At 50.1% G+C, this 57,671-nt stretch carries 53 protein-coding genes (1 of these 53 running past the window's edge); 30 read left to right on the forward strand and 23 right to left on the reverse strand.

Annotation, left to right across the window (positions count from 1 at the left end):
- Positions 1–203: 203 nt before the first annotated feature.
- Both JNJ77_16745 and JNJ77_16750 read left to right on the forward strand, forming a co-directional pair.
- Positions 204–512: a winged helix-turn-helix transcriptional regulator gene (locus tag JNJ77_16745; protein ID MBL8824236.1), complete on the forward strand. Its 309-nt coding sequence runs from the start codon at positions 204–206 to the stop codon at positions 510–512.
- On the forward strand, positions 509–1,216 hold the full coding sequence (locus tag JNJ77_16750) for an SdpI family protein (protein ID MBL8824237.1): 708 nt from the start codon (positions 509–511) through the stop codon (positions 1,214–1,216). The genes JNJ77_16745 and JNJ77_16750 overlap by 4 nt, the downstream gene beginning before the upstream one ends.
- Here JNJ77_16750 and tilS read toward each other — a convergent pair.
- The 4 genes from tilS to JNJ77_16770 form a co-directional block, all read right to left on the reverse strand.
- Complete coding sequence (gene tilS / locus JNJ77_16755) at positions 1,206–2,153, reverse strand: tRNA lysidine(34) synthetase TilS (GenBank protein ID MBL8824238.1); 948 nt, start codon at positions 2,151–2,153, stop codon at positions 1,206–1,208. The two genes, JNJ77_16750 and tilS, sit on opposite strands and share 11 nt — an antisense overlap.
- A 184-nt stretch (positions 2,154–2,337) precedes the next feature.
- Positions 2,338–3,903 carry a methionine--tRNA ligase gene (locus JNJ77_16760; protein MBL8824239.1) on the reverse strand — a complete coding sequence of 522 codons (1,566 nt, stop codon included), beginning with the start codon at positions 3,901–3,903 and terminating at the stop codon, positions 2,338–2,340.
- Positions 3,904–4,278: 375 nt separating this feature from the next.
- Entirely contained in the window at positions 4,279–4,878 is a 600-nt protein-coding gene (locus JNJ77_16765) for a phospholipase D family protein (protein ID MBL8824240.1), read from the reverse strand.
- 18 nt (positions 4,879–4,896) lie between these two features.
- The gene (locus tag JNJ77_16770; GenBank protein MBL8824241.1) at positions 4,897–5,316 is read right to left on the reverse strand and encodes a hypothetical protein; all 420 of its coding nucleotides are present in this window, start codon (positions 5,314–5,316) and stop codon (positions 4,897–4,899) included.
- Between the two features lie 128 nt (positions 5,317–5,444).
- Here JNJ77_16770 and JNJ77_16775 point away from each other — a divergent pair, with 128 nt between their 5' ends.
- The 6 genes from JNJ77_16775 (at position 5,445) to JNJ77_16800 (ending at position 11,491) form a co-directional block, all read left to right on the forward strand.
- Positions 5,445–7,412 (forward strand): YjhG/YagF family D-xylonate dehydratase, encoded by a 1,968-nt coding sequence (locus JNJ77_16775; GenBank protein ID MBL8824242.1) that lies wholly within the window; start codon positions 5,445–5,447, stop codon positions 7,410–7,412.
- Between the two features lie 106 nt (positions 7,413–7,518).
- Positions 7,519–7,743: a hypothetical protein gene (locus JNJ77_16780; GenBank protein MBL8824243.1), complete on the forward strand. Its 225-nt coding sequence runs from the start codon at positions 7,519–7,521 to the stop codon at positions 7,741–7,743.
- Between the two features lie 52 nt (positions 7,744–7,795).
- Positions 7,796–8,425, forward strand: a complete 630-nt coding sequence (gene upp / locus JNJ77_16785; GenBank protein ID MBL8824244.1) for a uracil phosphoribosyltransferase — start codon at positions 7,796–7,798, stop codon at positions 8,423–8,425.
- A gap of 13 nt (positions 8,426–8,438) precedes the next feature.
- Entirely contained in the window at positions 8,439–9,335 is an 897-nt protein-coding gene (locus JNJ77_16790) for a dihydrodipicolinate synthase family protein (protein ID MBL8824245.1), read from the forward strand.
- Positions 9,310–9,951, forward strand: a complete 642-nt coding sequence (locus JNJ77_16795; protein ID MBL8824246.1) for a DUF4287 domain-containing protein — start codon at positions 9,310–9,312, stop codon at positions 9,949–9,951. Before JNJ77_16790 ends, JNJ77_16795 begins: the two co-directional genes overlap by 26 nt.
- A 76-nt stretch (positions 9,952–10,027) precedes the next feature.
- Positions 10,028–11,491: an HlyD family efflux transporter periplasmic adaptor subunit gene (locus JNJ77_16800; protein ID MBL8824247.1), complete on the forward strand. Its 1,464-nt coding sequence runs from the start codon at positions 10,028–10,030 to the stop codon at positions 11,489–11,491.
- A 48-nt stretch (positions 11,492–11,539) separates the two neighbouring features.
- Here the strand turns inward: JNJ77_16800 and JNJ77_16805 are convergent, their stop codons facing one another.
- Positions 11,540–12,307 carry a tetratricopeptide repeat protein gene (locus JNJ77_16805; protein ID MBL8824248.1) on the reverse strand — a complete coding sequence of 256 codons (768 nt, stop codon included), beginning with the start codon at positions 12,305–12,307 and terminating at the stop codon, positions 11,540–11,542.
- Between the two features lie 139 nt (positions 12,308–12,446).
- A complete protein-coding gene (locus tag JNJ77_16810; protein MBL8824249.1) occupies positions 12,447–12,836 on the reverse strand; it encodes a bifunctional nuclease family protein in 390 nt (129 codons plus the stop codon).
- 271 nt (positions 12,837–13,107) lie between these two features.
- Here JNJ77_16810 and JNJ77_16815 point away from each other — a divergent pair, with 271 nt between their 5' ends.
- The 3 genes from JNJ77_16815 (at position 13,108) to JNJ77_16825 (ending at position 15,261) form a co-directional block, all read left to right on the forward strand.
- Positions 13,108–13,872, forward strand: coding sequence for a serine/threonine-protein phosphatase (locus tag JNJ77_16815; protein MBL8824250.1), 765 nt, complete (start codon positions 13,108–13,110; stop codon positions 13,870–13,872).
- A 105-nt stretch (positions 13,873–13,977) separates the two neighbouring features.
- Positions 13,978–14,883, forward strand: a complete 906-nt coding sequence (locus tag JNJ77_16820; protein MBL8824251.1) for a protein kinase — start codon at positions 13,978–13,980, stop codon at positions 14,881–14,883.
- 9 nt (positions 14,884–14,892) lie between these two features.
- A complete protein-coding gene (locus JNJ77_16825) occupies positions 14,893–15,261 on the forward strand; it encodes a sulfurtransferase (protein MBL8824252.1) in 369 nt (122 codons plus the stop codon).
- Positions 15,262–15,266: 5 nt separating this feature from the next.
- Here JNJ77_16825 and holA read toward each other — a convergent pair whose 3' ends face one another.
- The 4 genes from holA to JNJ77_16845 all read right to left on the reverse strand — a co-directional run bounded on the left by holA (position 15,267) and on the right by JNJ77_16845 (position 22,355).
- Positions 15,267–16,250: a DNA polymerase III subunit delta gene (holA, locus tag JNJ77_16830; protein MBL8824253.1), complete on the reverse strand. Its 984-nt coding sequence runs from the start codon at positions 16,248–16,250 to the stop codon at positions 15,267–15,269.
- Positions 16,251–16,353: 103 nt separating this feature from the next.
- Positions 16,354–18,774: a cytochrome c biogenesis protein CcsA gene (ccsA, locus tag JNJ77_16835; protein MBL8824254.1), complete on the reverse strand. Its 2,421-nt coding sequence runs from the start codon at positions 18,772–18,774 to the stop codon at positions 16,354–16,356.
- 35 nt (positions 18,775–18,809) lie between these two features.
- Complete coding sequence (locus JNJ77_16840) at positions 18,810–20,969, reverse strand: cytochrome c biogenesis protein ResB (GenBank protein MBL8824255.1); 2,160 nt, start codon at positions 20,967–20,969, stop codon at positions 18,810–18,812.
- 177 nt (positions 20,970–21,146) lie between these two features.
- Positions 21,147–22,355 (reverse strand): galactose mutarotase, encoded by a 1,209-nt coding sequence (locus tag JNJ77_16845; protein MBL8824256.1) that lies wholly within the window; start codon positions 22,353–22,355, stop codon positions 21,147–21,149.
- A gap of 205 nt (positions 22,356–22,560) precedes the next feature.
- Here JNJ77_16845 and phoU point away from each other — a divergent pair, with 205 nt between their 5' ends.
- The 3 genes from phoU (at position 22,561) to JNJ77_16860 (ending at position 27,115) form a co-directional block, all read left to right on the forward strand.
- Positions 22,561–23,229 carry a phosphate signaling complex protein PhoU gene (phoU, locus tag JNJ77_16850; GenBank protein MBL8824257.1) on the forward strand — a complete coding sequence of 223 codons (669 nt, stop codon included), beginning with the start codon at positions 22,561–22,563 and terminating at the stop codon, positions 23,227–23,229.
- A gap of 40 nt (positions 23,230–23,269) precedes the next feature.
- Complete coding sequence (locus JNJ77_16855) at positions 23,270–23,965, forward strand: response regulator (GenBank protein MBL8824258.1); 696 nt, start codon at positions 23,270–23,272, stop codon at positions 23,963–23,965.
- A 210-nt stretch (positions 23,966–24,175) separates the two neighbouring features.
- Positions 24,176–27,115, forward strand: coding sequence for a DUF1559 domain-containing protein (locus JNJ77_16860; GenBank protein MBL8824259.1), 2,940 nt, complete (start codon positions 24,176–24,178; stop codon positions 27,113–27,115).
- A 46-nt stretch (positions 27,116–27,161) separates the two neighbouring features.
- On the opposite strand, the gene JNJ77_16865 is transcribed toward JNJ77_16860, so the two are convergent.
- The gene (locus JNJ77_16865) at positions 27,162–29,318 is read right to left on the reverse strand and encodes a glycosyltransferase family 2 protein (protein MBL8824260.1); all 2,157 of its coding nucleotides are present in this window, start codon (positions 29,316–29,318) and stop codon (positions 27,162–27,164) included.
- Positions 29,318–30,295, reverse strand: coding sequence for a glycosyltransferase (locus JNJ77_16870; protein MBL8824261.1), 978 nt, complete (start codon positions 30,293–30,295; stop codon positions 29,318–29,320). Before JNJ77_16870 ends, JNJ77_16865 begins: the two co-directional genes overlap by 1 nt.
- Positions 30,296–30,415: 120 nt before the next feature.
- On the opposite strand from JNJ77_16870, the gene JNJ77_16875 reads away from it, so the two are divergent.
- Positions 30,416–32,305 carry an HAD-IIIA family hydrolase gene (locus tag JNJ77_16875; protein MBL8824262.1) on the forward strand — a complete coding sequence of 630 codons (1,890 nt, stop codon included), beginning with the start codon at positions 30,416–30,418 and terminating at the stop codon, positions 32,303–32,305.
- Here the strand turns inward: JNJ77_16875 and JNJ77_16880 are convergent, their stop codons facing one another.
- Positions 32,306–33,409 carry a beta-lactamase family protein gene (locus JNJ77_16880; GenBank protein MBL8824263.1) on the reverse strand — a complete coding sequence of 368 codons (1,104 nt, stop codon included), beginning with the start codon at positions 33,407–33,409 and terminating at the stop codon, positions 32,306–32,308.
- A 129-nt stretch (positions 33,410–33,538) separates the two neighbouring features.
- Here JNJ77_16880 and JNJ77_16885 point away from each other — a divergent pair, with 129 nt between their 5' ends.
- Positions 33,539–36,772 carry a glycosyl hydrolase gene (locus JNJ77_16885; protein MBL8824264.1) on the forward strand — a complete coding sequence of 1,078 codons (3,234 nt, stop codon included), beginning with the start codon at positions 33,539–33,541 and terminating at the stop codon, positions 36,770–36,772.
- Positions 36,773–36,830: 58 nt separating this feature from the next.
- Here the strand turns inward: JNJ77_16885 and JNJ77_16890 are convergent, their stop codons facing one another.
- Positions 36,831–37,502, reverse strand: a complete 672-nt coding sequence (locus JNJ77_16890; protein ID MBL8824265.1) for a TIGR03000 domain-containing protein — start codon at positions 37,500–37,502, stop codon at positions 36,831–36,833.
- A gap of 412 nt (positions 37,503–37,914) precedes the next feature.
- Here JNJ77_16890 and JNJ77_16895 point away from each other — a divergent pair, with 412 nt between their 5' ends.
- Positions 37,915–38,796: a TIGR01457 family HAD-type hydrolase gene (locus JNJ77_16895; GenBank protein MBL8824266.1), complete on the forward strand. Its 882-nt coding sequence runs from the start codon at positions 37,915–37,917 to the stop codon at positions 38,794–38,796.
- A 33-nt stretch (positions 38,797–38,829) separates the two neighbouring features.
- Here JNJ77_16895 and JNJ77_16900 read toward each other — a convergent pair whose 3' ends face one another.
- Positions 38,830–39,090, reverse strand: coding sequence for a GlsB/YeaQ/YmgE family stress response membrane protein (locus tag JNJ77_16900; protein MBL8824267.1), 261 nt, complete (start codon positions 39,088–39,090; stop codon positions 38,830–38,832).
- A 93-nt stretch (positions 39,091–39,183) separates the two neighbouring features.
- On the opposite strand from JNJ77_16900, the gene JNJ77_16905 reads away from it, so the two are divergent.
- Positions 39,184–39,756 (forward strand): DUF4287 domain-containing protein, encoded by a 573-nt coding sequence (locus JNJ77_16905; protein ID MBL8824268.1) that lies wholly within the window; start codon positions 39,184–39,186, stop codon positions 39,754–39,756.
- Between the two features lie 115 nt (positions 39,757–39,871).
- Complete coding sequence (locus JNJ77_16910) at positions 39,872–40,435, forward strand: hypothetical protein (GenBank protein MBL8824269.1); 564 nt, start codon at positions 39,872–39,874, stop codon at positions 40,433–40,435.
- 17 nt (positions 40,436–40,452) lie between these two features.
- On the opposite strand, the gene JNJ77_16915 is transcribed toward JNJ77_16910, so the two are convergent.
- Positions 40,453–41,832, reverse strand: coding sequence for a trypsin-like peptidase domain-containing protein (locus tag JNJ77_16915; protein ID MBL8824270.1), 1,380 nt, complete (start codon positions 41,830–41,832; stop codon positions 40,453–40,455).
- Positions 41,833–41,985: 153 nt separating this feature from the next.
- Here JNJ77_16915 and JNJ77_16920 point away from each other — a divergent pair, with 153 nt between their 5' ends.
- Both JNJ77_16920 and JNJ77_16925 read left to right on the forward strand, forming a co-directional pair.
- A complete protein-coding gene (locus tag JNJ77_16920) occupies positions 41,986–42,858 on the forward strand; it encodes a sugar phosphate isomerase/epimerase (GenBank protein ID MBL8824271.1) in 873 nt (290 codons plus the stop codon).
- Between the two features lie 163 nt (positions 42,859–43,021).
- On the forward strand, positions 43,022–43,924 hold the full coding sequence (locus tag JNJ77_16925) for a sugar phosphate isomerase/epimerase (GenBank protein MBL8824272.1): 903 nt from the start codon (positions 43,022–43,024) through the stop codon (positions 43,922–43,924).
- 2 nt (positions 43,925–43,926) lie between these two features.
- On the opposite strand, the gene JNJ77_16930 is transcribed toward JNJ77_16925, so the two are convergent.
- The gene (locus JNJ77_16930; protein MBL8824273.1) at positions 43,927–44,796 is read right to left on the reverse strand and encodes an ABC transporter permease subunit; all 870 of its coding nucleotides are present in this window, start codon (positions 44,794–44,796) and stop codon (positions 43,927–43,929) included.
- A 1-nt stretch (position 44,797) separates the two neighbouring features.
- A complete protein-coding gene (locus tag JNJ77_16935) occupies positions 44,798–45,679 on the reverse strand; it encodes an ABC transporter ATP-binding protein (protein MBL8824274.1) in 882 nt (293 codons plus the stop codon).
- 154 nt (positions 45,680–45,833) lie between these two features.
- Between JNJ77_16935 and JNJ77_16940 the strand changes: the two genes are divergently transcribed.
- Positions 45,834–46,541, forward strand: coding sequence for a hypothetical protein (locus JNJ77_16940; protein MBL8824275.1), 708 nt, complete (start codon positions 45,834–45,836; stop codon positions 46,539–46,541).
- A 44-nt stretch (positions 46,542–46,585) separates the two neighbouring features.
- Positions 46,586–48,850: a hypothetical protein gene (locus tag JNJ77_16945; GenBank protein MBL8824276.1), complete on the forward strand. Its 2,265-nt coding sequence runs from the start codon at positions 46,586–46,588 to the stop codon at positions 48,848–48,850.
- 44 nt (positions 48,851–48,894) lie between these two features.
- On the opposite strand, the gene moaC is transcribed toward JNJ77_16945, so the two are convergent.
- From moaC to JNJ77_16965, 4 genes are read right to left on the reverse strand one after another with little or no spacing between them, the layout of a single operon-like run.
- Complete coding sequence (gene moaC / locus JNJ77_16950) at positions 48,895–49,368, reverse strand: cyclic pyranopterin monophosphate synthase MoaC (protein ID MBL8824277.1); 474 nt, start codon at positions 49,366–49,368, stop codon at positions 48,895–48,897.
- 5 nt (positions 49,369–49,373) lie between these two features.
- On the reverse strand, positions 49,374–50,513 hold the full coding sequence (locus tag JNJ77_16955; protein ID MBL8824278.1) for a glutathionylspermidine synthase family protein: 1,140 nt from the start codon (positions 50,511–50,513) through the stop codon (positions 49,374–49,376).
- The gene (locus JNJ77_16960; GenBank protein MBL8824279.1) at positions 50,513–51,136 is read right to left on the reverse strand and encodes a hypothetical protein; all 624 of its coding nucleotides are present in this window, start codon (positions 51,134–51,136) and stop codon (positions 50,513–50,515) included. Before JNJ77_16960 ends, JNJ77_16955 begins: the two co-directional genes overlap by 1 nt.
- Before the next feature lie 43 nt (positions 51,137–51,179).
- Positions 51,180–51,380: a DUF350 domain-containing protein gene (locus tag JNJ77_16965; GenBank protein ID MBL8824280.1), complete on the reverse strand. Its 201-nt coding sequence runs from the start codon at positions 51,378–51,380 to the stop codon at positions 51,180–51,182.
- Between the two features lie 209 nt (positions 51,381–51,589).
- Here JNJ77_16965 and JNJ77_16970 point away from each other — a divergent pair, with 209 nt between their 5' ends.
- From JNJ77_16970 to JNJ77_16995, 6 genes are all read left to right on the forward strand, one after another.
- Positions 51,590–51,991, forward strand: coding sequence for a hypothetical protein (locus JNJ77_16970; GenBank protein MBL8824281.1), 402 nt, complete (start codon positions 51,590–51,592; stop codon positions 51,989–51,991).
- A gap of 45 nt (positions 51,992–52,036) precedes the next feature.
- Entirely contained in the window at positions 52,037–52,900 is an 864-nt protein-coding gene (locus JNJ77_16975; protein MBL8824282.1) for a hypothetical protein, read from the forward strand.
- 40 nt (positions 52,901–52,940) lie between these two features.
- The gene (locus JNJ77_16980) at positions 52,941–53,864 is read left to right on the forward strand and encodes a MotA/TolQ/ExbB proton channel family protein (GenBank protein ID MBL8824283.1); all 924 of its coding nucleotides are present in this window, start codon (positions 52,941–52,943) and stop codon (positions 53,862–53,864) included.
- Between the two features lie 62 nt (positions 53,865–53,926).
- Positions 53,927–54,760: a TerC family protein gene (locus JNJ77_16985; GenBank protein MBL8824284.1), complete on the forward strand. Its 834-nt coding sequence runs from the start codon at positions 53,927–53,929 to the stop codon at positions 54,758–54,760.
- Positions 54,761–54,826: 66 nt separating this feature from the next.
- Positions 54,827–54,994, forward strand: coding sequence for a hypothetical protein (locus tag JNJ77_16990; protein ID MBL8824285.1), 168 nt, complete (start codon positions 54,827–54,829; stop codon positions 54,992–54,994).
- 158 nt (positions 54,995–55,152) lie between these two features.
- Positions 55,153–56,826, forward strand: coding sequence for a glycosyltransferase family 39 protein (locus JNJ77_16995; GenBank protein ID MBL8824286.1), 1,674 nt, complete (start codon positions 55,153–55,155; stop codon positions 56,824–56,826).
- A gap of 2 nt (positions 56,827–56,828) precedes the next feature.
- On the opposite strand, the gene JNJ77_17000 is transcribed toward JNJ77_16995, so the two are convergent.
- Positions 56,829–57,344: an ATP-dependent Clp protease proteolytic subunit gene (locus tag JNJ77_17000; GenBank protein ID MBL8824287.1), complete on the reverse strand. Its 516-nt coding sequence runs from the start codon at positions 57,342–57,344 to the stop codon at positions 56,829–56,831.
- Between the two features lie 93 nt (positions 57,345–57,437).
- Between JNJ77_17000 and JNJ77_17005 the strand changes: the two genes are divergently transcribed.
- On the forward strand, positions 57,438–57,671 hold the start of the coding sequence (locus JNJ77_17005) for a glycosyltransferase (GenBank protein MBL8824288.1). It continues 876 nt past the right edge of the window; only the first 234 of its 1,110 coding nucleotides appear in the window; the start codon lies at positions 57,438–57,440; its stop codon lies off the right edge, out of view.

Consider the following 57,671-nt stretch of genomic DNA (forward strand, 5'->3'; position numbering starts at 1 on the left):
TCCATCAGTTGGCTACATCAATTTCGACGCTTACGGGTTCGCTATGAACGACGCGATGACATCCACGAAGCGTTCATGCTACTCGGGTGCATCGTCATCTGCGGCTATTTCCTCTAATGTTCTTTTTGTTAGATGCTCTAAATACAAAACGCCACCTGTCGAATAGAATATTAGACAGACATCTAAATAAGGATATTTGATCTGTGCTCAACGATGCCTTCAAGGCTCTCTCTGATCCCTCGCGGCGACTCATCCTGGCACGTTTGCGTCATGAAGGTGAGTTAAACGCTGGTGAACTGGCAGAGCAGTTCGATATGACCAAGCCGACCATGTCGCATCATTTCACGGTGCTCAAGGAAGCTGGCCTGGTCAAGAGCAGGCGGGAAGGGCAGCAGATCATTTATTCCCTGAATACCACAGTTGTGGAGGATGTTGTCAGCCTGTTTCTGGATTTGATGAAACCAGCCAGCAAGACAGCGGCAAACGGAAAGAAAGAAAAGAGGGGATCATGAAAAAAATGCAGGTTGCCATCATCGTGGCTCTGATTGCCTTGAGCCTCGGATCATCCTGGCTGGTGCAACAGAATCGAGAGGCTTGGCTGCCTGAAAAAGTTCCAGTCCACTGGGGTATCGATTTCCAGCCTGATGCCTGGGTTTCACGAAACGATATGTTCTGGTACCTGTTTGGAATACCATTGGGAATGGTTGCTCTGACAGGCATTCTCTATGCCGTCATCTACTGGCTTTCTCCGAAGGGCTTTGAGCCTGCGAAATCCAACCCCAGCCTGGCCGGCTACATCATCCTGCTGGTGGTGGCTTTTTGTGCTGCCTTGCATGGTGTTGTCCTGTTGAGCTATATATTCCCGGAATTTCCCATAGATCGTGGTTTGATGGGGGTGTTATTCCTGTTCTTCATCTTGCTTGGTAATGTGCTCGGCAAAGTGCAGCGAAACTTCTGGATCGGCATCCGAACGCCATGGACCATCGCCAACCATCTGGTGTGGGAAAAGACTCATCGCCTGGCAGCATGGCTGTTTGTTGGAGTCGGAGTCCTGGGAATCGCTTCACTGTTCATTTCGAGAGTTGTTCCGGCTCCCATCATGATCGGCTGCTGGATTGGAATGATTGCCCTAGCCGCTCTCGTTCCGGTGATTTACTCGCTGGTGTTCTACAAGAAACTGGAACGCAGCGGGAAGTTGAACGAAGTTACCGCTTGATAAACTGTACGACCAGGTCTCTGCGTGTCACCATGATTCTGCCGGGTAGTTCCACTGCGGTGCGAGTTCCCCGGCAGACTTCGATGACTTCCTTCCAGCGCTGATGGTTCATCTGGTCAATCGGCCAATTCTGCGATTGAAATAGGCCTCGCAAAACTTCCTGCATAACGGTATTGGAATTTCGTTCCAGGAGTTTCAACTTGAGAGCAAGACGTTCTTTGGATTGAAATGCAATGATGGTTTCAAAAAGTCTGCGACTTTCTGTCTTAATCTGTCGGTAAACCATTCTTGCTCGATCTGCCCATTCTGCCAAGTGATTAACTGCATCTGGATTCATTTCAATCAGCTGTGGCATGATCTGGTGTCGAATTCTGTTTCTTGTGAACTTTATGTCATCGTTGCTGGCATCATGTCGGGCAGTAATGTTGTGGCTTGCAAGATAATCGAGTACATCCTGCCTGGTGCATGTCAGTAATGGCCTCAAAACGTAAATACTATGGTCAGTTATGGTAAGCCTTCGTTTCGGTGCAATGCCGCGTAACCCCCGCCAACCGGTTCCACGGATCAGGTGATGCAAAACGGTTTCAGACTGATCGTTCATGGTGTGGCCGGTCATGACCCAGTTGCAACCGTTTTGTCTAGCAACTTCAGTCAGCCAATCGTACCGCAGTTTCCTGGCACAGTTTTCGATACCACTCTGTTGGGGCGACAATTGATCAGAGTGGCCAAGGTGAAAGTGAAGGCCATGTTGCTGGCAAAGTGACTCAACATAGCGTCCATCAGCATCGCTTGCCTCGCCACGAAGGCGATGGTTGTAGTGAGCAATGTGGAGCGTATTTTTATCGACAAGCTGCATCATGGCGTACAGCAGGCAGACACTGTCCGGCCCACCTGAGACAGCAAGGAGGATGGGGCCGGCGACCTTGTGCTTGTGCATGAAGCGCTGCAAGTGAAGTGTGACAACATGTTGAAGTGATGGCGGCATAGTTAGCCCCCGGGCTCTTTAAGCCGGGGGCGGGTTCACGCGGAGAAGAGACTCGTTCGCACAATATTCATAACACACGGTGACTTACGTCACTCTCTTGCACATCCACCCCCGGCTTGAAGAGTCGGGGGTTAAATTATTTCTTCGCCTCGATCCTCGGAAACAACGGCTTCACTTTGCCATCGACCAGTTGCGCTGTAACACGCAAATCATCAGGCTGGGCTTTCAGTTCTGCTGCATCAGCGTACTTCACCTCAGCCCAGGGCTTCGGAAAGTTAAAACTGTTGTAGATTACTTCCGTAGAACGGGGTATGAACGGCTTGAGCAAAATACTGGCTACACGCAGCGATTGCACAGCATTGAAGAGTACACTCTTCGCTGCTTCCTTGTCGGTCTTGACCAGTTTCCAGGGAGCGTTGGTTTCAAGGTATTGGTTAGTAGGAGTCAGGAAGTTCAGGATAATCGTTTGCAGAGCCTGGTTGTAACGGCAGGCTTCAACGTGACTGCGGACTTCTTCTACAAACGATTGCAGATTCAATCCAGGAACCACTGCATCTGGCGCTTTACCTGCTGTGCCATTAAAAACGCTTTCGTAATTCTTCGTAATCAGCGTCAGGCAGCGGCTGAGCAGATTGCCCAGGTTATTCGCCAACTCGCTGTTGAACACCTCGGCAAACCGATCCCAGGAAAAGTCACCATCTCCCGGAAACGGGCACTCCCTCATGAAGTAATAGCGGAAAGCATCCGAACTGAACTGGGTGATAATGTCCATCGGCTCAATGGCATTGCCCAGCGATTTGCTGATCTTCTCGCCCTTGATGTAAACAAACCCGTGGCCGAACACTTTCTTCGGAGCTTCCAAATCTGCCGCCCACAGCATGGCAGGCCAGATGGCACAATGAAAACGTGTAATGTCCTTCCCGATGAAGTGCACGTCGGCGGGATAGTACTTCTTGAACGTTGCCTCGTCATCCCCGTAGCCGATGCCGGTGATGTAGGTGAGCAGAGCATCAAACCAGACGTAGATGGTGTACTCTTCGTCGAAGGGAATTCGGATGCCCCACTCTTCGCCACGCCGGCTTATGTTGATGTCCTGCAAGCCCTCAGTCTTGATCAGACTGAGGATTTCATTGCGACGGCTGTCAGGTTGTACGAAATCTGGATTCTCTTCGTAATGCTTGAGCAGTCGATCTTGAAACGCACTCAACCGGAAAAAGTAACAGGGTTCCGACCTCCGAGTTAGTGGGGTTTTATGATTCGGGCACAGCCCATTGTTTTCGGTGTGCTGCTTGTCGCTCTTGAACTCCTCGCAGCCATCACAATACCAACCCTCGTACTGACCCTTGTAAATGTGGCCGTTGTCGTAGACCTTCTGAATGAACTTGCGACAACACTGCTTATGACGTTCGTGGCTGGTCTGAATGAAGATGTCGTAGCTGATATCGAGCGCATCCCAGATCGATTTGAACTGGTTAGCCATATCATCGCAATAGGCTTGCGTACCCTGTCCGAGTTCGCTGGCACGCTTGGCAACCTTCAGCGTGTTCTCGTCGTTCCCCATGAGAAAGAAAACGTCATTCCCCTCCATGCGGCGGAAACGTGCCTGCACATCTGCGCCCAGCTTTTCAAAAGCGGTGCCGATATGGGGCCGACTGTTGGGGTAATCGATGGCAGTGGTAAGGAAAAATTTCGGTGCGGTCATACCTGTCTTTCAGGGGAATGTGATGTCTTCATGATATTGATGACAGCTATTGAGACAGTGGAGTTCATGGCAAGTGAAGTTATGAATCCAAGTACTATTTCCGTTGTTCTGCAGCTTTTCGGAAAATGCCGACACTAAGCAGAACAATTGCGATAAGCTGCAAGGCTAAGCTCATACCACCATAAAACATTATTTGAGCGATATAGATATTCTGCATCTCGGTGGCGGACATCGGTACGTAAGATACAAAGGAGCCGACTATCAGCCAAAGAGTTACACCCATACTCACTGCGATTAATATCAACACTGGCCAAATGTTTTTCATATCAGATCGCTTTCAGCAAGCAAATCTTCACACATGTAAGGCAAAGAACACTATGCCGCTTTTTTGTGGCCGTCTCTGCCTCGATCCTGTGAACCAGCCCCCTCCTTCAATTGAGGCTGCCGGCTGTGCACTTTGTGGTTTTCATAATACTGCAGATATTTTTCCACCAGTTTCTTATCGTGGCGTATGATCAGTAGATTTTCGGCATTGGCATCTTCAGCCTGCCGTGTGAAATTGAAGCTGCCTGTAATAATCACTTTCTGATCAATGATCATCAGCTTGTTGTGAGCAATGGCATGTTCGCCATCGACCAGCACTTTCAGACCTTTTTCCATGCAACGTGGCATATCAGAACGCAGTTCCGCTTCATTGGAGCGGTCGAACAATATTTCCACATCCACACCCCGGTCATGTGCATCCATCAAGGCTTTGACAATCGGATCATAAGTAAACGAATAAGCCATCACCAGAATCTGTTTCGTGGATGCATTGATGGCATCGACAATGGCCTGCCCGCATCCGCCCTTAGGGGAAAAGTGAACATGAACTGCCGGTGGCGGAATAAATCGGCGCAGAATCATTCGTCCCCAGTAGACTGCCACCAGCGCTGCTGCAAAGCCTGAGCAGACCAGAAGTATGAGTGTTGTCATGACTTTACCACTCCACGCTTATTCGAAACCATACTTCGATTCGATGGCACGTTTCGACTGGTTGTATTCAACTTGAGTTACCCGACCTTCATCGCGGGCGATCTCCAGTTCATTCAGTTCACGCTTCTTGATACGCTGCTGGCAGGCCAGACTGGCACGATAGTTGATAACCCGTGCTTCGTTGTACCCGGCAATTGGATCCCACAGAATGGAAACAGGCCAGGTGAAGAGATCAACTGCTCCCAGCACATAATTGCCTGTGTAGAAGGAACCACAACCCGGAAGAACACCTAGGCAGGCTGCTAAAGTCGGGTTCTTCTCTTCAACGAGGACACCATCAGCCCGCATTTGCTGATATTCCGATTCCTGAATCGTGTTCAGACTACTGCAGCCTGAAAGCAAAGTGCCACACATCAGAAGATAAGCCATCTGGTGCATGCATTTCCCCCAGCAAATGTTGCCTAGTATGCGCGGTAGGCGGGAGATAACCTCAGCGTACGTTTTTGTCAATGGATGAACTGAGAGTTCCTGTTACACTGGACATGTTGTGGAAACAGGTGAATCAGATGAACTTTGATACAGCGTTGCTGGAAGCAGATGATGCACAGTGCTATGAAGTGACCACTAAAGCTCCTGGCCCAACAGGTAAATTGCCTCTGACGGATGAGATGCTCAAGCATTCGCCCAGCGGTGATCTATTTGGCTGGACGCAAAATGCTGGAATGGGTTGGGATCCCATAACACTACAGGGAAACGATTTCCTGCTACTCAGTACTCATGGCGGACTGCGGAATGCAGATGGTACAGCATTAGCCTTGGGCTACCACACCGGCCACTGGGAAGTGAATCTTCTGGTAGCCGAAGCAGCACGCGAACTCAAGAAACTGGGAGCAACTCCCTTTGCAGCTTATGTCACTGATCCCTGTGATGGCAGGACACAGGGTACTACAGGTATGTTCGATAGTTTGCCTTACCGTAACGATGCAGCCATGGTCATGCGTCGGTTGATCCGTTCCCTGCCTACTTGCAAAGGTGTCATGGGGATTGCCACCTGCGATAAGGGCTTACCTGCAACCATGATGGCACTGGCCAGTTGTCATGACTTGCCAGCAATTCTTGTTCCCGGTGGAGTAACCTTGCCCGCTGAAGACGGTGAAGATGCAGGTAAGGTGCAAACCATTGGCATTCGGTACATACATGGCTTGGTTACATTGGAAGAGGCGGCAGAACTGGGATGTCGTGCCTGTGGATCGCCCGGGGGAGGGTGCCAGTTTCTGGGCACCGCAGCCAGTGCACAACTTATTGGTGAAGCACTGGGATTAACCTTGCCCCACGCTGCGTTGGCGCCATCCGGGCAACCAATCTGGAAGGACCTCGCAACTCGCTCTGCTCGAGCACTGATGCAAATGCGGAAGAAAAAGATCACAACGAAGAACATATTTTCTGATGGATCAGCAAGAAATGCGATGGCTGTGTTCGCAGCAGCTGGTGGTTCTACCAATATGCTCTTTCACATTCCCGCCATACTGCACCAGGCCAAACTCGAACGCCCATCGCTCCAGCAGTGGATGGAATTCAACAGAAAAATACCACGCCTGGTAGATGCATTACCCAACGGCCCTGTTGGTCATCCCACCATTCGCGTATTCCTGGCAGGTGGCGTGCCGGAAATCATGCTCCATTTACGGGAACTCCATCAGATTGATGAAGGAGCTTTAACTGTTACTGGTGAACCGGTCGGTAGAATACTGGATGCCTGGAGAATCAGTGAACGCCGCAAGAGACTACAGGATAGATTGTTCCAATGTGATGGAGTCGACCCAGCTGATGTCATCATGTCGCCTCAAAGAGCGGGATCAAATGGTCTGACCAGTACAGTGGTTTTTCCAACGGGCAACCTTGTTCCGCAAGGCAGTGTCATCAAAAGCACGGCCATCGATCGTTCCATGATTGATGAAAACGGTATATTTCGACATACTTTTCGTGCCAGAGTTTTTACGACCGAGACAGCAGCGATGCAGGCGCTCAAGGCCAAGGATGAATCCGCCATCAAGCCGGGTGATGTCATCGTGCTGATCTGCCGAGGCCCCATGGGTGCGGGCATGGAAGAAACGTATCAGATAACTGCAGCGCTAAAGCATTTGCCTTGGGGTAAACAGGTGGCAGTTCTGACCGATGCCCGCTTTTCAGGCGTATCAACTGGTGCCTGCATCGGGCACGTTTCCCCAGAAGCCTTGGCAGGCGGACCTATCGGGAAACTAATCGAAAGGGATCTAATCGAGATAATCATCGATCAGCGTGAGCTAGCAGGAAGTGTCAATCTCATTGGACATGGCAACGAAAAGCATGATGCGACATGGGGTAATAGAGTACTCGAATCACGAGCATTCAGAACTGACTTGAGGCCTGATTCTTCCTTGCCTGAAGACACTAAACTGTGGGCAGCATTGATCCAGGCCAGTGGTGGTGTATGGGGAGGGTGTGTTTATGATGTTGACCGAATAATGCGACAATTAAAATCGTGTAATTCCTAGATGCGAATGAGAATTGTGGTCTATAGTTAAAGAATATGGGATGCAGGGGAGAATCATCAATCTTCTGCATTGCGGTTTATCTGTAAGTGTTCTTTTGAGAGTCGTCATGTTCCTTCGTCAGAAGTGTCCCAACTGCGGAAAAGAAGTTGAATTTGTCTATGTACAGATAGGCCATGGTATCTGTTGCAAGAAATGCAATTATGAATTCACCCTGACTGTCAAACGTCGCCCCATGTTACCTTATGTAATAGTATTGGCTGCCTTGGTAGTTCTTGGCGGTGTTGGTTATTACACCTTCAAGACTTTTCACGATTGGTGGATTTATCGATAGTAGCTCTGCCAAAAGTAGCTAAGATGCCTGCAGGTAAATCGGGGCATCATTCATGTCGGAACCAGTCCACGTTTCGTCTCATCCACTGATCGCTAGCCGCATTGCAGAACTTCGTCACAAATCGACTCAGCCAGCCCGATTTCGTGAACTGGTCCGGCAGCTATCGCAGTTATTGTTCTTCGAAGCAGCAGAAAAGTTGCAGGTAGAACCCATGAACGTTTCAACTCCATTGAGTGAAACCAGCGGATTGCGATTGAAACAGCGCATCGGACTGATTCCCATATTGCGAGCTGGTCTCGGGATGGTAGATAGTATTCTGGAATACATTCCTGAGGCCCAAGTCTGGCATCTGGGTCTGTATCGGAATGAAGAAACACTGGAACCGGTGACGTACTATAACAAACTGCCAGCCACACCTCGTATCGATCTTGCAATTGTTCTTGATCCCATGCTGGCAACCGGTGGCTCATCGATTACCAGCTTGAGTATTCTTAAACGCTGGGGCGCCAGAGAACTCTGGTATATTGGTTTGATAGCAGCCCCCGAAGGTGTAAAACGAATGCAGGCGGCTCACCCAGATGTTCCACTGTATCTGGGAGCACTGGATTCTCACCTGAACTATCAGGGTTATATTGTGCCCGGACTTGGTGATGCGGGTGACCGGCAATTTGCAACAGCGTAATCAAGGATAAAGCATGTCAGAAAAACTCCATTGGCACGGTGTGTTCCCCGCCATAACCACACCGTTTCATACTGATCTGAAGGTGGATCACTCATTTCTGGCAAGGCATGTGAAATGGCTGATCTCTAATGGCTGCCAAGGCATAGTGGCTTTGGGTTCATTAGGTGAAGGAGCCACGCTAGAAAAAGAAGAGAAACTGGAAATCCTGAAGACATGCAAGGCTGCCCTGGGCAATGACATCCCTCTGGTTGCTGGCATATCTGCGCTGAGTACAGCCGATGCTGTGCGTTTGGCCAAAGAGGCCCAGGATGCCGGTTGTCAGGGTTTGATGGTTTTGCCACCCTACGTTTACTGCTCCGATTGGCGTGAAATGAAAGCCCATGTTGCTGCGATTTTCAAAGCAACGAATCTGTCTTGCATGCTTTACAACAACCCAATCGCTTACAAGACCGATTTCCTGCCAGAACAGGTAGCGGAACTCTGCCAGGAGCATTCCAATCTGCATGCGATTAAGGAATCAAGCGCTGATGTTCGCCGAGTGACGGCTTTACGCGCCCTGCTTGGCGACCGCCTGGCATACTTTATGGGTGTTGATGATCTGATTGTCGAAGGAGTTCAGGCCGGGGCAACGGGCTGGATTGCAGGGCTGGTTAATGCATTTCCCAAAGAATCGGTTCAGATTTTTGAGTTAGCCCTGGCTGGTAAAGACACCAGAGCGCTCTATGAGTGGTTCCTGCCGCTGCTCCGGCTCGATGTGGTAGTGAAGTTTGTTCAGCTTATCAAGTTGACACAGGAAAAAGTGGATATGGGTTCTTCAACCGTCAGACCGCCACGGCTGAAACTAGTAGGCGCTGAACTGGCTGCCGCTGATAAGATTATTGACCATGCCATCAAGCACAGGCCCAAGTGATCAGATGCCAAAGAAATCACCATACGGTGTGCATCCTGGTGTGGCTATGACCATTCAATGGGTGAAAGACCTGCCTGCTAAAACCGGCAAGTCACTCGATGAATGGATGAAAACCATTGAAAAACAAAAGCTGAAAACCGAAAAGGAACGAGCAGAATATCTGAAAAAGATATGCGGTTTGGGAACCAACTACGCAGGATGGCTGGCAGCGCGATCCCTTGGCAAAGGTGATGAAGACCTTGATCCTGCAGCTTATTTGCGCAGTGCAGTGAACTGGGTGGAAGCCATGTTTGCCAGTAAACCGCTGATCAGACCTCTTTACGAAAAGGCTCTCTCATTGGGGTTGTCGTTGGGCAAGGATGTTAAAGTCTGCCCCTGCAAGACCATGATTCCCTTCTACCGCAACAACGTGTTTGCAAAATTAACTCCATCAACCAAAACCAGACTCGATTTGGGAATGTGTTTGCGAGGCATTCCATTTTCAAAGCGATTGACGGATACTGGCGGTACAGCAAAAAAGGATAGAATCACTCATAACATCGCCATCACCAAGCCTGAAGATTTTGATGATGAACTGATGAAATGGTTCCGCAAGGCATATGACATGGATGAGTAAGTCCACAGTATCCAAACAATTCAAACCCTTCTAGAATACATCCACTCGCCAACATCAATGAAAGAGGCACGTTAAGATGAACAAGCCAGTGCTTTGGATTATCGGTATCCTTGCGATTTGCACACTCGTGATTGCCGGTCAAGCTCAAGATAAAAAAGAGTCGACAACCTCGATCAGCAAACCGCCAGAAACGGTCAAAGTCGAACAGGGGAAATTCAGCGTCGATATCAACACCAAAGGGGTTTTCGAAGCTGAAGATTTTGAAGAGTTGTCCATCAAGCTTGAAGCCTGGACCGGAATGACAGTCTTGAGTGCGGTGCCACACGGCACAACGGTCAAGAAGGGCGATGTACTGGTGAAGCTGGATATGGAAAAGTTCAACAAAGCTTTGAAAGATCTGGATATTGAGCGTGAATTATCTGACCTTGCCTTCAAGCAGGCTGAAGAGGATTTCAAGACCTCTCAGAAGTTGTTGCCTCTGGATGAAGCAGCAGCCAAGCAGGCTTTTGAATATGCTCAGGAAGATTACAAGCGGTTTGTTGAAGGCGATCTTCCTCTGCTTAAGCGCAATGCTGAATTTACATCACGCAGTGCGAAGAACTTCTTCGATTATGCCTCGGAAGAACTCAAGCAACTTGAAAAGATGTACAAGGCTGATGACATCAAGGAAGAAACCGAAGAGATTATTCTCCGTCGTCAGCGTGATACTGTGGAAAATGCCAAGAATAATCTGCTTAACAGTGAAAAACGAGCAAACGATCAGCTCAAATATGAATTGCCACGTAGGGAGCAGAGCATGAAAGAGGCGAATGAACGTACGAAACTGAATTATGAGAAGTCTCAGATCACTATGCCAGCTCAAGTCAGGCAGAAACAATTGGCTTTTGAGAAGACTAAACTGGAACGGGCCAAAGCGCTGGAACGTTTCCAGAACATGAAGGCAGATTATGACAAAATGACCAACATGGTCGCTCCCTGCGATGGCATTGTCTATTACGGCAAGGCAACCAAGGGCCAATGGAATTCAAGTTCCGTGGAATCCAAACTGCAACCCAAAGGCACACTTCAAAACGATGATGTCTACATGACCATCATCAAATCAAACAAACTGGCTGTCCGATCCACCATCGATGAAAAAGACCGTCCCTTCATCAGTACTGGCGATGATGTCAGAATCATCCCCACCGTGGCTCCTGATAACAGGATCAAGGGCTCCGTTTCGAGTATCACAGCCATGCCGTTAGGTACTTCCTTCGAAATGCGATGCAAGTTGAACGAAGCAACAGACGGACTTTCACCCGGCATGACCTGCAATGTCAAAGTAAAGGGATATTTGAAGGAAAAGGCTCTGACACTTCCCGCGTCTGCCATTTCCTTTGATGAAGAAAATGAATCCTTTGTTGTCTATCTGCCAGCAACTGGCACGGAAAAGCCAGCGAAAAAGACAGTGAAAATCGGCAGACGTTCCGCTGACAAAGTCGAAATTCTCGACGGACTGGCAGCAGGTGATTCTGTGTTGAAGGAAAAACCTGCTAAGTAAGGCTGGCAGGAAACTATTGATGCTTGCGGGAGGAGAATTGTCCTCCCGTTATTTTTTGCGCGGCCTGGGTTGTTTGCGTTTGCTTGAATATCGGCTGCTGTGTGCTGAATCAAATCGAAGGATACATGCATCGGATTCGTCGGAGGAGTCATTATCCACGGCAGGTACTGCTTTCAGCAGAGGCACCGTTGAAATCCGCTTCGAATGATTCTGGCTTCTCAACGTCACAGCATAAGCAAGTTCGTTCCACAATGATTGAACGGTGGGATGTGCTTTGCCCATTCGAAACTGAATTTCCTGCAGCTTCTTACGTGCTTCGGCTTCCTTGCCTTCCTCCACCAGAGCTTGAATGAGGTTGCGCAGATGATCTAGATTATCCGGATCGAGCTCCACAGCTGTTTTCAGATGCTCCAGCCCACGCTTGGAATTTCGGTTCTGGAAGAGAAAATCGCCTAGTGCACGATGACATTCACTCGAATCTGGAGCGAGTTTAACAGCTTGTCGCAGATGCTTCAAAGCCCGCTGGCGATTTCCCGATTCGTCTTCATCATGCAGGTGTCCCAGCATATGATGCAATGCTGCATCATCGGGATCGCTGGCTAACGCTGCTTTGACATGCTGCCTTGCTGACAGATACTCCCCTTTCATACGCAACGCATCTGCCAATAGAAGTGAAGCATCAACACGCAGAGAAACTGGAAGGTCCAACTGCAGCAATCGCTTGAGGTAAATAATGGCTTTGTCTACCTGGCCGGCTTCAAGGAGTGTGCAACTGCGATTCCAGATGCCATCAGCAAAACGTACTTCGCCGTTCATACTCCGAGCCTCCCTGCTCGAATCACGATATCCTGTACAGTCATGCAACTTATAATGTTTTAATTCGTCACTTTCAAGACACTTTTACTACTTAAATTTCCCGGCAGCTACCCAGATCGCCTAGATTGACAATGTATGGCTAATCTCTTTCGGTTGATTCTTTGAGGACTGCTTCATTTACATAGATTGGTACTTCCGCAGTTACCGCTATGGCAATGGCATCACTAGGCCTGCTATCAATTTCAATCAGTTTGCCGTGTTGAACAACTCGGATTTTGGCATAGTAGGTTCCTTCCCGCAGACTGCTGATCATGACATCCTGTATGGTGCCGTCTAATTTTTCAATTGCTTCGCAGATAAGATCATGTGTCAACGGCCTGGGTGTAGGAACTCCTTTGACTCGCCGTTCGATGCTGACGACTTCAAAGAGTCCAATAACAATCGGGAAAATCCTATCTCCCTCAACTTCTTTGAGGTAGATCACATATTGTTCGCGAACATCATCCGTGACAATGCGGCGTAATTCCATGGGAACTGGCACGTTAAATCCTTCCGGTTTCAGGCTTCATGCTGCATATTCACAGGAAAACGTAGAGGATTCAAGCATTTTAACAACGGTTATCCCACTGAAATGCACGAGGAATCAGGAAAGTTCTGATCTGAAGCGAGAAAAAACAGACTAGCCGCTTGCGTACACCAGAGCCCAAGATACACTTATCGAGGGGACACAGTTGACTCGCTTCATTGGAGTGTCCTGGGAGTTACCCTGTTGCGCCCAACCCGGGTACCGAGGTGGTTCGATGTCTGTTCGTCTGAAAATTGGAAAATGCAGCCTTCTTGGAAACTACCGTGAAAACAACGAAGATGCTGTTGATGTCAAGGAATTACCGAGCTTAACAGTTGCTATTGTCGCTGATGGCATGGGTGGGCAGGCCGCGGGCGAAAAGGCCAGCCAGATGGCAACAGAGATTATTCCACGGGAAATCAGCCAGAACGTTGAAAACTCAACCAGTTCAGATGATATCAGAAAAGTTGTCAGGAAATCCATTGTCCAGGCCAACGAAGAGATTATTTCGTTAGGCCAACTGGATCGCGATTATCGAAATATGGGAACCACCGTGGTTGGAGTTGCCTGGGTTCCTGCCTTTCGTGATGATTGTCTGTTTGTCACCGGTGTGGGTGACAGCAGGGCTTATCTGCTTCGTGACGGTAAAATCGATCAGTTAACTATTGATCATTCTCTCGCGCAGGCATTGGTCGAAGCTGGTACCATTACACCTGAAGAGGCAAAAGAACATCGCTTCAAGAATGTTTTGTGGAAATACCTCGGTAGTAAAGAAGTAGGCGAAGGCCCTGAAGTTAAAACATTATTTGTTCGTCCCGGTGACAGAATTCTATTATGTACAGATGGACTTTGTGGCGTAGTTCCAGACGAACGTGTAGCCCAGGCCATGCAGGAGCACAAAGAAACCCAGAGTTGCTCTGAAGCGCTGTGTCAGTTAGCCTTGGATTTAGGCTCTCGCGATAATGTCTCCTGTATCGTGCTGGATGTCACGGACGGTTAGTGGATCTCATTGACATATCATAGCCATTACAATTGAATATCTTCACCAGCATCTACGTCTGTTCTGGTGTATGATGTAGTATGGATTTATTCTCAGGCTAATACTTTGAGTTCACCCCCACCACAATTTGATCTTAAGGCAGGCATGGAGCCTATTCCAGGATGCCGATTGATCAAACGCATTGGCCGTGGCGGATTTGGCGAAGTCTGGGATGCCCAAAACATTCAGGATGACTCACGACTGGCACTCAAGTTTCTCGATTGTAAACATCAGCCCGCCAGCCTGGTAGTCAATGAAATCAAACTCCTGATCCAACTGCGTGATCTGCAGCACGATAATCTCCTGCAGTATTACAGCGTGACTGCCAGTAAGAACATCATTATCCTCACGATGGAACTGGCGGAAGGCAGTTTGAATGATCTGCATTACATTTACCGCATGGATCACAAATCACACGTGCCTTCCAGCGTGTTGATCAACTTGATGTCGCAAGCAGCTAGCGGGCTGGATTTCATTGCCCAGCAGAAATTGACGCAAAACTCCATGATGGCTCAGCATGGTATGCAGCACTGTGATATCAAGCCCAGTAACCTGCTTTTACTCTCCAATAAACTGAAAATTGCCGATTTCGGTTTGTCAGGCCCCCAACTCTGGAATGCCAAGGGGAAAGCCTTTGGTACTCCTCTGTATGCGCCGCCAGAGTTATATGAAGGCAAGGCCAATACCAGAACGGATCAGTTTTCGCTTGCAGTGACCTACGTTGAATTACGAACTGGGCAGTATCCTTATCCGATGTCAACGGATGGATCTTTCCCGAATGTTTCGCCCGATCTTTCGATGTTGCCTGAAAGTGAACGACCCGTAGTGGCTCAGGCGCTTTCCCCACAATGGCTCAATCGATTCAATTCCTGCCAGGATTTTGTTGACGCATTAGTCAAGGTGGTTGTGCCCAGTTCCCGCGGCCTGCCTTATGTCAAACGCAGTTCATCGCATGGCTCATACCGTCGCTGAGTTTCATCCATGAAGCACTCTCCCGGATTTCTGCAACTGGTGAATGATGCCAAAACCCGCATCAGGGAAATATCACTTCATGAATTGAAAGCAAAACTGGCGAGTGCCAAGCCGTTTATTCTGATTGATGTGCGTGAAGAAAGTGAATGGCAAGCCGGGCATCTGCCGAATGCCATGCACCTGGGTAAAGGGATCATTGAGCGAGATATAGAAACCAAGGTACCTGAGAAAAATCAGGAAATTGTTTTGTACTGTGGTGGTGGATTCCGTTCCGCCCTGGCCGCTGATGCCTTGCAGAAAATGGGCTATACCAACGTGCTTTCCATGGATGGAGGCTTCAGGGCCTGGAAAGAAAACAACGAACAAATCGTTCATTGATACTATTATGATAATCGTACCAGTAGCCGTTCCAGTGTTGCAGCAGGGGAGAGCATTCCACTGCTCTTTAACGTGATTTCTGCTTCCATCAGCCAGTCAAAGAGTCGATCTGCTTTGGAGCCTAGTTGCTTCAAGTGCTGCTGCACCGATTGAGCTTTAAAGGGTGGTAACCCTGCCTGGGCCACAGCACCCTGCAGGCTCATTCCATCCTGCAGCAAACGATGAGCCTGTGCCATCTTTCTGAGCTGCCATGCCATACCTGCCAGGAGACCTAAGGGTTCTTCACCCTGATCGATCAGTCTTGCCAGGGTTTGAAACGCAGACTGGCGCTGATTGGCAGCCAGGGCATCGAGCATCACCCAGACGGTGCTGTTTCTATTGCGTGCCACCAGGTTCTCGACATCCTTGACAGTAATTGCATCCTGGTTGCCAACAAAAGTTGCCAGCTTGGCCAGTTCCTGATTGAGCAGCCCCAGTTCAGGCTCAATCAGCTCTACCAGAAGCTGAACGGCTTCCGGCTGCATTTTCTTGCCATACTGTTGAGTACACCACTTGGTGAGAAAGCTGGTCAGGAGATGAGGCTTCTTGTGTTCGCAGGTAATGGTCTGTGCTTCGGGCAACTGCTTGGCTAACCGTGTATTGCTTTTCCAGGTAGAGACCTCAAGCACCAGAACTCCACAAGCACTGGGCTTCTCCAGGTACTTCTCCAGTTTTTCCCGGTACTTGCTGACAAAGTCGTCTGCATTGCGAAGCAGGACCAAGCGGGTAGGGTGACCGAACGGCGGAGTCAACAGATCATCTTTTACCGTCGCCCAGTCGACTGATTCTCCATCGTAAATCGAACGGGCCATTTCGGCTGATTCGGGTAGAACAAGCGATTCGAGCTTTTCGCAGACCAGTGTCTTGAGATAGTATTCCTTGCCTGCAACTACGATAACAGGCTTCACATCATACTTGGCATTCTTTTCCAGTAACGACCAGCCGTCCATTGCTCTCCGTTCATCAGAGTGAATACAACGAAATCTTGTGAGTTGTGGCAGGGTCGTAACTGTACTCAGTTTCGACCCTGTTCAATGGATATTCAACAAACTGTTATGCAGCCAGTTCCTGTCCTGACATTTCTCTATTGATTCGTTTTAAACAAACCAGCAGTACCCACATCAGATTGATGGAGCCAATAAGGAATATCGTCCACGGGCCACCATCACCCATGCCATAACTGTGTAGACCGGCACCCAAAATAAAGTTAACGCCATACCACGACATGACGATGGCAGAGAAGCAAACAACCGAGGCGATTGCCATGCCGAAGTCTTTCACCCAGCCGATGTAACGGGCATGCAACGGCAACAGATAAACCACCAGTGCAATCAGTGCCCAGGTTTCCTTGGGATCCCAGCCCCAGAATCGCCCCCAGGATTCTGCAGCCCAGATACCGCCCAGCAACGTACCAACACCCAAGAGCAATACTGCAACCTTGATGGCTGAGTAGCAAAGATTGGAAAGATTCTTCAGCAGATCGCGGCGATCGGAATTGAACCAATAGAGCACCAGAGAAATGTTTCCAATCGCCCAGGCCAGCGCACCTGCTGCATAGCTGGCCACAATGGTCATCACATGGATGATCAACCAGTAATTGCTGCGGAGCACGGGTACCAGTGGGTCAATCTTGGCATCGAAACCACGGCTATATGGTAGTTGATCAGCAAGGATCATCCCGAGTGTAGCGACAATCGAACCAGCGAGGATGATTATGGTATTTCGGTAATAACATTCGAGCATCAATGCGAATACCGCACCCATGCTGGCGACGAACACTACCGTTTCAAACATGTTGCTGACCGGAGGTCTGCCTGAAATCATCACCCGACCATAGTAAGCGAATATCTGGAAGCCAAGAGAAATGAGCAGTGGTGCAAAGCCTGCAAAGTAAAGTGTCCGGTTATCCAGTCGCAGTGACAGTGCAAAAAGTATGACTGCTGCCAGCATGGAGATCCAAGCCCACTTGAAAGGCTCGACTCGATTCAACGTGAGTTCCAGTTGAGTCGTATTCTCACCAGGATAATTGCCTTGGGTAAATTCCCTGCTGACTTCGGTAAGAGTTTTCTGGAAGGCCAGCGTGGCATTCTGGAATTCGCTGCCATTCCCGCTGCGGTACGCATTGCCCACGGCATCGTAGGCAGCCAGCACCTGTTTGGCTTGTGTTTCAGGGAATGGTTGTGATTTGATTGCTGCCAGGTACATATCGGGATGCTTGATTTCCAGATATGCCATGTACATCTGGTTGTGTCGCTCATCACCAACGATGAAAGGCTTGCGGATATTCTGGATGGATTGTTTGAGATTCTTCAGCGCAACGCGATCCTTGGCTACGGTTGTTTCGCTTTCGGGCGGCATCATCTCGGTGATCTTCTTTTTCATCTCCTGTTTAGTGAGGTTTGCCTGGCCCATGCTGGCTGCGAATTTGGTGAAGTCTGCTTCGGACATTTTATCGAGTTGTTCCAATGCTGATTTTCTGGAAGCAGCAACCTGTGAATCGGCACGTTTCTGAAAAACAGCTTCCAAATCGCGAATGACAGGCTCAATCTGATTCTCTTTAAGCGCCTGCTGGAATGATTCGAGCGATTTGCGTACTTCTTCTGAAAGATAAAGTCTGGGCAGCAGGCTGACTCGTTGGCTCATAATGTCCCACCACGCCATATTGGCATTTTCCTGGGGACTCAACATGGGAGCACGCATGGTCGTGGTGATGTAACGCAATTCACCCATCGAGAACCAGGATGAGTTGGGAACTTTATCCAGCGCAACATAATGAACCGGGTCGGCCAGGAGTCTTCGGTTTTCCCGTTCTGTTGCTGCTTTGTTCCGCAGTTCCATGGAGCCGGTAATGAGCTGGTAGTAGCCAAATCGGTCAGATACCGATTCTGCCTTGCGTTCAAGAGGTTCCAGACTCTGCTTATAGTGATCCGGGTCAACATCGCGCTTTCGATTCACTGCAACCACCAAGCGCTGGAAGGGGACGGACTTGTGTAGGTCATTCGGAGAAATTCTCTTGGAATGCACTTTCTCGGCATGTTGAGGATCATCTTTGTCCACGCCATAAATCGCTGCTCGTAACTCGTGGTCTTCACACAAAATGATCGGGTAGTTGTCCCAATCGATTTTGTTCTTGTCTTTTTGTTGTGGCACATAGAAGAGCCAGGACATGAATATTGGCATGGCCTTCTGGCCATCCAGGCTGGCACGGCCTGTGATTTTGCGTACCGTTTCGATGGCCACGGTCTGCAGCGGCTTGATGCGTCCCTCTTCCAATACCGGCCAAGATGCCCAACTCGAATAGTCGTACTCGGGCAATTCCAGCCGGGTTTCGGAACTCGTCTGCGTTTGAACGGCCAGCCCATACCAGTAAGGCTCAATCACCTTGTAAGCCATGGCAAGGAGAAGAATGCTATTACCGGCGATGAGCACCAAAGTGATCGCGCGACGTGTTGTCCAGGTTGAATCGTTCATCATTCACTCCTTCTCAGGAGATTTAGGCTCAGTGAGATTTATACCGTTTGGCGTTTTTTCGGTTTGAAGAAGTAAGCTTTCATGTAATACATGGTTGCAATACCCAGCCCCAGCATACCCGTTCCCAGATATTTCAGCCAGAGACCCGGGTCGCGACCTACCGTAAATACAGAACCTGCCATGGGTTTGCCAGTCGTTTCATCCAGGCCAAACTGCTCAAAACGAGATTGATATACTTTGAAACCACGATGATCGAGCGGTTCGTTCATGGTGATCATGAAGTTGTCGCCGTGGTAAGCCTGGCCGCCGAAGAACTTATAGAGTTCGCTGAGTTCCTTTTCATCGTTTACTTTGACGAAGCTGGTATAGGTGGCAGCGCGGGTAGTGCCGGGATCAAGTTGCGATTCTGCCCGTGTTAATTCAATGGAAAATGGCAATTGCATCTGCTGATACCCGAAAGTCAGCTTGATTGGCTCGTTGAAAGTCTGGTTATCAAGTGTGCCCGAAATGGCGAAATGAGCCTGTCGGCCCAATGCGATCCACCGTTCTTTGGAAAAGGCATGTGTCTGATTCTGCAAGTCTTTCTTCGTCAGAATTACACGACAGAGTAAGGCAGGGGGATTTTCTTCATCCAGAAGTCCAGGTCGCTTCGTTATAGGAACCACGCGCTGCACGCAAGGTTTCGCATGAGGCAGATGCTCGGTGATAATAAAGCTGCCCGCATGGCGATCCCAGATACGTTGCTCTACTCCACTGGGTGGCGCTTCGCCGGAATCTTCCAGCAACATTTTGCCATCCTGCTCGATGAAGGTTCTGAAATAAAGTTTTCCATCCGTGGTCTGCATGAATTGCAGCAGTGATTTAATGTGCGGTCTGCCCGTCGCCAGTCCGTCGTACCCGAAACGAACATCAGGTGCATGGTAGAAAACAGCAGGCAACCCCTCTGCCAGGTCTGGAGTTGGTGTGCTGAGATGATCGAGTGGGCCTGGATATTCCACTTTGCGACCAGCGATCTGGTACTTGGTTTTCTTGCCGTCGGGAGAAATGACTTCCCCGGTTACCACTGGAAAATCGGGAGACTCATTGACATCCTGGCTGTTAGGTCGTGGAACGTATTTTTCCAGAACAAGCTGCCAGCCTGATTTACCAAGTGGAACTGTTTTGCCAATGTTGCTGGCAACATCCACGCGGATCTTTTCCTGGCCGATAGCGAACACCAGTTGGCCCTGCTTCCCTCGCTGATCGTTACTGACTGGTTTGGTGAATTCATCAATCAGAGCAGAATGAAATTTGCCATGAAATTCAATCAGCATGTTGTTGCGAATAGTATTCAGATACGGGAACAGGTTACGGTCCTGATCCATCGCCAGCGCGATCCAGGAAGGTTTAACCCGCATGGTCTCTTTAGTGTTGATTTCGAGTTTCAGTGCTGGGAAACCGAACTCTTTGCTTTCCGCTGCTTCGAGTGTTTCCAGGCGGCTATGCGGAAGATGGGCTATGACTTCCAGTCGTAAATCATCATACAAAGCAGTGCTGATGGAACGAGGAAAAGGATTGGCGAGCCAGGCCATGGAACCGATCAGTCCGGGAACCTTGATGGATTTCCCTAATTCCGATCCCCAGGGAAGCGGTCCTGGTTTTACATCAATCTGTTTGTTCTCCCATTCACCTTTACCAGTTTTTTCCTGTCTTAAACGATCCAGAGAAAGAATCATCTGCTGGCTGAGACTAACCTCATTGGATCGTTGGGGAATACGCAACTGTTCCGAAGCAAAAGGGGAATCGACCAGTCGCATCATGGCATCCACGCCAAAAAAACTGTTGAGCACGCCACCAGCGAGCATGGTTAACAAACCGACATGGGTGATCAGGAAACCAGTCTGATGCTTCTTCCAGGGCCACTTCTTCATGGCAGCAAAGAAAATACATAAAGCCAGCACACCCAGCAGTGCGGTAAACCACCAGGAATAATAGACCAGTTCCTGAGCGATTTTGTCGCTGTACCATGATTCCAGGCAAGTTCCAATAATCATGGCGATGGTGAAAACACTTCCCGCTGTCAGCGCAAGGTGAAGCGAACCAAGTGTACGTGCCATCTTCCAGAACGGTGCTTTCGACGTTGCCCCTGTTTGGATGGCAGGCTTGTTTGCCGGCGAATGGTCAATTTTCTTGACATCGCGCGGCGCGGTTGAGGTCATGCGTCATTTCCCGAAATCACAAAAGACAAGACAAGTCAAGAACCTTGTCCAGAACTGGTGGGATGTCTACATTTTACGTGCCAGACTCTGTTTGCATATAGTTTGCTGCAAACTACTTTATCGAATTCCGAGATGTAGTAATAACACGGCTGAAAATTCCTGTTTAAATGAACCTTACTACTTGCTGGTGCTGAAAGCGTAAATGGTTGTCTGGCGGTATGTTTCGCCTGGATTCAAAACGGTCGTGGGAAACTGCGGTTTATTGATGGAATCAGGATAATGTTGTGTTTCGAGACAGAAACCGGCGTGTTGCTGGTAGACCACCCCATTTTTTCCCGTCAGTTTGCCATCGAGAAAATTGCCTGTGTACAGTTGAACGCCGGGTTCAGTGGTTAAAACATGCATCACTCGACCCGATTGCGGTTCAACTACACTAGCGCAAAATCGCAAATCAGCCTGGTGTCGTTTAGACATTGACTGTATTTGCTCATCCTGTTTCTCAATGACAGCCTGCCCCTGTTTCGCGGAATACTTCGCAGAATGTACCAGGTAGTTGTGATCATATCCTTTCGCAGGCGTCGAATAGAGTTGTTCGATGCGTTCACCTATAGTGTGTTCCTTGCTGAAGAAATCGAGCGGTGTCCCTGCTACATCGTCAACCTTGCCTGTCGGGATCATGGTCTCATCGGTTGGCGTGTACTGGCTGCTGTTAAGTCTCAGCTTATGCCCCAGAACGTTTTCCTTGCCGCCTGTCAGATTGAAATAGCTGTGATTGGTCAGATTCAGTGGAGTGGCTTGATCTGTCGTTGCTTCATACTCGATTTTGAGTTGATTGTCATCTGTCAGGTAATAACTCACCAGGGTGGTTAAAGTACCTGGATAGTTTTCCTCACCGTCCTTGCTGACATACTTGAGTTTGATGCCCTGATAATCGGGGCCATCCACCTGAGATAGGAACTGCCAGACTTTCTTATCAAACCCGACCTTGCCGCCGTGCAGACTATTGGGGCCATTGTTCACCTCAAGCGAATACTCTTTACCATTCAGCGTGAACTTGCCTTTGGCAATACGATTGGCCACCCGGCCAGTGATGCAGCCAAAATAAGGATGACCTGCCAGGTAACCTTCCAGATTGCTGAAACCAAGACAGACATCGGCGAACTTGCCCTCACGATCGGGGACATGCAGTTCCTGAATGATGCCGCCATAGGTTAGTATTTTGACCACCATGCCGTTCTTGTTGGTCAGAATGCATTGGTCAACCGCCTCCCCCGTGCTGGTTTTCCCGAAGGGTACTTTTTGAAAGGTGGCTCGGCCTTGTGCCTGGATCGGTGTTGTTACGCTCATCATCAAAAGTCCAGTCAAGAGAATAGGCAACCGGTGCATGACAGAGTCTCTCCGTGCTTGGTAGCTTGCAGTGTATAATCGAAGCAGGGTATTGCAACTGTTTTTCAGGCCAGACTCGCCGTAGCATCTGGCGCAATAACCCCTTATGATCTACATAGATTCTTAACGTATTCTACATCTTTAACTCTAGGATGAGCCTGCATCGTGGTGTAGCGAAGCAGGCTCAGCCGGAAGGATTCGTCTTATGTCGATCCACATGAATCGTGATCTGGAAAAGCTCCAGAAACGCATTCTCTCACTGGCAGGTGATGTCGAACGCTACGTGGAAAAGTCCATCTCAGCCTTGTTCAACCGAGACGCAGAACTGGCAAGGGAATTAATGGATGATGACAACGCCATCGATGAGGAAGAAAACCAGATCGAAGAAGACTGTCTGAAAATCCTCGCATTACACCAACCTGTAGCGATCGATTTGCGACGTGTTGCCACTATTTTGAAAATCAATGGTGACCTGGAACGAATGGCGGACCTGGCCGCGAACATTGCCGAGCGGGTTTACAGCCTGGCCATGTCCTCGCCAATCCCCATTCCTGCCACGCTGCGAACGATGGCCGATTTGGTCAGTTCCATGTTGCGAGACAGCCTTGATGCATTCATGAACCTCGATTCTTCATCCGCCAAGCGTGTGTGCAGGCTGGATGACTCGATTGATCTGTTCAACCGCGAGATCATTGTCGAGATCATCCGCTTCATGAAGCAATCAACTGACAATGTCGAACCAGGACTGAACCTCTTTTCCGTGGTCCGCCAATTGGAACGAATTGGCGATCACGCTACGAACATTGCAGAGGATGTTGTCTACCTGGTGGATGGAACTATCATCAGGCATCATCCCGAAGCAATCAGAGATTGAAATCAATCCTGTTGCTTGAAACTGTGGAGATATGCAAAGCATGGCCAAGGACAAACTGCTACTGGTGGAAGATGAACGATCATTGACGGATGTGCTGGTTTACAATCTGGAACGGGATGGCTACGAAGTATTCGTCGCTCACGATGGGAAAGATGGATTGCGGAAAGCTCAGACCATTCTGCCCGATGCCGTTATTCTTGACCTGATGCTGCCTGGAATGAGTGGCCTGGATGTCTGCAAGGAATTGAAATCATCGAATAAAACCTCTTCCATACCCGTATTGATGCTGACCTCCAAATCGGAAGAATCGGATCAGATCGTAGGCTTTGCCGTGGGGGCCGATGACTATGTCACCAAGCCCTTCAGTACCAAAGTACTGTTACAGCGCATCAAGGCGTTATTACGCCGAAAATCTCTGCCTGAATCGGTAGATAACGATTTTCTGGCCTTTGGAAAAATCAAAATTGACAAGCGCAGCCACAAGGTGTTGCATGGCCACCATACCCTGGCCCTGACTCCGACAGAATTCCGGCTGCTGGAGACATTGATCAGGCAACCTGGAAGGGCCTTCACCCGCCATGACCTGATGGATTCTGCCATTGGTGATGGGGCGATTGTTCTGGAAAGAACTATTGATGTGCATGTGAAATCATTAAGACGCAAATTGGGTTCTGCAGGTGATTTCATTGAAACCGTTCGAGGGATTGGGTACCGGCTCAAAGAATCTCCAACCTGAGGTTCTTTAACATTAGCTTGTGCTGTGTCATAAATGGCAATATGATAGGGTCGTAAGGGCTGAATACAGCACAACCCTAGTCTGCTACGGGAATTGCGCTTTTCACAGAATCTATTCTCCTTTACAATCGAACTCAACTATTCATACGTCTGTATGGTAGGGGCACGTTCTAGCCACCAGATAGCTACCTGTACGACGAAGGAGTTAAGAATGCCCGCACCGAATAAGTCCAAGCAACCCAAGAAGTTGGACAAATCCAATAAGGGCGAAGCTCCAAAGAAAAAGAAAGGTAGTTCCAGCAGTCTTCTGATCATCCTTTCAGTAGTTGGTGTTGTTGTCCTGCTCGGAGTGGGTATTACTATTTTCATGCTGATGTCGGGTGGTGAAAAACCACCGCTTTCTGGTCCAACAGGCAAACAGACTGCCAATAATCAGCCACAATCAGGCAGTTCAGAAGAAGGCACGGGCACTGCACAGCCTGATGTTGCTGAACTGACCACTAAGGCTTCTGAACTAGCTGATTCCCTGGCAGATGTTGCCAAGGCGGAAGAAGCTGGCAAGAAACTGCGTGAGCTTCTCGAGAGCGACGTGGTGAACAAGATTCAAGGTGGCAAGAATGCCCTGCTGAATGCCATTAAAGATAAAGCTCTGGCAGGAAACGCAGGGGCCAGACAGTTCATCAAAGCACTGTCGAAAGACAGCTCCAATGCAACGTTGGCACAGGCAGCACTCAGAATTTATGAAGACTCATTGAAGCAGGCAGGCGAGAAAGATGATGCAGCCATGTCGACTTCTGTCGGCGAAGAACCAACCAATTATCTGCCTAACCGGGTGGATGTTGTCTTTCATATGAACCTGAACAAATTCCTTGACAGTGAATACAACAAAGGTCTTTTTGCAACGGGTGCGTTCAAGAAAGAAGATATTGATAAACGGATTGGCATGCCTGCCAACATGATCGAACAGGTAGTTCTGGGTGGCATCAAGGATTACAACCAGGTGGTGGGAGTTATCCGAACTACTTCCCCATACAACTGGGATGATGTTAAGAAAACCATCCAACTTAGTGAATCAGGGAATACCATCAAAGGTAAAACCTATTACATCGGCAAAATTGATTTCATGACCGAATTTCTAGGTCAACGCATTCCCGGATTGGATGCACTGAAAGACAAGGCGGCATTCTGGCGAGTAGATGTCAAAACACTCGTATATGCAGATGAAGTGACCATGAAGGATCTGCTCGAGAATCCACCTACAGTTGAAAAAAATCTGGATCCACCAACAACGGCAGCTTTGCCTGGTGCTTCCGGTGGTAATGGTGCACCACCCGATGGGCCAACGAGTGGTGGTATTTCAGTCGGGGGGCTTGGTGGTGCTGAAGGCGGGACAAACGTTTCGGGTGGCACTGGTGCGCCTTCTGCATTGGGGGGAGGGGCATCCCAAAAACCTAATGAAGGTGCAAGTGCAGGATCAGTCAATCTTCCGGATTCATCTCGTGTTGAGAGATATCGTACACTTGATGGAAAGATGCGTCGTCTTATCAAATATACCGAGGATACAAAGATTGAATCGTTATGCCTTTTTGCAGACAAGGCAACATCCAAATTTCCTATTCTCGTTGAATACATGTTTTATCTGAATCGCCTTCCCTCTGTGCGAAATAAAGAGATTGACACGTTGGCTGTCGCGTTACCAGCTGTCACAGGCTCACCTTCATTACGAGTAGGAGTTGCGTGCAAAGGCAGAAGTGTTGTTCGTGAAATCACGAATGATATTGAAAAGCTCTTGACATCAATTGCCAAGGATGATCTGCATGATATTTTTGGCTTTGACTTCAAATTGAAGCAGGTTGCTGGATTTACAGAAGATCAGCAGGCTTCGATAGGTGGTGGTATTGGCGGTCAAACTGGCGGAACATTTGGCAGAAGTACCTTAGGTGGAAAAGGCGGCATGGCTCCTGGACCTGGCGGTGGTGCGGGTGCACCTGGTGCGACATCGAGTTCAGGTGGTGGAAACGCTCAAGGTATCACTGGTGGTGGATTTGGAACTGGATTAGCTTCAGAAGGAAATAGTCCTCCAACAAATCTCGGTCAACAAGGCAGACCTGGTGCGCAACAGGTTTCTACCGCAACTGATACTGAACCATCAGGCAGCCTCTCTATCGAACGTTCTGAAGAATACATCATCATTACTGCAACGGTGAAAAGCTCATTATCTGACTTTACCCAAAAACATATGAAGGGTTGGATGCAGCAGATTCGAGGCAAGCAGGAAATTACCAGTGGTAAATTCAAGTATGGTGACCTGGCAGCGAGTCTTAACTACCTCAAAGATGATTTGAAAAACAATAAACGCCCAGTTGTATTCCCCTTTGGCGCTCATCCACGTACTTTCGATGCAGAACGAGGCCCACGTCCTTACCCTGCTCACGAACGGGTCAGCTTCTTCAGGGAACTGTTGCCTTACCTCGGAGATGATAGGTATTTCAGCATGCGGGAGAGCATCGATCCAGAACGCTCCTGGCGTACTCCTTCGAATTTGGAAATGGCACGCATTGTTGTGCCGCACTTCCTGAATCCTTCTGCAGGCACTTCTTCCATATACGTTAATATGCATGGAATCGATCAGCCACTGGCTGCAACGCATTTTGTCGGCATGGCTGGTGTCGGGCCAGATGCAGCATATCTTCCCAAGAGTGATCCTCGCGCCGGTATCTTCGGCTACGATCGCCAGACTTCTCCGGATGATGTTAAAGATGGCTTGTCCAATACCATCTTCATGATTGAAGCTGACAAAGCGCTGTTAGGTCCCTGGCTGGCGGGTGGTGGTTCCACCGTACGTGGCACGAGCCTGGCTGGCAATGATGTAGGCAAGCGTGGAGGCTTCTCATCCCCCAGCTACTCCGGCAAGCAGGGGGTATGGGTAATGATGGCTGATGGATCGACACGTTTCCTTTCCAAGGATGTTTCGCCTGAAGTCTTCAAGGCATTGTCAACCATGAATGGCGGAGATAGTGCTGGTGCCATTGATCTGATCGCAAGCAAGGTGACATTCGAAGTAGGTCCGCGAAGCGATGCTGGTACTCCAACTGCTACCACCAAGAAGAAACGTCTGGTGGAAGAAGAGGAAGCACCTGTCAAGAAGTAATTGATTCAACAACTCTCAGGCAGCTCTGGCTCACTAGCCAGAGCTGTTATTTTTTCCAGTGAAAGGCCAGCCCGCGATACCAGTCTGCACTGGCGCCTAACCAGCGGTTCCAGAACTTGTCTTGATGAAGTATCTGGCTCCATTTTTTCCGCATTAATTGACGGTAATTCTCGTCAGAGTAATCAATGGTTCGTGTTGCTGATTCATGATGGATCAGCTTTGCCTGCGGATTGATTATCACCTGATATCCCGCTTGCCTGAGACGCAGGCACAAATCAACGTCGTTATATGACGTTGGAAAAGTCTCAGTATCCAGACCGCCCTGCTCAAGGTAAAGCGATTTTCTTATGATCATGCAGGCGCCACTCACTGCAGAGACTTCACGCGAAAGCCTGCTGATTCCCCGATCCAGGCCATCATGCATGATGGCATCAGAAAGGTTCCGGGCCATAGCTTGTGATTCAAGCACGATGCCTGCGTGCTGGGTTCTGCCATCAGGGTAAATAAGCCAGGCGCCACAAGCCCCCACCTCGGGAAAACTGCACTGACTGACAAGAACATCAAGCCAGTCTGTGGAGAGCACTTCTACATCATCGTTCAGCAGCAGGAGGTACTCTCCCCGGGCATGCAGGGCAGCTTCGTTATTGAGTTTTGAATGATTGAACGGAATGTCCATCCTGATTATCTGGTCCGCTGGACATTGTTCCAGATAATCGAGTGTGTCGCTTTCAGTTGAGCCATTGTCTATCACGATGATTTCATAACGTGGGTATTGCGTAAGACTGCGAATGCTGTTCAGGCATTTGTAAAGCAGTTCAACATTGTTCCGCGTTGGAATCAGTATGGAAACCAGTGGCTTTTCTGTTTTCTGGTTGACATGATATGTACAGGCTCGTGGCCCATCTATGATCTCGCATGTCTGGTTTCTTCTTCGAATCGATTCTTCAATAATCTGGCGACCTGTTTCGTGGCATCGTCGATTTATTTCAGCTCGCGAGGATAGGCCTCCTGTTCTCCAGTGATAATAGATTCCAGGAACATGAACGACGCGACAGCCGGGCTTATCGGTAATGCGTACTGCCAGTTCCCAATCCTGCGAGCCATCAAATTCGCTTCGGCACCACTCTTGGTTAACGAAGGCACGGCGATACATGCACAGGTGACCAAAGTACATCATGCCACGCAGCAGCCAGGGCGACCAACCAGGTTTGAAGAATGGTTCCGATCGCCTGCCACAGGCATCAATACGGTCTTCGTCGGTGTAAAAAACGTCGCCTGATGAGTTCTGGGCAGCACATGCCAGTGCCTGTAATGCCTGGGGGTGCAATGCATCATCCTGATCCAGGAAGGCGATGTATTCGCCGGTCGCCAGGTTGATGCCAGCATTGGTAGCCTGCGATATTCCCTGGTTGTAATCGCTGTTTACCAGTTTGATGTTCGGATATCGATGGGTGAGTTCAGTGAGTTCATCCAAGAGACAGGGATTGGCGCTTCCATCATCGCTGATGCACAATTCCCAATGGGAATAGGTCTGCTTTAATACAGAATCAATGGCCTGATGCAGATGATCCAACCGCGGCCTGAATATGGGGATGACAATCGAAATGAGTGGCTGTTCGATTGGCATCGGCATTGAATGCAGATCATGTTCACGCAACCAATGCTGGTACTCGCGCTGTGTACCCGAAAAGTCTGACGATAACTCAGGATCATCCTGCAGAGTAAAGCGGTCAACGATTAATCTTGAAAAATATTGGGCTTGTTGCCCGAATGAGTCGATGGCGCGAATTTCCAGCGTATACTCGCCATCTTTGAATTGCTTAGGATCAGGGCAAAGTCGAAAGCCCGGTGATTGTTTCTGCTGAAAATGAGGGAATGTTTGAAAGACATCAGGCCTGGGAATATCGCAAGTGGTTTGAGCGATCAACTGGTTATCCACCCAGCCTTCGATCTTTACAGGGCCAGCGGTGCTTGAATAGGCCCAGCCCGTGATCGAACCGCAGCCGGTCAAACGCGGTTCACCATCCAAGGCAAGCAGAATGGGTGTCTGGTGAAATTTCCAGCGCCGGTACAAGGCCCTGCTGCTTCGCCAGGAATGAGACAAGGTCTTGAACAGCTTGCCTGATGGCCTGGCATGAGGATCACTTCCTGCCCAACTGCGATAGAGTTGCCGAACTCCTGATTTTGCCCACCGGTTGAGCATCAGGCAACCTCGCGCTGATAGCCACGACTGAGTGATTCAAAATGCCACAACCTGGCAAATGGCGTTATCACCACTTGCTTACCAGTCTGCCGAACACGTTCGCAGAGAGTAACGTCGTTGTGAGTGATGGGGTAGGCAGGATCAAAACCACCTACCGAATAAAACAGGAACCGTGGTATCATCAGGCAGGCGCCGGTGACTGCGGGAACACTGCGGATGCGGCGAAGTTCATGATTTTCACCGGGATAATGATCCGGTTGATGACGGTGAACATGTATCCATTCTCCCTGCGGGCCCGTTGGAAACATCCCGGCATGTTGAATGGTTCGGTCAGGATACAACAGCGTTGCACCTGCAATACCAACACGCTGATCGCCTATGATTTCCAGCATCGCTTCCAGCCACGCGGGCTGCATGGCCATCACATCATTATTGAGAAACAGAAGAACCGAACGGGTAGAAGCGGTGGCTCCGCTATTGCAAAGGGTAGAGTAGTTGAAGGGTTGATCTTCACGAATGACTCTGACGTTGCGATTCAGTAAACAGGTTTCGATGAATTTGTGCGTGCGATGTTCTGCACTGCCATTATCCACCAGGATCAACTCAGCGCGTGGCACCGTGCGATAGAGCGGCAATACGCACCGTTCCAGCAATTCTGGCTGGTCACGAAATGGAATGATAATGCTGACATCATCAGCGGTGTAAATCTGATCGGTACGGGGTGAAAAGGCAGTAAAGGGAAGTTGGTCGGAGGGCTTAATAGGAGGTTCGGCCGGCGTTTCCTCGCGCTTGACACACTTTTTGAGGTTGGAGGTGAGCCGAGTCAGCCCTTGAAAGAGAGGCCACCAGCGTGAGCCTTGAATGGATTTCAGTTCATCCTGATATCGTTCTGCCCGGTCGAATTCGTGTTTATAACGCTGGTTCAGTTCATGAACGAGCGTATCAGCATGCATATCTTCGCGACTGCCTTGTCGCATGGCGTAATTCCTGTCATCCTTAACACAATACCAAGTATGAGGATGGCGAAAGCCAATGTCAAGAGATGCTGGCAATATCTGCCAATCTGATTAAGATTTCTGAGACTCGATGGGAGTAATATCTTGGCTTCAGCAACACTGTCTCAGAATCTGAAAAAACTCAAGCTACCCTTGGCATTTGGCCTTCTGCGGTTGTGTACCGATGAGAGTATTTCACGAGACGATGCTGTCACGATCATTCATCGCGCCCTCGATGCAGGCATCAGGTTGATTGATACCGCCGATGCTTATTGTCTGAACCACAAGGATTTTCATGCCGGTGAACTGCTGGCAAAAGATGCGGTGAATACCTGGAAAGGGCCTCGCAAAGAAGTCATCATTTTCACGAAGGCTGGCATGACCAGGCCCAAGGGCAAGTGGGTGCCTGATGGCAGTCCGGAGCATCTCAGAAAGACCGTTGATGAAAGCCTGCTCGCTTTGGGTGTTGACCGTATCGACGTATTGCAACTGCACGTACATGATACCAGGGTGCCTTTTGAAGAAACATTGACGGCGCTGGCGGAACTGCAGAAACAAGGCAAGGTTCATCATCTGGGGTTATGCAATACCACGACAGCTGAAATCAAGCAGGCAAGTCGTCACTTTACGGTAGCAGTCATCCAGAATGAACTGAGTGTGTTAGCGAGGAAAAGCGCAACCGATGGCACTTTGGCATTTGCACAAGAGCAGGGCATCCCATTCCTGGCCTATCGTCCTCTCGGCGGAATTGCGAAAGTGGAAAAACTGTCGACGAACAAGAGTCTCTTACCCCTGGCGAAAAAACACCATGTCACACCACAGCAACTGGCGATAGCTGCCGTAGAGCAGGCGGGTGATCTGGTATTTCCATTGATTGGGACGACTCAGCCCAATCACCTGAAACAGTCTGTTGCATCTCTGCAAATCAAACTGGATAGCGAAGATCGTTCGGTGTTGGATGCCAAATTTTCATTTGCATCAGCCAATCCAGCTAAATCAACAGCTTCTGGCAGTTCTGGTGCCGCAAAGAAAAAAGCAGCCAAAGGTGCCGAGGTCGTCATCCTGATGGGTATTCAGGGTGCAGGGAAATCAGAACTGGTAGCAAGTTATCGAAAGCAGGGTTACGAGCGTTTGAACCGCGATGACGTTGGCGGCAAGCTGGATGACCTGGTGCCTCGGATGGTGGAGCTGTTGGAGAACGGTAAAACAAAAATCGTTCTGGATAATACTTACCCCACCCGAATGTCACGTGAACCGGTTGTTTCCGCAGCAAGGGAAATGGGAGCAACGGTGCGGTGCAGGTTTCTCAATACACCCATTCACGAAGCTAGAATCAATGTTGTCCACCGCATGTTGCAGCGTTATGGTCAGAACCTGGGGCCTGACGAAATGAAGGCCTATGCCAAAACCGATAACAACCTTCCACCGCCTGCTGCCTTGAAGCGATGGGCAGACAGCTTTGAAATGCCAAACGAAGATGAGGGCTTTGCCAGTGTGGAGGTGATTCCCTTTACCCGGCGTGCCGACGCAAAACAATCCAAGAAAGGACTTCTCCTCGATGTCGATGGCACCATCAGGATCACCAAGAGCGGTGAGAAATACCCTCGGCATCCTGATGATGTCGAATTGATACCAGGGCGACGAGAAAAACTGGAGCACTGGATTAAGCAGGACTACCAGCTCTTTTTTGTCTCCAATCAAAGTGGTGTTGCGTCAGGCAAGGTAGAAAAAGAAGTGGTGGAGGCTGCATTTCAAAAGACGATCAAGCTGCTGGGTTTACCTGTAGTGGATGTGGCTTATTGCCCTCATCCAGCATTCCCCGTGGGTTGTTTCTGCAGAAAGCCTTTCCCAGGCATGGGTGTTTACCTGATGCAGAAACACCAGTTAGCTCGCGAACACCTGGTGGTAGTAGGCGATTTGAAGAGTGATGAAGACTTTGCAGCGGGTATCGGTGCACGGTTTGTGCATGCCGATGAATTCTTTTCCAACTGATTACTTATCCCGCAAGGCCTGGTAAATAGCAGTACTGATGGCAGCGGGATCGCCATATCCACAGTTAGTCATCACCACAACGCCATGCTTCTGTTTGGGATAGACCACCAGCCGCGTGGTTGTTTCCCCCTGCTTGCCCCCATGCGATAGCCGTAGGCCATTCTGATCATCTACCCCAAACCCGAGCCCGTGACCAGTCAGCTTGCCATCGTTGGTTTTCTGCCTGGTGTTCATCATGGAATCGGTGGATGCTGAAATCAATTCCTGGTTTAATACTGCACGAGCCCAGATTGCAAAGTCTCTGATGTTCGATTTGTATCCACCCGCACCATGCTTCCAATAATGTGCTTCATCACCAAGACGAGTAGGCTTGTCTTCGGCAGTAGCTCGGTTATAGCCTGCCGCCCAGTAAGGTTGCTGTTGATACGGCATATCCAACTGAAAGCTTTTCATGCCCAGTGGTTTGATGATGCGTTGGACGAGTTGATCCTGAATTGGCTGCTTGCCCGCATTCTGCACCACGGCGCTGGCCAGTATGTAGGCATACGAAGAGTAAAGAAATTTCTCACCTGGCTTATGCAGCAGGGGTGTACGATTGAAGACGTTTAGCGAATTGACCGGGTTCAGCAAAGGCAGGGGTGTGTCGTATTTCTTGTTGGTAGGCAGAACTCTTCCATAATGTTGAATCCCACTTTGATGACACAGCAGATGCCGCATGGTGATGATGCCGTCTTTTTCAGGAAACTCCGGCACATATTTTTTGATATCGCAGTCCAGATCGAGCTTGCCCTTTTCGACCAGTTGCATGGCAGCCAAAGCGCACAATGGCTTTGAATTGGAAGCCCAGTTGAACACCGTATCAACGGTCACCGGTATCTGCGATTCCCGGTCGGCCAGGCCAAAGCCTTTCAGGTAAACGATTTCCCCCTTCTGCAGGATGCCGATGGCTACGCCAACCAGTCCCTGTTTCTCGATCTGTGCAATCACTGCTTGATCGACTTTTTTAGCTTGCTCTGGTTTAAGACGTTCTTTTGATTGTGCTGGCGAACTTTGAACCTGAATTAAACACAACACAACAATGAAAGCCATCTGAAAACGCTTCACACCAATCCCCTCTGAAATGTAGTTTCATTACTGACAGTGCATTCAAGATAAGATACCATGCCCTTCGTATGACTAGCAACTGTCAACAGGAGTACATCGGTGATTCGTTTTTCTCTCAGCTGCATCTTGATGTTCAGCTTTTCCTGCGTGGTAATTTCTCAGGACAGACCAGGGAAGATTGCGACAGCTAAAGAAGTAGATGTCAAAAATCCCTTTACATCGTTAAAGCTGCGCTCCATCGGGCCAGCGCTGATGTCAGGCCGCGTGGTGGGGTTGGCAGTCCATCCGGAGAATCGAGCAGTTTACTATGCTGCTGTAGCCTGTGGCGGTGTCTGGAAAACAGAAAATGCTGGTACTTCCTGGAAGCCCATTTTTGATAACGAAAATTCCTACTCCATCGGTTGCATTACGCTTGATCCACAGAACCCGAACACAGTCTGGGTAGGCACGGGCGAAAACAACAGTCAGCGCAGCGTGGGATATGGCGATGGCGTTTACAAATCCATCGACGCTGGCCGCACCTGGACCAACATGGGGCTGAAAACCTCTGAACATATTGCCAAGATTCATATCGATCCACGCGATTCCAATGTGGTGCTGGTTGCTGCCCAGGGGCCGCTCTGGACTTCAGGTGGTGATCGCGGCTTGTATAAGACTAAGGACGGCGGCAAAACCTGGGAGAATATCCTTCGCATCAGCGAGAATGCAGGTATCACTGATTTTGTCGTTGACCCGCGAAATCCCGATGTGATCGTAGCTGCATCCTACCAGCGTCGTCGCCATGTGTGGACCCTGGTCAATGGCGGACCTGATTCTGCCATTCATCGCACCACCGATGGTGGAAAGACCTGGACTAAAGTTCGTTCTGGATTGCCAACCTCGGAACTGGGAAGAATCGGCCTGGCAATCTCCCCCAGCGACCCTGATGTGCTCTACAGCACCATCGAAGCAGCTGAAAAACAGGGTGGAGTCTTCCGTTCACTGGATCGAGGCATCACCTGGGAGAAGCGAAATTCCTTTGATGAGCAAGCTCAGTATTATGCACACCTGGTTGTCGATCCAGTTGACAAGAATCGCATCTATATCATGAACGTGCTGATTCAAGTGTCAGACGATGGTGGCAAAACTCTCCGCTCCATGACAGAACGCTGGAAACATGTCGATAACCATTCATTGTGGATCGATCCCAAACAGCCAAATTATTATCTCGTCGGTTGCGATGGTGGCATTTACGAGAGCTTTGATCGGGCAGCCAACTGGAAGTTCATCAGCAACCTGCCCATCACCCAGTTTTATGATGTAACCTGCGAACAGGTCGATTCACCCTTCTACCGTGTGTATGGCGGCACGCAGGATAACAACACGCTGGGCGGCCCGGCTCGCACCATGAGTGTGCATGGCATCACCAACAGCGACTGGACAGTGCTGGTGGGTGGCGATGGCTTTCATTGCAAGGTCGATCCGAAAGACCCCAACATTGTTTATGCAGAATTTCAGTATGGCGGATTGTTCCGTTACGATTGGCGGACCAGTCAGCGTGTCTTCATTCAGCCTCAGCCCGGGGCTGGCGAGCCAAGCTTGCGCTGGAACTGGGATTCACCACTGATGATCAGTCCTCACAGTAATACACGTATTTATTTTGCAGCCAACAAGCTATTTCGCAGTGATGATCGTGGCGACAGTTGGAAAGCCATTTCGGGCGATCTGACTCGACAGCTTGATCGCGATCAACTCAAGGTATTCGGTAAAATCCTGCCACCTGAAACGGTTTCCAAGCACGTATCAACATCGCTCTATGGCAATATCACAGCGCTTGCTGAATCTCCCAAGAAAGAAGGGCTGATTTACGTCGGCACCGATGATGGTTTGATTCAGATTACCCAGGATGGTGGTGCAAGCTGGAGCAAAGTAGATCAGTTTCAGGGAGTGCCAGCCATGACCTATGTCGCCAGGCTGGCAGCATCACAGCATGATGCAAGCACCGTCTATGCCGCTTTCGACAATCACAAACAGGGTGACTTTGCACCCTATTTGCTGAAGAGTATCGATGCAGGTAAAACGTGGGTCGCTGTGACAGGTGATTTGCCGACGCGTGGAAGCGTACTGGCCTTTGCCGAGGATCATGTCGATCCCAAGCTGCTCTTTGCAGGTACCGAGTTTGGTCTCTATTTCAGCCAGGATGGCGGTCATCATTGGCATCGGTTGAAAAGTGGACTACCTACCATCGCTGTGAGGGATTTGTGTATTCAACAACCCATGAACGATCTGCTGGTGGGAACCTTCGGCAGAGGATTCTACATTCTTGATGACTATTCCCCGCTGCGAACTGCAGCTTCCGAATTGGAGAAACCTGCAGCGCTTCTGCCCATCCGCGATGGTTTTCTGTACATGCAGACAACCCAGTATGGCGGTCGAGGCAAAGCCTCGCTGGGTGAAGATTTCTACACAGCACAAAACCCTGATTTCGGTATGACCTTTACCTATCACCTGAAAGAAGGCACGAAATCCATCAAGCAGTTGCGTAAAGATAAAGCCAAAAAGGATGACACTTTCTACCCCAAGATGGAGGAACTGCGGGCTGAAGAAGAAGAGGAGGCTGCAGCAGTAATAATCACCATTCATGATGCTCAGGGTAAACCCATCAGGCATATCAATGCGCCAGCCGGTGCCGGGCTGCATCGGGTCAATTGGGATTTCCGACGGGCCGCTGCTACGGCACCGCGGGCCAGTTCAGGGGATGAGGGTGAAGAAACATTCCGCGGTCCGCCTGGCGGTCCCTTGGTTCAGCCTGGCGATTATCAGGTATCGCTGGCATTGAAAACACAGGGGCAACTGAAACCACTGATAGGCCCTACGAATTTCAAAGTGAAATACGTTGGCGCTATGCCGCTTCCCGTGGACGAGAGGAATCAGCTCGAAACGTTCCAGCAGAGTGTAATTGCCTTGCAGAAAGAGCTGACCGCAGTGCAGGGACTTTCCAGCGAAGCCACCACGAAACTGGAAGCTATCAAAGCTGTTCTGGATACTTTTCCCGCTGCATCAGCTGAATCCAGGCAGAAGGTGCGAAACATCCTGGCCGAGCATCGCAAAATGCTCAGATTACTCAACGGCGATGGCTTCCTGCGCAGCCGCAATGAAAATGCTCCGACATCCATTGCAGAACGGGTAGGCTTTGCTGCTGGTGCCACACGTAGCATCATTTACAAGCCAACCGGCACACAGAAAGAACAGTATGAGATTGCCCGAAAAGAATTGGAAGCTGTAGGCAAGGAAGTGCGTGAGCGATTACAGGTTGAGGTCAAAGCTCTCGAAACTTATCTTGAACAGATCGGTGCTCCCTGGACTCCAGGAAGAATGAAGTAATAAAAACAACAAGCCGACAGGTTTCCCTGTCGGCTTGTTCATTGATGATTCATACACATTAGCGGTTGCTGGCAGTACGAATATCATTCAGGCTGCTGAATTCTTCTCGAATATCAGCGCCTGCTTTCACCAGTACCGTCTTCGTTTCACTCTGAACTACGCCATCACGAATCACTTCGGCTTTCATGACATAGCGGTATTCCTGGCCGTTATCGAGGTCGGGAGTCATGAAAGTACGGATTGATTTATCGATAGTACGTGTCAGTTGGCCATCCACATACAGCTTGGCATCAGCAGGCAAGGAAATGGAAACCTTGGCTGGTGCTGCTGCATCGGGTTTCTTTTCAGGCTGAGCAGGTGTTTCATAGCTGGGAGTATAGGAGGAGGAGTGAACTGCTCCACCGCAACTGGAACCGCTGCAGCCATAGCAGCTGTGTCCACCCGTGCAACTACCGGTGTAATAATAGTACGAACCATGGCAACTGCCTGAACAGCTGGAGCCGTAGCAGCTGGAGCCATAGCAGGTGGAACCGTAGCACGAAGAATAGCCAGAGCAGGAGCCTTGGCAGCTGCCGTAACAACTACTGCCGTAGCATCCGCGACTGCCATAGCAACCGCCTGTGCAACTGGCGTATGAAGAGCCTTGGCAACCACCGTAACAACTGCGCTTGTGGCAGTCGATGGTGGTAGCTGGTGTGGATAAGGTGGCCATCAAGACCAGACTATACATGTGCATCCTCCAATATCATTCAGCTTGAGGCCCGACGTACCCCGCCGTGTTTCCCCAAACAATCGTTGGTACTCTAGAAATGTTAAATTGGGCAATATGGAGTTGCAATTGCTAATTAGCTAATTTAGCTGGATAATGAATCCAGACCTGTCGTAAAAGATGGTACAGCTTAACATCATGCCTGAATTCTGCTTATTGCATTTTGCGTAAGTCTATTTATTGAAACATGTTGCGAAATAATTGCGTGAACTTTCATACTGTCAAATGTGTCTAATGCATAAAGACTTCGTGACGAAGTCTTAATGAGTATTGTCATTTGCGTCAATCAATGACTATACTTTGAAGTATCCTCTCTTTGGCATCCTCTCTCTGCCTGACGTTTGAACAACCTGTCTTTTGCAGAGATGGAGCAATGAAACACGGCTATCTGATCGACATGGATGGGGTTCTCTACCGAGGTTCGGTATTGATACCCGGGGCAGATCAATTCATCCATCAACTTCGCGAACGTGACATTCCCTTTCGCTTTCTGACCAACAACAGCCAGCGAACACGGCTGGATGTCGTTGCCAAGCTGTCGCGCATGGGAATCATGATTGAAGAAGAGCATGTCTTTACCTGTGCGATGGCCACTGCACGCTACCTGGCTCAGCAAAAACCCAATGGCACTGCCTTTGTCATTGGCGAAGGCGGCTTGCTCAATGCCCTGCATATGAACGGCTATGCTGTTGTCGATCACGATCCGGACTATGTGGTGGTTGGAGAAGGTCGCACCTTCAATCTGGAATTGGTGGAGACTGCAGTCAGGCTCATCAGCAATGGCGCCAAGCTGATTGCCACCAATCTCGATCCGAGTTGCCCCACGCACAACGGCATCAGGCCTGGCTGCGGTGCCCTGGTAGCCTTACTCGAAACGGCAACCGGAGTGAAAGCATTCAGCGTTGGCAAACCCAGCCCGATCATGATGCGAGCTGCTCGAAAGGAGCTAGGGTTGACCACGGATGAAACCACGATGATCGGCGACACGATGGAAACCGATATTCTCGGCGGAGTGCAACTCGGTTTTCACACGGTATTGGTTCTCAGCGGTGGCACGCGGGAAGAAGACCTCGAGCGTTTTGCGTATCGCCCTGATATGGTGGTGGAATCACTGGCCTTTCTGGTGGAAGTGCTGGAAAGACACGATTGGATTCCACCCTGGCTGCACCAGCAGGAAAATGATACTCCGCCACCCCCAGTCAAACTGTCGCCACGGCGTTCGGTGAAGTATGCACTTTCTGCAGCGAGAAAGTAAACGAGGGGTGAGGGAAGTGGGGGCAGGGTTGAATTAACCTGCCTTGCCCTTTGTCGCCAATCCATACAGGAACAGCACGAGTACGCCGCCGCCAACGGCCAGTGCCATGCTGCGCAGATCAAATCCGGTAACATCACCAAAGCCAAGCAGCGTGCCGATGAAACCGCCGACCACGGCACCCACAATTCCAATGATGATGGTGACAATCAAGCCACCCGGATCTTTGCCGGGATTGAGAAACTTTGCGATCACACCTGCCAGTAAGCCGAAAACAATCCACAATACAATACCCATGATTGTCTCCATTTTAGTTGGTAAATACTCATCTCCACTTTATCCTTTCAGTGACAGGTATGCTAATCTATTCCATCAATATGGAGTGCAGCGATGGCGGATAAAGTTAGTGAGGCTATGGATTCCATGGCCCGCAACCTGCAGGAAAAGACAGGTAAATCGCTTGATCAGTGGGTGGCAATCGCAAAGAAGTCGGGCCTGGCCAAGCATGGTGAAATGGTGAAATTTCTCAAGACCGATCATGCTATGGGACATGGTTATGCCAACATGGTGGCCCATGCCTTACTCAATCCCGATGTGCTCAAGAAGACAGATAATGCCGAGTCTGATCTGCTCGAAAGACAATATGCTGGCGCCAAGGCCGCGCTACGTCCCATCTATGATAAGTTGCTGAAAGCAGTACAGGCCTTTGGAAGTGATGTCGAAGTCTCTCCCAAGAAAACCTATGTCAGCCTGCGCCGTTCCAAACAGTTTGCCCTGGTACAGCCCACGACAGCGACTCGTCTCGATGTGGGCATCAATCTGAAAGGCGTCAAGCCAGCGGGCCGACTGGAAGCCTCTGGCAGTTTCAATGCCATGGTGACGCATCGGGTCAGAGTGGAAGATATTAAACAGCTAGATGCAGAATTGTTCTCCTGGCTCAAGAAGGCTTACGAGTCCGCGTGAGCGCAGTGGCATCGATACCACTACAGTCATATTCTTGATACAAGCAGGTGCATACGGTAATCGACCGTGTTCATCTGCTTGTTTTTCTGAATGTTCACGGAACGGAGTGGCTGGTATGAAACTCTGGATTGCCTTTGTAATCGGTGCCGGTTTGTGCTGGGGCACGTATGTCCCGTTGATTACTCACGGCGGCAAATCGCTGGCAGCTAACCCACAGGGAATTGGCAATCGCCTGGCAGCAATTCTCTGTGTAGGCGGTGCTTATGTACTCATCGCAATTATCATTCCTATGGTGATTTTCTTTCTGAACGGCACCAGCAATTTGAAATGGACTACCAATGGAATTTTCTTTTCTTCGATGGCAGGAGTAGCCGGTGCTCTGGGTGCAGTGTGCGTGGTTTTTGCAACTGCCAATGCAACCCAGGAAGATAGACTCTACATCGCTCCAGTTATTTTTTCTCTTGCGCCAATCATCAACACGATATGCAGTTTGTTCTGGCACCCCACGACTGAAAATGCCTGGCATATTGGTCTGCCCAAAGTACCACCCGGTATGCTGTTCTATGCAGGTATCCTGATGGCAGCAGTTGGAACCTTCCTGGTGCTCTACTCCAAGGAAGCTTCGGAAGCCCCAGCAGCCAAGCCAAAACCAACAGTAGTCGAAAGTAAGCCAGCTTAGGGGGCAGTCTCAAAAAGTTATTTTCGCATTCTCGGACGAACGGGTCCGGGCTGCATCGGATTAAACGGGTTGAATTGATCGGGCATCATGGCCTGATCAATGCGCGGCAACTCGCCAAGAACAACCTCGATATTCAGACGTTCCAGTTTTCCTGGTCGTCCGGTGATGCCTCGCACTATTTCCAGAACCACGCGATCATTTGGTCGAAGTTCTCGGATATGATGACGCAATTCTTCATCATTTCGAATTGGAAATTCCTTGTCTTTGTGTTTCAGTCGAATTACCAGATCGTTGACGAGCAGCCCGGCTTTCTCAGCAGCGGAATCGGTCGCAACATTGCCAATGACTGCACCGCCAGCTACTCCTGCTTTTGATGCCAGACGTGGATCAATATTTCCCAAGCTGACGCCCAGATAGCCACGTGTAATCTTGTGTGGCGGTTTCAGGAGCGTTTCAACTACTTCCTTAACCGTGTTGCTGGGTATGGAAAAACCCACGCCATTACTTCCTGAGCTGCCATTCTGGGTTGCGATGGCAACATTGATGCCTATCACTCTTGCTTTGAGATCAAGCAGCGGTCCGCCTGAGTTGCCGACATTGATCGCTGCATCAGTCTGCAGCACTTCGGTTTCCACCTGTCGGAGTTCCGTGCGTCCCTTGGCACTGATGATGCCAGTCGTCACTGATTGCTTGAGTCCGAACGGACTGCCGATCGCAACAACCCAGTCGCCAACAGAACACAGATCACTGTCGCCCCATTCAGCCGCCACCAGGTTGTCGAAATCAGCGGCATCAAACTGAATCACTGCCAGGTCGTAGAACGGATCATGGTAGATCGCAGAAGATTCCACATACACCGTTCTGCCTGACGAGAAATTGATTCCTACCCTGTCAGCTACTTCATAGCGATCCGCCTTGGTGGGATTATGAATGACATGGCTGTTGGTGACCACATAACCCACAGGCAGGCCATCGACATCTTTCGTGATTTTGTAGATGACACCCGACCCTTCGCCTGCTTTGGCAAACCCCCGTTCGGTTTGAATGATGTTCGAGATATTAACTACCGATGGTCCGGCTTTTGCTGCCACCGCCTTGAAGGCAGAAGGCGCGATATCCAGTTTCGCAAGTTTTTCTCCAGCAGCCTGGGCTTCCGCTTTCAGGCGAGCCTCGTTCTTGCGAAATTCAAATTCAGCTTCTGCTCTCGCGTCAGCTTCACGCAACCGAATCTTCTGGGCGACATCCGAATCATTCCACTGTTTGTGCAGTATGGGAAACAGATAGGCGCCGGCGGCTATGAGCATGCCTGCGCCAAACAGAAAGCCAATAAAAAAACCTCCCGAACTGGCACGCGGTTCGGGATAGCCTGGAGCATCAAATCGTGGGTCGTAGCTCATATCTCATTCCGGTGTTAGGTTCGACACTATTATACGTCAAGGCTGGCTTCCTAGCAGGGTATGCCATGCATTGTTCCTGAACAAGTTCATTGCGTTGTCATGATTGTCTGTTATGCTGTGAAAAACACGGAGTACACGAGGTTTCCAATGAAGATGAATCGACGCGAGTTTACAAGCCTGGCTGTCACCAGTTGCCTGACCGGGAACCTGCTGGCTGGTTCCAGACCTGAACCCTGGTTCAAGATTTCACTCGCTCAATGGTCCTTGAATCGGGCCATCTTTGGCAAGAAGATCGATCCACTCGATTTTCCACGCGTAGCCAAAGAGGATTATGGAATAAATGCAGTGGAATACGTCAATCAATTTTACGTCGCTCAAAAAAACAAAGATGCCTATGTGTATGAACTGAAGAAACGGAGTAGCGATCTTGGAGTAACCAATGTACTCATCATGATTGATGGTGAAGGAGCACTGGGCGATCCGGATTCAGCAGCACAGAGCAAAGCCGTTGCGAATCATCACCGCTGGGTAGACTGGGCCAAAATGCTGGGCTGCCATGCCATTCGAGTGAATGCGGAAACTAAAGGCAAAGGCACTTTTGAAGAACAGATGAAACGGGCTGCGGATGGACTCGCCAAGCTGTGTGAGTATGGTGACAAGCAGGGCATCAACATCATTGTCGAGAACCACGGCGGACTATCATCCAACGGCAAGTGGCTTAGTGGCGTCATGAAACTGGTGAATAACCCTCGCTGCGGCACATTGCCTGACTTTGGCAACTTCTATGATTACGATCATTACCAGGGTGTAGAAGAACTGATGCCATTTGCCAAAGGTGTCAGCGCCAAATCGTATCACTTTGACGAGGCGGGCAATGAAACCAAACTGGATTACGAACGCTTGCTCAAGATTGTCAAAGCTGCAGGATACCGTCGATACATCGGCGTCGAATACGAAGGCGAAAAAATGTCGGAACCCGATGGCATTCGTGCCACGAAAAAGCTGCTGGAAAAACTGAACGCCTAAAGGAAGAGTCTGCAACGTAGCAGTGGCAGGGTTATTCGGTACTCCGAATGACCCTGTTGATTATGCAAGGACTCAGCATTCTTGCAGGGTCATGCACGAGTACAAGCATAGCCCTGCCAGGGCGAAACTGTTTTCACTGAACTATTTTCCGATGGAGCCGCGAATGCAGCTGGGATTTGTCAGTGCGATTCTACCCGATCAGACACTCGAAGAAGTGCTTGAGACAGCAAAACAATCCGGGTACGACTGCGTCGAATTAATGTGCTGGCCTCCAGGTAAAGCCAATCGACGTTATGCCGGCGTCACGCATCTGGATGTGAGCAACTTCACGGCTGTTGATGCAGAGAAAGTACATGCCTTGTGCAGCAAGCATGACATCAGCATTTCTGGTTTGGGGTATTATCCGAACCCGCTCGATCCTGATCCGGAATTGCAAGCGGTCGTCGTAGAACATTTGAAGAAAGTCATCACGGCGGCAAGTTTACTGCAACTCCCCGTGGTCAATACCTTCATCGGCAGAGACTGGAAACGCAGTATCGACGAGCAGTGGGAAACCATGAAAGCTGTCTGGCGGCCCATTGTCGATCATGCAGAATCATGTGGCATTCGTATTGCCATCGAAAACTGCCCGATGATCTTCGGTCCTAACGAGTGGCCCGGCGGGAAGAATCTCGCTAATACGCCACAGACCTGGCGCAGGCTCTTTGCGGAGTTTCCGCAATTGGGGCTTAATTTCGACCCGTCACACCTGGTCTGGCAGATGATCGATATCCCTCGCGCTATTCGGGAATTTGGCAGCCGCATTATTCACGTACATGCCAAGGATGCCCGGATCGATGCAGATGATTTGTACGAGCAGGGCGTGATGGGCCATCAATGGCATACCCCCAAGCTGCCCGGAATGGGAGATGTCAACTGGGGAGCTTTCTTCGGCGCGTTGACCGATGCTGGTTTCCAGGGCGCAGTCTGTGTCGAAGTAGAAGATCGCGTGTTCGAGAAAACACTGGAAGATCGAAAACGGTCACTGGTTCTCAGCCAGCGTTTTCTGAGTCAATATGTTGCATGAGCTTACAGTGGAGCAGGCAAATCCCGTTTGCTGAACCGCCAGGTTGCGAACAGGTAACCTGCCGCTGCCACACCTAAAAGAACAGCCAGTGCAGGTACCTGCACACCGGCAACGGGCAAATTCCATTGATTTTTGAGAATCGCATATTGCGGCTGATAATAGTAAAAGATGGAAAGCGGTCGATAGGGAGCCAAGCCATCCCATAACTGCCCAAACAGATTCAGCAGCGACATGAACAGGACAATGCCAAATGACCAGGCAAGTACTCGCCATCGTGATCGACCGACAGAAGAAATGGCATAGGTGATACCACCCAGGGCCAGCGACAGACTTAGCGCTAATAGTGCTGCCTTCCAGTATTCTGAAAGATCAGCACTAGGCAGCGGGACTATCATCTTGCCCAGCCAGGTGCCGAGCAACATGCACAACACCAGCCCCGTCATGGTAGTCAGGTCTACCACAAGATGCGTCAGGACAATGCGCCAACGTGCTACTGGTTGCGAGATGAGCAGTTCCATCGTACCTCGTTCAATCTCGCCCGCAAGAGCCGATGCGCCCCGACCCAATGCCCAGATCATCAAGATAGTTTGAGGCAACGGGTGCACATAGCCGACACTGAGCAGATCGCTGGTTTTGGAGACATCCACCGACTCGCCGCCGAGAACCGCCTGGAACAACTTGCCGGAACCTTCAAAGACGATGGCATAGAGATCTTTGGCCGAAATCTTCTTCAAGATAGCAGGCAGCACTTCAACCGTAACGCGGTCAGTGATCTTGACCCAGAAACCTTCAAACAGAGTAAGCAGAAACGCAGCGCCAAACCAAGGCCAGCGGATGTCGCGAAGTATCTTGAAGTAAAGCGAAACGTTCATGTCAATCCTCAGTGCCATTGGCATGGTATTTCTGATAAATGCCACTCAAGCCTTCTGGTTCAATTCGTAACTCAGAAACACCATGTTGAGCTAGCCATGCAAGAAGCGGCTGCAATTCACCGCGTAGATGAATCTGCCAGCATAAGTCGTTTTTCTCTGCAGAAATGCCTGCAGGCAACGGTTGCGTAGGCTGCTCCTTGAACATGACAATCACTTTGCGCAGGCTCTGAATTTCATCCAGCGATTGCTGATGCACCAGCTTGCCAAGCCGCAAAATGCCCACGCGATGACAAACCGTTTCCACCTCGTGCAACACATGGGAAGAAAAGAGAATAGTCTGGCCACGATCGCGTGCTTCCTTGATCTGTTCGAGCAATTCATCCCGCATCGTAGGGTCAAGGGTATTCGTAGGCTCATCCAGAATAGCCAGTGGTGTGCGTGCGAGAATAACTGCCATCAAGGCGATTTTCCGCTTCATCCCAGAAGAAAGCTGAGCCAGTGGCCGCTTGATATCAATGTTGAATCTTTTGCTGAGCAACTCGATGTCGCCGGAAAAAGGTTGGCGACGAAGCCCGGCAAGAAACCGGAGTAACTGCACACCGGTGAGGTTATCGTAAAGCCGCAATTCACCTGGAAGATACGATACGAGTTCTCGAACTTCCAGGCTGTGCTTCCAGCAATCGAGATCTTGAACACAGGCCTGACCGTTGGTGGGCTTCAACATGCCCAGCAGGATACGGATCGCAGTTGACTTGCCTGAACCGTTGGGTCCCAGCAAGCCGTAGACTTCGCCGGGAGCAATGGAAAGATCGAGTTGATCCAAAGCACGGTGCCGTCCATAATCCTTGGTGAGTCCGGTTGTGTGTACCAGTGGTCGCATCATCCTGGAAGGCTTCCGTAATCTATTGGAATCGATATCTTATGAGGGCGTTCTTGCCATTGCCAACTCGAACAGGCAACTACCTGACGACTGGTCTTGCCTCGATATCCGAGGTTGTGCATAATGCGGCGAACAAGATTTAGCCAAGGAAGGCTGCATGGTCGTGACAGTTAAAGTACAACCGGCATTGTTAGCTGGTTTAACAGCGGCGTTTGCTTCGTCTTCTGAATGCCTGCTGATATCATCACGCACACAACCGGGATTGTTCCCAGCCACTGCAGTTGGCAAGGCGGCAGCCAAGGCTGCTCAGGAAGCAGGCTGGCTGAATGTGGTACGCTCTGAGACTAAGGGAAAATCCCTCAATACCTATGTCAGTTTATCACAAGCTGGAATGGAGTATTTGTTAACTCAGAACAATCCCAAGCCGTTGCTGGAAGCCATTCAGACACAATTACATCAATTGGAATCAACACACTCCGAACTGCGTAAGCAACTGCAAAACTGTCAGCTACAAATCGAGACCCTGCGAAGCAAAACCGAGCAGTTGGAACGGCTTGCAGGTTCAACCGTTACACATGAAAAAGTTACCATGCCCGATTGGGAATCCACGATCAGTGGTTACCTGATGAATCGACAAGTTTCCAGGCCTGCGGAAGACTGTCCTTTGACGGAATTGTACCAGCATGCCAAGCAGCAGATGCCGCAATTGAGCGTGGGTACATTCCATGATGGCATTCGCCGGCTACAGGCCAGGCACGAAATCGATTTACAACCCTGGACCGGTTCCCTGCATGAATTGCCGCAACCCGAATTGGCTCTGATGCAGGGGCATTCCGTAGCCTATTATGCCAGTCCGCGGGGATAGCAGACCACAACATTACTTGAATCGGCAAGCGAAGAGGATGTCACATGCCAGCAGTTCAAGATCGACCGGTAACGTCACGCGCCATCCAGCTTTTGCGCAAAGCAGGGAATCCCTTCCGCAATTACTTTGCAAGACATCCCGATGACGATGTCTGTTCACGCTACCATGTGGCAGAACTCTATGCCCGTGAGCGTGAACAACTGCTTGCCGTGGTTGATCTCTATCGCCACGATCCCAAAACCCATTCGGAAATCGTGCCGGTCCTTGGAAATAAGGGTGCGGGCAAAACGCACTTGCTCCATTCGCTCAAACATGGACCTACGCAAGGCTGGCAACTGGTGGTAACGCCAGGAACCTATCAGAAAGGCACCGACTTCCCTGAGTATGTTCTCTTTCAGATCATCGATACGCTGCTGACGGGTGGCAAGCAAAAAGGCAAACGCCCCCTCGAATTCATCGGCGAAGAACTCACCAGGCGCCACCTGGTGCAGACCCTCGAAGCCATGCCGACAAGTGAGCGAATGAATTACTTTGGAAACGCAAGCCTGGCTCGTTGGGTGCGCAAGCTTGGACTCGGACAAGCACAGGCTGAGGAAAGATACCAGTGGCTTCTGGAAACATTGCGCAAACCGCATGGCATGCCCATTCGACAAGCCTGTCAGGAAGCACAGCTTGACCTACAGAAGATCAGCGATGCAATTACTCAGCATGTGGACAACACGGAATCACGTGCCACCCTGGGGATGATGCGTCGCCGCATCATCCAGGGGTTTGTCCTCTCTGCGTTGATGCAGCAGGAAACAGTGCTCGCAGATTTTCTCACCGATGGCTTTGCCCGACTCGATTTTCAGGTGCGACCGGGCAGACAGGATCTGGTGCTGTCCCTCTTTAAGGCTTTGATGGATATCATGTTGTCGCTGAAAGTGCCTGTCGTCGTTGCGTTCGACCAGTTGGAAGACCTGTTGCTGGTGCGTCGAAACGAAGATGCTCATAAGATCAGCGAATCGTTCTTTGCTGGCATTGTGCAGTTGATGCATCGGATAGATGGACTCTGCTTCCTGGTCTTTGCGGAACGAGGCTTGTGGAACCGATTCGTTCCCAGCCTCGATGGCTACATACAGGATCGCCTCAACAATCCGATACACTTGCCCAAGTTTGGAACAATTAAAGCACTGCGACTTGAACCGCCTGCACCGTACCTCGTCTGGCAGGTGGTAGCGGCTCGTCTAAAGCCGGCTCTCGAGGAACTCGGGCAGGATGTAAAACAATGTACCGCTATCTTTCCATTCACCGATGACCAGGTAACCCGTGTTGCCAAAACCGAACCAACCCTGCGCGACATGTTGCAGCAGTTCAGGCATCTGTTCGATTCACTGATCTATGGCAGCACGCCCGTCACTATGGTGGAACAGGATGCCCCAACCGTCAAGGAACTGCCTGTTCCAGAAGTGATGCCACCCCAGGTGAAGAGTATCGTCGCTGTGGAAACGCCTGCGAATCCCGTTTTCCCACCTCTTAAGGATCAGTATCCTCCTGTGGCCAGGCAGATTGCTACGCGAGACGCTATCGATCTGGGCTTGTGGCCTGCTCAGGGTTCAGCTTTTCCGATTAATGCCGAGAAACCTGTTGAAATCTGCAAGCCTGCGAAAGTGGAAGAACGAACAGTAAAGTCTTCCGTTCAGTCGGTTCCCGTCAATTTGGTGGAAACCTGGCGAGAAGAATGTGTTGCTGCTGTGGCGAAGTTAAGTCCCGAAGGAGCATTGACTGGTGCTGCACGTGAACTGCAATCCGGACTGGGAAGTATGCTGCTGGCCTGTCAGGATCAGGGAGTAAAACTGGGACCTTGGCGAGTTACTCACGTGGTGCCGGAACTCAGCTTTGGCGATCACCCCAGTTACGGTGTCATTTCCATTATCCACTGGGCAGGCAAGGCCGGGAAAACCTGGCGATTGGGGATCGGCCTGTTCCTGGGGCGAGGGCCGGGTAAGCCTCGTGACCTGGCAGTGAAACTGAGCGCCTTTGACGACGAACCCTGTGTGATTGATCAGCTGATTCTTCTGCGGCCCTCGGATGACACTTCCATCACCGGCAAAAGTAAAACACTGTGGGATGAATCGGCCAGCAGAGGTCGTATCTCCCGACTGGAATCACTCGATCTGGAACACTTTGCCTGGCTCTATGCTTTTCCACGCTGGCAGTCAGCGCTTGCAGATGCCCAGGCAGGTTCCACCTTACCGCCACTAACAGATTTCCTGCAGGATCAGTTGCACGATCTGCTCATCCAACTCTGTCTGCCAGCGCAGGAGTAAAGCTTGGGTTTCATCTTTTTCGAAGGGTTTGGGGTGAAGGGTTCTTATTGTGAACGCTGCCAGTCTCCCGATTTGCCACCCGATTTGGAATCGAGTTGTATCTGCGATATGACCATACTCTTGTCATATGATTTGCACATGTCGTAAATGGTAAGCGCTGCAACACTGACCGCGGTGAGGGCTTCCATCTCAACCCCGGTGCGGCCCACTACCTTAGCCTCTGCTGTAATGCTGATCTTGCTTGGTTCAACAAAACTGAAATCGATACTGACACCAGTCAATGGCAACGGATGGCACAAGGGGATCAGTTGTCCGGTTTGCTTGGCTGCCATGATGCCTGCCAGCCTGGCTACTTCGATCACATTGCCTTTGCTGAGTGAATGGTTCTGAATCAGTCGCCATGTCTCTTCCTGCATCTGCACCTGCCCACTGGCCCGTGCGATGCGCACCGTTTCGCTCTTGGCGGACGTGTCCACCATTCGGCTGGCGCCCTGTTCATCAAAATGAGTCAGTGACATGTAGATTATCCACGAAACAGATGTGGCACAAAGCGGCTGGTGTTCTGGGTCACCAGTCCATCATCCTCACGAACGCCAATTCCACATGCATAGCCGTTGACCAGCCAGGAACCAATCACTGCAGTGTTGCCATCAAATCGCCCAGGCGGCTGGAATTCCTGATAGACCCATAGCCCTTCGTCATAAGTGCCATCAGTTTGAGCCACGACGTAATCATCATCAAGGATGGTGACGTTAGCTCCTTCGCGCCCTCGTGCCGGCTTGCGTACCATCACGACATCATTAATTGGCTGCCAACTGGCGCGCAGCAGATAAGGATGATCGGGATACATTTCCCAAAGGATCGGCAACAGACCTTTGCCACTCAGTAACACCTTCCAAGCCGGTTCCAGCCATTTGGTGCTGGCTGTCGGAATGTGTTGTCCGAAGGCTTCCGTCATCAGCCATTCCCACGGGTACAGCTTGAACATGTTGAGTATGGGCTGGTTCTTGACATCAACAAATGTCTGGTTTTTATGGTTCCAGCCGATCTCTTCCACGGGAACAGGCACTGTAGTGATGCCTGCCTGCTGGGCCACATCCATCATGTAGCCAATAGTCAGCTCATCTTCGTCCTGTCCTTTCATGCACGAAAAATGGACAGGGTTTTGCAGGACGGTTTCCTGAGCATAACGCTGCCATGCTTCAATCAACCTTTCGTGGATGGAATTAAACTGGTCATCACTCGCGTGTGTTTGTTCCAGCCATTGCCACTGTACGACGGCAGCTTCCATCAGCGAGGTGGGAGTGTCTGCATTGAATTCGAGCAGTTTGGGTGTTCCGGAGCCATCAAAGAGAAAATCGAATCGGCCATAAATGGTATGGGCATCCCGTTCCCAGCTTTGCTTGACATAATTCACGAAATGCTCTGGCACCTGCAATTCAGCAAAACGATCCTGGCCGATGATGTAATCCACCGCAGCCAGGCACATGCGATCGAGTTCCTGAGTCGCTGACTCGAGCGTGTTGATTTCCTGCGAGGTGAACTGGTAATAGACCGACTCATCCCAATAGGGTGAACCATCATCAAGGGTATGATAAATCAGGCCGACTGATTCCAGTTGACGTTGCCAGTTGGATCGAGGGGAGGCGGGAACCCGTTTCATCAGCTGGAGCCTCCCGACGCGTGAGCCCCACCGGAAGATCCAAAACCGCCTCGGCTGACCGATCCTCCGGAAGAAGGCGCTCCGCTGCTACGGCCTGAACTGGAACCGCCGGCAAACGAGCGTCCACCACCGCCAGTACTCGGCGTGTAAGGTCGCGGTGTGGAGCTATACCGTGATGGCGGAGAATAGGGCCGCGATGTTCCAGTGGTTGACCGGCTCAGCATGTATCCCCACAGGAACCAGCCAATGCCGGGGCCATGATGATACCGGTAATGCGAGCGTGTGGAATGCCCCGGTTGAGTTGACTTGGCCAGCCCTGATTCATGCCGTGTGACATCAGCCGTTTCAACAGCCTGGTCCATAACGTAACCGAGGCGCGACGCATTGAGCGGTGCAGATAGTCCAGTTCCAGGCCCCGCAGCAAGCATTCCAGCAGCCTGCAGAAAGGCATCAGAAACAACGGCTCCGGTTCCCGCAGCGACCGCCTTGCGTGCCAGGATGGGATCGACATTGGGAAAATCCGCGTTTTGCTGTTGATCATCGCAGCCGCCACAACCTCCCACGAGTAAGGAAGCTGTGCCCAGCAGTGCCAGTTTGACCACGCGCGATCGCTTACGAGACATCTTGAATTTTCCCCGGTACATCAGGTAACCAACTCAGACTATTCTAGCCTATGGCAGCGGCCATGATGATGCTGATTCCAATAACTACCGCCCCAGCGAGGATGGCTGCGGCAATATTGGATTTTGAGGTTATTTCCCCACCCAGGTCACCAGGCGTGATCCAGTCAAACAGCTTGAAGCCGGCAACCGCCATCAAAATGCCAACCGCACCAAACAACACTGCGGAAAGCAATGCTTCGTACATATTGGTGGGATGCCACACTTCTGCAAAGAGACTCAACATGGGTTGATCCTTGATGGATTGAAAGTTATTCGTTCGCAGCATAACCAATATTATGGCGTACATCTAGAAAAAAGGCACATTATAATAATGCCATCTTTCTCACAGCCATGCACTACATATTCGCTGGGCATGGAAACCCTATATTGAAATGATCCATGGGAGAAATGCCGATGTTTCGTGCCCTATTGAGTTTAGCCATCTTCTCAACTCTATTCGCAACGATTGAGGCTCAGGATAAACAGAAAGATTCTCCCCTGGTGGCACGCACGAGAAAAAAACTCGATACGAAGATAACTGTGAGCTTTACCGATGAACGCCTGAAGGATGTTGTCAGCGAATTGGAGAAAGAAGCTGAAGTGAAGTTCCGCCTCGATACCAAAGGCGGCGTGTCGCAGAATATGAGCTTCACCTACAAAGCCGAGGATAAGCCGTTGAAAGAAGTGCTGGCAGAAATGTTCAAAGGCAAAGGTCTCGGCTACGTCATCCACCGCAAGCAGAACAACAACGACCGCTATGAAGGGTACATTGATATCGTGCAAGGCGACCAGCGCGGCGATGATAAGAAGCCATAATTGTTTCCAAATTGTTGTGACATTTCTCTATTTCATTGGTGAGTTATGCTTTTACTCCTTCTGACCATCATTTCGTTCAGTTCTGATGCCTTGGTATTGAAATGGCAATTCAAACAGAATGACACCTTTCGCTACGAAACTACAAGCCGATTGACTCAATCCGTTCGTGTCAAGGAGCAGGAGTACAAGCAGGATAATGTTCATATAGCGGTAATGAAATACACCGTTCAATCTGTTGAAGCGGATGGCTCACTGAAGCTGGAGCAGATCATCGAATCAATGAAGGCGACGAATCCGGATGGAAGTGCATCGCCAGGTAACAATGCGATTTACAATCAGTTACAGGGTGTTGCCCTCACGATGAAGCTGAACCCGAAGTTTGAAGTTACCGAACTCGAAGGTTACGATCTTCTATTGAAAAAACTGGCAGGAGATGATCCCAGCTTGCGGCGCGTGGTCCATGCTCTGTTTTCGGAAGAACACTTCAAGCAGGCAGTGCATCAGGCTTTTGGGGTTGTTCCGCAAAAAGAAGTGCCTGCTGGGTTCCAATGGAATCGCAAATCAGAAACATCAATTGGTCCGCTGGGAAGCGTACAGGTTAATCTGCAGATGACCGCTGTGGGCATGAAAGACTTTGAATCGAAGAAACTGGTCAAGATTACTTATAAGCCAACTCTGGTATATCATCCTGCTACATCCGAAGCTTCAAATCCTGAAATGAGCATTACTAAGGGAACTGTACAATTGCAGGAAAGTGACGGAATAGCCTATTTTGATCCGAAAGCGGGAAGGTTATACCACTCGACATTGAAATTGAAGATGACAGGCGAATTAACAGGGAAAATATCAGGCCAGGAAGTTCCTATTCGATTTGATCAAACACAAACCATTGAAATGCGAATCAAATAATGAGTATGATGGGCTTGGCATCAACCGGGACAGACACACTATGAAACAGGCTTTTCGATTTGCACATGAAGGCCCGCTACTGATTATGTCTGCTGCAATCGTGGCAGCCGTGGGTGTACCTGCCTGGCAGTGGATTTCCACGCATGATATCAGCGATGCCACCATCAAACGCATGTCCCGATTGCTTCTGGGGCCTGAACAGTTTCTCTGCTATTTCTGCTTTTGCTGGGCCATGCTGATTCTCTGGACTCGATGGTGGGAAATGGGACGGCAGCGACGACCATTCCAGGTGGAGTTGCTTCCTCCTGAAGAAGATTACCGTCTGCTGCCTGAGGATGCCAGGCTCTGGCAACGACGCATTCAGCGTCAATCGCTTTCGGGCGGTCAGCCAACACTACTTGGGAAACTGATTGACCTGGCATTGTTACGGTTCGCCAGTTGCCGGTCTCCTGCTGAAGTAGCAACAGCGATTCGCGAATCCTCCGACCTGGCTCAGAATCGATTGGTGACTTCGCTGTCTCTCGTGCAGTACCTCGCTTGGGCAATTCCTGCATTAGGGTTCATTGGCACTGCACGCGGTATGGGAATGGCATTAGCTGCAGCGCCTTCTCTAGGCAGCAATGAAGCGGTTCAGCAGTTTCTCGATCAGACAACACGAAGTCTGGGTTTTACTTTCGATTGCACGCTGGTGGCGTTGTCACTCAGTGTGGTCCTGATGTTTTTCATTCATCTGCAACAGCGATCAGAAGAGCAACTGGTTCTTGACGCACAACAGTTCTGTCTCGAACGATTGCTGGTCAAGTTAGTGAATATCGATTCGATACTCCCCGCAGCCCCAGAAAAGCTGGTTGGCGTACCTGTGAAAGATGTACCGCCCGCAGCGCCACCTTTGCCTGGAAACACCAGTCTAGGCCGGGAACGAGTGACAAGAGATTTTGGCCACGGTCTGGGCGGTTTGTCCTGATATTCCGTTTCATCCAGTAGTTTATCTTTTATACTGCCTTTATCTGTTTCATTGAGGTGTTTATGCCTGACTGGCTCTTTGCATTGATTTCATTGACGGCCATGGAAATTGTGCTCGGCATCGACAATATCATCTTCTTGACCATCCTGGTGGGCAGGCTGCCTGCACATCAACAGACCATTGCCAGGCAGTTAGGTTTAGGCGCAGCACTTGCATCGAGATTGTTGCTGTTGTTCGCGCTCGCCTGGCTTGCCAGCATGACCACGCCTATCTTCAGTTGGACCGACATAGGCATTCCAGGAAGCTGGCTCAGACCTGAACTCAAGGAAGTGGTCGATGAACGTGACAAGAACTTGATGAACAAAGACATTCATGGTACCGAAGTCGCACTGACTCCTGCGATGGCTGAAGCCATTTTCGAACAGCGTAACCAGGTTTCCTTGCGAGACATCGTGCTGATTATTGGTGGGTTGTTTCTGATTGTCAAAAGCACCATGGAGATTTCGCACAAACTGGAAGAAGCTCGTCGCGGAGAAGAACACGCTCCACCACGCGTCAGTGGGTTCATGTCGGTTATTGTTCAGATTGCGATCATCGACATTATCTTCTCCCTCGATTCTGTCATTACTGCTGTAGGTATGGCGAAGCAGGTCTGGGTTATGGTGGTGGCTATGGTGACTGCCGTAGTCGTAATGCTCCTGGCAGCTGCCCCCATCGGCAACTTTGTTTCCAGGCATCCCACCATGAAGATGCTGGCGCTTTCCTTTTTGATCCTGATCGGTGTTATGCTCCTGGCTGATGGGTTCGGTCAGCACATCGACCGTGGCTATATCTACTTTGCCATGGGCTTCTCGGTGCTCGTTGAATTGCTCAACTTGAAATTGAGGAAGTCGTAAACGGGCTTCAGTTATTGGCAAAGCTATCCGATAACGATAATGCAAGATTGTTGTTACGGTGAAACCATGCCCGCTGAAGCCAGATTCGGCCTTGTGATTGCCATTGCACTGATTGTGACTGTTGCTATTTTCTTCAGGCCGGTTGAAAACACAGGATTTACTAACGCTGTTCCCACCTCCAGTGATAAAGAGCCTCGAATTGTACAAGGCCAAACGACTTCGTTTGCCAAGTAGTCGCTGTTAACTCACTTGACCTCGTTGGCTATTACCGTTATTTCGAGACTTGCTAACTGTGGCAGGGTTATGCTTGTACTCATGCATGACCCTGCGAGAATGCGGTGTGCTGCACTGTTTGCAGGGTTAATCGGTTAGCAAGGCAAGGAGTTCACGGGATGGCCCAGGCATTGAATTCGTCAACTTCCGAGAAGAGTGCTTTTCAATTGGGTTGGCAGGGAATCGGCATCATCCTGTTGTATGGTGTCACACTTCTCATCGGCTATCATCTCAGTCAGCGCACTCTTACGATGCATGAAGTCATCTTCGCACAACCAGCCAAGGAAATGCTGGCGAGTGGCGATTTTCTGGTGCCCCGCGTTGGTGGTGTCGTGTTTGGCGACAAACCTCTTTTGACCATGTGGCTGATGGCGGCATCGATCGAACTCACTGGCAGTCTGGATGAATGGGTGGTTCGCTTGCCCAGCAGCCTGGCTGCATTACTGACTGCTGTAGTCATTGGCATGACAGCGGCTCGCTGGTTTGGTAAACGCGTTGGCATTCTCGCTGGTCTTGCTCAGTTGACGAGTTACTACGTGCTGCAGATGGCAACACTCGCAGAGTCAGACATGCTGCTAATTTGCTCGGTGACACTTGCCATTTGCTTTTTCGCCTGGGTGCAGATTCCCAGCCCCATCGGGCAAGTGCAGGGGAGATGGACACCCTGGGTGTTCGGGTTTCTGGTCGGTCTGACATTCATGATCAAAGGCCCGATTGGAGTTGTCTTCATTGGACTGACGGTTGGCTCGTGGATGGTGCTGAACCGCCAATGGTCGCTGTTACGATTCTTCTTTCATCCGGGCGGCTTGCTGGTGTTTCTGCTGATGGCTTTGCCCTATCCACTTTTATCAGGTTTGCGATATCCACCCATTCTGGATGAGTGGTTGCTGCACAACTGGGGGCGATTTAAGGGCGACTTGACGCAGGTGGAGAACAGGGAACCACTCTGGTTTTACTTTCTGAATCTGCCGATGGTCTTGCTGCCCTGGACACCGTGTCTGATTATCGCATTGATGGATCGCAAAGTGTGGAAGCATCCGATGGTCTGGCTCGCACTGTGCTGGTTCCTTCCTGGAGTTTTGTTTCTCAGTTGTTCTGCCTGGAAATGGAAGCATTACATGTCGCCATTGCTTCCTGGGCTGACCATCATAGCTGCAGTGGGTCTGGAAAGATGGCTCTATGTCACCAGCCAGGTTTTGCAGCGCTACTGGCGACCTCTCATGCTGGGAACGCTGCTGCTTGGCATTGCAGGCGTGGCAGTAATTTACAAAACTAATCCCCTCGGAGAGTTACCGATTGCTATTCTGGTGAGTGTGGCCTCGATCAGTGCCATGGTCGTGATGGAACTGAATTACAGAAAGTTGCATCGCTGGTCAGTTCCTGCGCTATTCACCATGATCTGGATGATGATTGCCGGTGTGTTCATCTGGGTACTGCCTGTGCATGATCATTGTCGGGTGCAGGTGGAATTTGCGGATAGAATCAACCAGAGACAGGAACTCGATAAGCCGTTGCACCTGGTAAATTTGAGCTATCACCAGATCATTTACTATCTGAAGAAACCCATTGTACGTCTCGATAAGATCAAGCAGTTTCAATCGCTTGCTGAGCATATCGACGATGATAAATATGTGCTGATTAAGCAGAAGGACATCAGTGAGATTCAGTCACTGGGCATGGTGCAACCCCTCGATAGCTGCCCTAATACACGCAGAAAAACAGGGCCAGGCGACAACCTGGTGCTGGTACGGCTCCAGACAGTATTACCAGCTCAATTCAATGTTAATCCATAGTATCAGGTCAGTTCCTGGAGTCGAGCCAGACCTGCCTCAGCCACCTGTCTGCCGGTGATGAATCGCCCTTCGTTGATCCACGAGCGTACCAGTTGCTTGGAGATGTTGCCCAGCAGCTTGACTTCAAGATCGAGCAGTTCTTCTTCGAGCTGTTCGAAATGAGTTGCCCAATGTCTTGCTTCAATGCTGTCCACCCGTTTATCACTTTCCCAGCGCATCCGATGAAACAGCAGCGTGGAATAGGGAGTCACCCAGCGCTTTTGGGAGGCAGCGAAAATCAGTACTGTTGCTGATGAACATTCTCCCAGCACATAACAGGTTACCTTGAGTTTGCGCAGTCGTATCAGTGAAAGGATAGCCATAGCACCATAAACGGAACCACCTGCTGAGTCGATATGGAAGATGCACTCACTGCCTGGCTTGAGTTGGATCAACTCCTTGGTGAGTTCCGCTTCCCAGTCGTCAACGTCACCAATGAGGGCGAATTCCGGGATAGTCTTCTTGCGAGATGTGGGCATAATGTCAATCTGCTGGTGTAGAAGAGCACTCTAGCGAACAGTCAGTCCTTATACAATCAAAAAGACACCATCATCAACAGAAAAGGGATGCTCTTGCGCGTTGCATTGGTACATGATTGGCTGCTGGGGATGCGTGGCGGCGAGAAAGTTCTCGAAGCGATTGCCCGAATGTATCCTGATGCTGAACTTTTCACGCTGATTGCAGACCGCCAATCTCTTTCCCCTATTCTGCAACAACGCAAGATACATACCAGTTGGTTGCAGCGACTGCCCGGTGTCAGAAGTTATTACCGGACATTGTTGCCCTGGATGCCAGGAGCCATCGAA

The organism is Planctomycetia bacterium (assembly GCA_016795155.1).
Classification (GTDB): domain Bacteria; phylum Planctomycetota; class Planctomycetia; order Gemmatales; family HRBIN36; genus JAEUIE01.

What these genes read in the sequence shown, in the direction of transcription:
- JNJ77_16895 (MBL8824266.1), top strand. Translation starts at nt 37,915, where the DNA reads ATGAAACACGGCTATCTGATCGACATGGATGGGGTTCTCTACCGAGGT.
- JNJ77_16945 (MBL8824276.1), top strand. Translation starts at nt 46,586, where the DNA reads ATGCCAGCAGTTCAAGATCGACCGGTAACGTCACGCGCCATCCAGCTT.
- JNJ77_16925 (MBL8824272.1), top strand. Translation starts at nt 43,022, where the DNA reads ATGCAGCTGGGATTTGTCAGTGCGATTCTACCCGATCAGACACTCGAA.
- ccsA (MBL8824254.1), bottom strand. Translation starts at nt 18,774, where the DNA reads ATGATGAACGATTCAACCTGGACAACACGTCGCGCGATCACTTTGGTG.
- JNJ77_16960 (MBL8824279.1), bottom strand. Translation starts at nt 51,136, where the DNA reads ATGTCTCGTAAGCGATCGCGCGTGGTCAAACTGGCACTGCTGGGCACA.
- JNJ77_16770 (MBL8824241.1), bottom strand. Translation starts at nt 5,316, where the DNA reads ATGCACCAGATGGCTTATCTTCTGATGTGTGGCACTTTGCTTTCAGGC.
- JNJ77_16940 (MBL8824275.1), top strand. Translation starts at nt 45,834, where the DNA reads ATGGTCGTGACAGTTAAAGTACAACCGGCATTGTTAGCTGGTTTAACA.
- JNJ77_16865 (MBL8824260.1), bottom strand. Translation starts at nt 29,318, where the DNA reads ATGCTCAACCGGTGGGCAAAATCAGGAGTTCGGCAACTCTATCGCAGT.
- JNJ77_16870 (MBL8824261.1), bottom strand. Translation starts at nt 30,295, where the DNA reads ATGCGACAAGGCAGTCGCGAAGATATGCATGCTGATACGCTCGTTCAT.
- JNJ77_16815 (MBL8824250.1), top strand. Translation starts at nt 13,108, where the DNA reads ATGTCTGTTCGTCTGAAAATTGGAAAATGCAGCCTTCTTGGAAACTAC.
- JNJ77_16775 (MBL8824242.1), top strand. Translation starts at nt 5,445, where the DNA reads ATGAACTTTGATACAGCGTTGCTGGAAGCAGATGATGCACAGTGCTAT.
- JNJ77_17000 (MBL8824287.1), bottom strand. Translation starts at nt 57,344, where the DNA reads ATGCCCACATCTCGCAAGAAGACTATCCCGGAATTCGCCCTCATTGGT.
- JNJ77_16975 (MBL8824282.1), top strand. Translation starts at nt 52,037, where the DNA reads ATGCTTTTACTCCTTCTGACCATCATTTCGTTCAGTTCTGATGCCTTG.
- JNJ77_16920 (MBL8824271.1), top strand. Translation starts at nt 41,986, where the DNA reads ATGAATCGACGCGAGTTTACAAGCCTGGCTGTCACCAGTTGCCTGACC.
- JNJ77_16910 (MBL8824269.1), top strand. Translation starts at nt 39,872, where the DNA reads ATGAAACTCTGGATTGCCTTTGTAATCGGTGCCGGTTTGTGCTGGGGC.
- JNJ77_16935 (MBL8824274.1), bottom strand. Translation starts at nt 45,679, where the DNA reads ATGATGCGACCACTGGTACACACAACCGGACTCACCAAGGATTATGGA.
- JNJ77_16990 (MBL8824285.1), top strand. Translation starts at nt 54,827, where the DNA reads ATGCCCGCTGAAGCCAGATTCGGCCTTGTGATTGCCATTGCACTGATT.
- JNJ77_16810 (MBL8824249.1), bottom strand. Translation starts at nt 12,836, where the DNA reads ATGGAATTACGCCGCATTGTCACGGATGATGTTCGCGAACAATATGTG.
- JNJ77_16790 (MBL8824245.1), top strand. Translation starts at nt 8,439, where the DNA reads ATGTCAGAAAAACTCCATTGGCACGGTGTGTTCCCCGCCATAACCACA.
- JNJ77_16845 (MBL8824256.1), bottom strand. Translation starts at nt 22,355, where the DNA reads ATGCACCGGTTGCCTATTCTCTTGACTGGACTTTTGATGATGAGCGTA.
- tilS (MBL8824238.1), bottom strand. Translation starts at nt 2,153, where the DNA reads ATGCACAAGCACAAGGTCGCCGGCCCCATCCTCCTTGCTGTCTCAGGT.
- JNJ77_16970 (MBL8824281.1), top strand. Translation starts at nt 51,590, where the DNA reads ATGTTTCGTGCCCTATTGAGTTTAGCCATCTTCTCAACTCTATTCGCA.
- JNJ77_16855 (MBL8824258.1), top strand. Translation starts at nt 23,270, where the DNA reads ATGGCCAAGGACAAACTGCTACTGGTGGAAGATGAACGATCATTGACG.
- JNJ77_16995 (MBL8824286.1), top strand. Translation starts at nt 55,153, where the DNA reads ATGGCCCAGGCATTGAATTCGTCAACTTCCGAGAAGAGTGCTTTTCAA.
- JNJ77_16930 (MBL8824273.1), bottom strand. Translation starts at nt 44,796, where the DNA reads ATGAACGTTTCGCTTTACTTCAAGATACTTCGCGACATCCGCTGGCCT.
- holA (MBL8824253.1), bottom strand. Translation starts at nt 16,250, where the DNA reads ATGGACGGCTGGTCGTTACTGGAAAAGAATGCCAAGTATGATGTGAAG.
- JNJ77_16890 (MBL8824265.1), bottom strand. Translation starts at nt 37,502, where the DNA reads ATGTATAGTCTGGTCTTGATGGCCACCTTATCCACACCAGCTACCACC.
- JNJ77_16805 (MBL8824248.1), bottom strand. Translation starts at nt 12,307, where the DNA reads ATGAACGGCGAAGTACGTTTTGCTGATGGCATCTGGAATCGCAGTTGC.
- JNJ77_16900 (MBL8824267.1), bottom strand. Translation starts at nt 39,090, where the DNA reads ATGGGTATTGTATTGTGGATTGTTTTCGGCTTACTGGCAGGTGTGATC.
- moaC (MBL8824277.1), bottom strand. Translation starts at nt 49,368, where the DNA reads ATGTCACTGACTCATTTTGATGAACAGGGCGCCAGCCGAATGGTGGAC.
- JNJ77_16765 (MBL8824240.1), bottom strand. Translation starts at nt 4,878, where the DNA reads ATGACAACACTCATACTTCTGGTCTGCTCAGGCTTTGCAGCAGCGCTG.
- JNJ77_16905 (MBL8824268.1), top strand. Translation starts at nt 39,184, where the DNA reads ATGGCGGATAAAGTTAGTGAGGCTATGGATTCCATGGCCCGCAACCTG.
- JNJ77_16750 (MBL8824237.1), top strand. Translation starts at nt 509, where the DNA reads ATGAAAAAAATGCAGGTTGCCATCATCGTGGCTCTGATTGCCTTGAGC.
- JNJ77_16800 (MBL8824247.1), top strand. Translation starts at nt 10,028, where the DNA reads ATGAACAAGCCAGTGCTTTGGATTATCGGTATCCTTGCGATTTGCACA.
- JNJ77_16985 (MBL8824284.1), top strand. Translation starts at nt 53,927, where the DNA reads ATGCCTGACTGGCTCTTTGCATTGATTTCATTGACGGCCATGGAAATT.
- JNJ77_16840 (MBL8824255.1), bottom strand. Translation starts at nt 20,969, where the DNA reads ATGACCTCAACCGCGCCGCGCGATGTCAAGAAAATTGACCATTCGCCG.
- JNJ77_16760 (MBL8824239.1), bottom strand. Translation starts at nt 3,903, where the DNA reads ATGACCGCACCGAAATTTTTCCTTACCACTGCCATCGATTACCCCAAC.
- JNJ77_16885 (MBL8824264.1), top strand. Translation starts at nt 33,539, where the DNA reads ATGTTCAGCTTTTCCTGCGTGGTAATTTCTCAGGACAGACCAGGGAAG.
- JNJ77_16915 (MBL8824270.1), bottom strand. Translation starts at nt 41,832, where the DNA reads ATGAGCTACGACCCACGATTTGATGCTCCAGGCTATCCCGAACCGCGT.
- JNJ77_16955 (MBL8824278.1), bottom strand. Translation starts at nt 50,513, where the DNA reads ATGAAACGGGTTCCCGCCTCCCCTCGATCCAACTGGCAACGTCAACTG.
- JNJ77_16980 (MBL8824283.1), top strand. Translation starts at nt 52,941, where the DNA reads ATGAAACAGGCTTTTCGATTTGCACATGAAGGCCCGCTACTGATTATG.
- phoU (MBL8824257.1), top strand. Translation starts at nt 22,561, where the DNA reads ATGTCGATCCACATGAATCGTGATCTGGAAAAGCTCCAGAAACGCATT.
- JNJ77_16825 (MBL8824252.1), top strand. Translation starts at nt 14,893, where the DNA reads ATGAAGCACTCTCCCGGATTTCTGCAACTGGTGAATGATGCCAAAACC.
- JNJ77_16780 (MBL8824243.1), top strand. Translation starts at nt 7,519, where the DNA reads ATGTTCCTTCGTCAGAAGTGTCCCAACTGCGGAAAAGAAGTTGAATTT.
- upp (MBL8824244.1), top strand. Translation starts at nt 7,796, where the DNA reads ATGTCGGAACCAGTCCACGTTTCGTCTCATCCACTGATCGCTAGCCGC.
- JNJ77_16795 (MBL8824246.1), top strand. Translation starts at nt 9,310, where the DNA reads ATGCCATCAAGCACAGGCCCAAGTGATCAGATGCCAAAGAAATCACCA.
- JNJ77_16860 (MBL8824259.1), top strand. Translation starts at nt 24,176, where the DNA reads ATGCCCGCACCGAATAAGTCCAAGCAACCCAAGAAGTTGGACAAATCC.
- JNJ77_16965 (MBL8824280.1), bottom strand. Translation starts at nt 51,380, where the DNA reads ATGTACGAAGCATTGCTTTCCGCAGTGTTGTTTGGTGCGGTTGGCATT.